Origin of the sequence: Natronogracilivirga saccharolytica (genome assembly GCF_017921895.1) — a bacterium.
Lineage (GTDB): Bacteria > Bacteroidota > Rhodothermia > Balneolales > Natronogracilivirgulaceae > Natronogracilivirga > Natronogracilivirga saccharolytica.
Genome location: NZ_JAFIDN010000013.1, coordinates 27,216 through 84,886 on the forward strand (window position 1 = coordinate 27,216; position 57,671 = coordinate 84,886).

Genomic DNA, 57,671 nt, shown 5'->3' on the forward strand with positions numbered 1-57,671 from the left:
CAGATTCCAGCTGTTTGTGACGCGTTATTCCGACTCCGAACTTGCTGATGAAGCCCGCGAATATATGGATGAGCTCCGTGACAAGCTTGCAAGGAAAAAGTTCGAAGCGGGTGAAATGTACATGAGAGTGCGGCAATTTCAGTCGGCCGCTATATACTATGACCTTACAGTAGAACAGTTTCCGGAAAGCAAGTGGGCAGAGAGGGCACTTGTCAATAAAATCCTTGCCAATGTGAAATTTGCTGAAAACAGTGTTCGTGAACGTCAGCAGGAGCGATTCCAGAGTGCTGTAGATTCGTACCAGCAGTATGTTCAGATTTTTCCGCGAGGTGAAAACCGGTCAAAGGCTGAAGAATATTATGACAGGGCGCTTGAAGGCCTGTCGGAATTCACAACGGTCACAGCTGAGCGATAAGGGGTGCCGTTTGCTTAATTGGTAATGTTCGCATGGCTACTGGATTGTTTTTCGGTACCTTTAACCCGTTTCACCGTGGCCATGAGGCGATGGTATATTCGTTTTTGTCTTCAGGTACCATTTCAGAACTGTGGATTGTTCCCACTCCCTCTCCTCCGCACAAAGATCAGGCGGAAATTGCCCCTTTCAGAGACCGGTGGAACATGGTAGAGCTGGCCGTGTCGGGTATCAAAGGAGTCAGGCTGTCAGATATAGAAAGGCACATATCCGCTCCGCACTATACATTGAAAACCATTGCTGCTCTGGCCGGAAGGTATCCGGATCACGGCTTTGTTCTCTGTATTGGCAGTGACACTCTGCAAACAATGCCTTCATGGTATAAATATAAAAAAATATCCGGGTACGTATCGCTGCTGGTGGCTGCCAGGCCCGGTATTCCGAAAGATCCGCCGGAAGCGTTAGACGAATTCACCATTCATTACTGCAAACATGACATGGTGGATGTTTCATCAACTGAAATTAGAAATGAAATCGCTGAAGGCAATATACCGGGAAGCGGCATGATTTCTCCTGAAATAGCCGCCTACATCAGAAACAACAATTTATACCGGAGCTGAATGGTTTACTTTTTGCTTTTTTTATCGCGCCTATCACTGAAAAAAGCATGCAAAAGCGCTTCGCATTCCTGTTCCATTACACCCTGAACAAGTTTGACACGATGATTCAGATGATCGTTTGAGGCAATATTGAAAAGGCTACCGCAGGCGCCGGCCTGCGCATCCTGAGCACCGAATATAACATGTCCGATCTTGGACCAGACCAGGGCTCCGGCACACATGGCACACGGTTCCAGTGTCACATACATGCAGCATTCAGACAAATACTTTTCGTTAAAGTATTCAAATGCGGCACTGAGGGCGATCATTTCGGCGTGTGCTGTCGGGTCATTCAGCAGTTCTACCTGGTTGTGGCCCCTGGCAACTATTCTGTTTTCGTGGACAATGACAGCACCTACAGGTATGTCGCCGGCATCAGCGGCTTTTTGCGCTTCATGAAAAGCCTGATTCATGAAATGCCAGTGTTTCTGGTCGTAAGGTGAAAAATTCGATGTAGTCATCAGATATCTGATTTTTGTATCACTCTGTAAAAGGAAGTGATTTTCAGTAGCATCAGGATCGGAAACATACCGGAGTTTCTAAAAATAGTCCATTTAAAAACCTGAAACCGGAACCTGCAAAGTTAAAAGTTCCGGAAGATATTTGAATTAATGAAGAGAACGTTTTTAAATATTCCCAATATTCTTATAATGTTGCTTTTCTGTTTTCAAATGATGGATTATTTATGACAAAATCTCGGTCAAAAGATATTGAAGTTCTTCGGGGTCACATTCGTGACATACCCGATTTTCCACAAAAAGGAATAGTTTTCAAGGATATTACTCCGTTGCTAAAGGATCCTGAAACCCTGATACTGACGTCAAGGTTGTTATTGGACCCTTTCAAAGATGAGAAAGTTGATCTGGTAGCGGGAATTGAATCACGCGGATTCATTTTCGGTACCCGGCTTGCAACTGATTTGAATGCAGGCTTTGTACCCGTCCGAAAGCCTAACAAACTTCCGGCACAGAAAATCAGTGTCGAATATGATCTCGAGTATGGCACGGATCAACTTGAGATGCATCGTGACGCGATTTCAGAAGGTGACAGGGTGATTATTCATGACGATCTTATGGCAACCGGGGGATCTGCAAAAGCCGCTGCAGAACTGATTAAAGAGCTGGGTGGCGTGGTTATCGGATACTCTTTTATACTGGAGCTTGGATTTTTAAACGGCAGGGCAAAACTGGAACGTGAAATTCCTGTGCATTCCCTGATTGAAATTTAACGGTTTAGACGATTTTACATGAGATTCCACAAAAAATCAGAAGAATAACTAAAATATTGTAGGATAAGTTATTTTATTCGGTATATTTTTTTGATATTTTCATGGTTAATGTTCCTGCTGAAAACAATTTAACACCAGTGGTTGGCAAAATTTTCAAGAACGAAGCTAAAGGAAACAAAACACGATCAACAATAATTTAACGCAAAGAAAAATGGTCTCAATGAAACATCTCAGATTTCTGGGGAAATTATCAGCAGCAACGTTGCTTGTTTTCACAGTTGCTTGCGGTCCCTCGCTAACACTCACCGATGTCGACTATGCCCAGCCGATGGAATCAGTAGCCACTCCTGATCAGGATGGTATGGTAGAAGATGTAAGGCTGGGTATCAGATTCGATGTAACCCCGATGAACGTCAAGGAGCATGGAGAAGGCGCTTCCCTGCCCGAAGAAGTGCGATTCATTCGTAGCAGAGACGGATTTTATTTCGTAACTGCTCCTGGTTATACCAGGGTCTATGTATTTGAACCAGATGGAAGGAATCTGGAGCTGTATGAAAGAATCCGTGTTTCGGAAGCAGGTCTGGCCAATCCGGCTTTCAACCAGCGCTCTCCTGAAATTCAGTTGATCGATGGTGATCAGGAATACCGCCTGACCAAAGACGGCCTTGCAAACTAAACCGAAATTTTAAGCTACGAACAAGTATAAAGACAATGGAAAAGTTAAACATTAAAACAGTACTGGCAGCGCTGCTCGTACTTGCCGTGGGTTTCACCAGTCAGGTACAAGCCCAATTTCAGTCAGACTTCCGGATCAAACAAAATTTTGATCAGGATCACGCTGAAGTCATGGATGCGCTGAAAACAATTGAAACTGAGGAAGAAGCTCAGTCAGTCAATGAGAAACTTGATGAGATGGAAGACCGGTATCGCGATCATGTCGATCTGCTTGATCGTGTGCTCTATCCGGAGACTCTCGAGGCGCGAATGACCAATCTGAGAGAATTGACGGAAGTAACCGAGGCACGCATCAAAAGAATTGGTGAAAAAGGTGATACCGTTGTCGTTCTTGAAGAACGTATCGAGGAACTGACCGGCGATGCTGAAAGATATCAGCAGCGTGCCGACTCTCTGAACGAGGAACTGGGAGCCATGCGGCGTTCCAGAGATGCCAATGCTGCTCAGGCCCGCAGACTTCGACAGGAGCTTGACAAGCGTGACGAGTTCATCATCAAGATGGTTGACTCAACATTTGTTGCATACGAAAATGTTGATCTTGAGTCACTCTCGCCTGATGAGCGGCGCGATCTTGCCCTTGAGATTGACGCTCAGAATGTATTCGGACATATCGAATCTGTTGTAGATAACAATATCGACTTCCTGAATACACATACGGAACTGAGTACTCAGGATTTCCTCAAGCTCTACGGTGTTCAGGTTGAATTCGAGCGTATGTGGGAAAACATGGGACGTGACCTCGCTGATATTTATGTCTCTGAAACTAATCGCCAGGAGCGTCTCGATGATATCGTCGGAAAAATGGATGAGTGGGAAATGCTCATTGACGATGCTGCATGGACGACATTGGCCGATGCTTTTGAACAGAATAACATTCAGCTGTCGCCCTTCAGCAACTCTCTCGAGTTCTACACTTCTCTCAACACCTACCTCGATGAAGCCATCGAAAGAGCAGAAGACTCCGGTGGAGAGGAAGAAGTTGAAAGATATGAGCGTTTTGCCAACTTCTGGTTTAACGATGTCAAACCCCGCTGGCAGGAGTACATGATCTCTGCCAATGTATTGACATACGACAACTTCAATACTATTGATGAGAAGCTGACCGAGTGGAAACTCCATGCTCAGCCGACATCATACACAACGCTTATCTTCCTTGGCCTTGCGATTATCATCATTCTGGTGCTTATCGGTCTTTACATCAAAGAAAAAGGCAAGAAGTAATGTGAATTTGTGACATCTTTCCGGTTCATCTTCAATCCGGAAAAAACTCACAGAATATCAGGCCGGTACCCTTCATTAGTAAGGGGCCGGCTTTTTTATTTGGGGGGGGCGAAAACGGGCCAAGACACTTTCAGGCGAACCGATTATTATAAACTGCATCCTTTACAGTGCTTTTTGCAGATTTAAGACGGCAGGCTGACTGAAATGGACGGGGTGAGCAGAGAGAGAAGGGATAAATGTCCGTTCAGGGCAATCAGGCCAGTGCACGATATTTTCGAAGGCCCCACTCCAGAGTCAGAAGCAGCAGCACAACGATAAACCAGAACGGGTGCCGGTAAAGGGCTACAGATTGCGTGGTTGTCTCCTGACGCTGCTCGAAACCGATATCATTCTCAATAGCGTCATACAGTTCATCTGCCCGTTCATGTGGAAAGTATGAACCGCCGGAGGCACCGGCAATCATTTCAAGAAGCTCATCGTCTCTTACTGTATTCAGATACTCCCGGTTTATTCCACCGACGGTAAACTGTCCGGTTCTGCTGTCAATTTCCCGGTCGCCGCGCTTTGCCAATCCGTGATATGAATAAACACCTTCGGGCAGATTACCGATTTCAAGCTGATATTGCCCATCTCCTTCATTATTCATTACGTATCGAAGATCATCCACGTCATCATTTTCAATAGTCAGGTTGATCACACCGTCCGGCTCCGGTTCACCGGCTTCATTTCGCAGAAAACCATTAATAATCACAGGCTCACCAACCTGAAATACCTGATCAGCAGGTCGCAGTTCAAGCAGTTGTTCGTCAGGAGATGCAGCTGTCCATTTTACTGTTTTGTTCAACAAGTTTTCCCAAAATCGTCTTGATGATGCATCCGTACTCAATGCCCACCGGTAAAAATTAAAGCCGTTCAGCTGTGATATGTTTCTGTCTGCAAGAGACTGGACTGCGAGCAGAGGGGCGTCTGTTTCAGAACCCCGGTAATTACTTTTTAAAAGCGGAGTAGCATCACCGCGGGTGCTTACGTTGCTTATCGGACCCCTGACGGGTGCCATGCGCAAATCGTCCGGTATGTCAAAGTCAAGTACAGCGTGATCCTGACGGGCGGCAGATGTTCGCACCTGAACGTCATTCCATGAAAAGTCAGAGCTGAAACGAAGCGGCAGTCTGCCTTCGAAAAGAGATGAAAGAGAGAACACATCCTGCCCGGGGGATCCGATCAGGAAAAGTGCGTTGCTTTCATAACGGTCAACTACATCACGGGCATGAGATGCATCAAGGTCGAAATGCGGAAAGCCGTGAAGAATAACCAGATCGAGTGTGTCCGGTTCATCAGGCAGCTCTCCTTCAATATAGCGGTCCTCTCCGGTCCATGTACGGTTTTCCAGAGAAATTTGCTTGTCTTCACGAAGAAATGACCTCATATTTCTGACATCCGGATGAATGTCGTAGGCCAGGTGCAGAATACGGATGCGGTCATCACGTACATCTACAGAAAAGTATCGGGTATTATTTTCAGTCGTCCACTCGCCGTCTACTTCCGGCACATGGATCTGGAACTGCTGCAATCCTTCTTCATCCAGAGTCAGTTCAAAGGGGATATGCTGTACGGACCGTGTTTCAGATGAACGGATGGTGGTATCGCTCAGAATAGTATCGTCCTGGCGCAGCTGAACCTCGATATCCTCATCCGGGAACCCGTCATTGAGGATGGAGGCTTCAATGCGCATGCGGCTGTTCAGCGACGCCGAGGAATTGTGTGAGACGCGTTGCACCACAATGTCTTTTTGCCGTGTAGTATCACCTATTCCGACGGTATAGACGGGAACGGGCATACGCGAGGCTGTGGCGCCCGGATCTCTGCCCGAAGTGACGATTCCGTCAGTCACCAGGATGACTGCATCCTGTTCATCGAACAGATCGAGAAAATCAACCAGGGCCTGATTGATATCCGTGCGGGTACCTTCAAGATCAAGGTCATCATGAGAATCCAGTTCAAACAAACCCGCATCAAAGCCAAATGTTTCAATTGAGACATGCTCAAAACGACCTTCCGCTTCTGGTGTGATTTGACTCAGTATTTCACGATAGTGATCTTCGCCGCCATAGTCGCCTTTTTCAATGGCAGCGCTATGACTGTTGTCGATCAGCTGAACGATCCGTACAGGTGAAGTGATCTGGTCCTTGAGCGAGATAACCGGATTAAGCAGTAAAAGTATCAGAATAAGAAAGGCGGCACTTCGGAGCGCAATCAACGTTCTGCGCATGGCAGTTGAGAGTGCATCCACCTTCCAGTAAGTCCAGACTGACAGGCTCACAGCAGCCAACAGAATGACTATGATCCAGAAAAGCGGGATCGTGTTTTGAAAACCGTCAAATTGGAAGTCCATCGGGACGAAATGATTTAACCGGTATGTTCAAGCAGGCGCCTGATTATCGATACTGTATTGTAGCCCTCTGCTTCAGCCGCATAATTGGTTACGATGCGGTGACGAAGGACCGGTATGGCCAGATGCTGTATGTCCTCTTCAGTCACGTTGTAGCGGCCGCTTGCAAGTGCCCTTGCCTTTCCGCCGATAATGAGATACTGCGAGGCACGTGGACCGGCACCCCAGCTCAGGTACTTATTGATGAAATCGGGTGCCTCATCTGTGTTATTCCGGGTTTGAGATACCAGTCGTACGGCGTACTCAAGGACGCTGTCAGGAACCGGGACTTCCCTTACCAGCTGCTGGTATTTGATGATTTGATCAGCATCGAGCACGGGGTTGACTGTGACATCCCTGGGTGCGGTTGTCTGGCTGACGATATCGAGCTCTTCCTGAAATGCAGGATAATCAAGCCAGAGATTGAACATGAACCGGTCCAGCTGGGCTTCGGGCAGGGGATAGGTGCCTTCCTGCTCAATGGGGTTCTGTGTAGCAAGAACAAAAAATGGCTTTTCGAGATCGTGACGCGTTCCGCCGGCCGTCACATGGTATTCCTGCATTGATTCAAGCAATGCAGCCTGTGTTTTGGGCGGAGTCCGGTTGATTTCATCTGCCAGAATGATATTGGCAAAAAGCGGACCCGGAATGAAACGGAACATTTTTTTTCCGCTGGACGGATCTTCTTCAATTATTTCCGTGCCGGTGATATCACCGGGCATGAGGTCCGGTGTGAACTGAATACGGTTGAAAGACAAGCTCAGGCTTTGTGACAGTGTGCGAATCAACAGCGTTTTGGCCAGTCCCGGAACACCAACGAGTATACAGTGACCGCGTGAAAACAGACTGATCAGCAGTTGATCGACGATGTCCTGCTGACCTACGACAATTTTTCCGATTTCTGTTCTGAGTTTTTTAAAATCATCAGTGAACTGCTCTGCAGCTTGCACCTTGTCAAAGCTTTTATCTTTCGTCATAATCTGTCTGGTCTGATTCTGATTCAGCATCCGCCGGGTTCAGTCCGATTGTTGCTCAGGAGGGCTTATTGCTGTTGCGGCGGAGGCTGTTGCTGCTGTTGTTGCGGCTGCTGTTGTTGCGGCTGCTGTTGTTGCGGCGGAGGCTGTTGCTGCTGCATATCCTCGGGATCACCGGCTGCATCAGGAGCAAGCTGATCAGGCATATCCATCGGATCATAATCCGGAACCGGCACGCGATACTCGACATACATATCATCGCGAAGATCCTTAATCCACTTGCTCATTTCTCTCTGACTTTTTTCCTGAAGGGCAAAGTTGCGGATAAGCTGGTAATCCTGTTCAAGATTGGCGCGGTGTTCTTCAATCCGGTTGCTGAGTTTAACAATGCGGAAAGCCCGCTGCTCATCTTCTCCATAAGTATATGAACGGGGTTCGGAGACATCGCCGACATCTTCCAGCGTCAGCACCAGTCTGTAGAGAGACGGATCCAGTTCATTTACGGGAATATTTCTTTGCGCCGTCTGAGGGTCAATCAGTCGTCCTCCGGCCGGCGCCGTGCTCCGGTCATCTGAATGCCGGCGTGCCATCTCACTAAAGCTCTTGCCGTGGTGCATCACGCTGTCCCGGATGGCGGTGAGTTTTTCAATGGCATAGTCTTCGTCAAGTTCTTCTTCAGGAACGGAAATCAGGATATGGTGCGTGGAAATTTCATTTCCTTGTCGTTCGTTAAGCCGGATGACGTGAAATCCCTGCGGCGTGTCAACTACTTCGGAAACTTCTCCGGGATCAAGCGCAGCCGCGGCGGCTGCATACTCCGGCAAAAGCTGCGTTGTTGCCACCATTGGCAGTCTGCCGCCTTCCGAAGCGGTCGGGCCGTCACTGTATTCCCGCGCAAGGTCTTCCATGGAGGCATTGTGGTTAAGGATGGAATCCCGAAGCTGTTCTGCAAGATTACGGGCGTTGATTCTGGCATCTTCCTTCGGCGGCGGATTGACCGTGATCTGAGACAGCCCGACCGATTCCGGTATCATCGGAAGTGAATCTTCCGGAATGGATTCGAAGAATTCCCTGACTTCCGGGCGCGTAATGTTGACCCGCTCCATTTTTTTCTGACGCACCCGGTTTACCTTCAGGTCCTGACGGAACTGGTCTGCATACTCGGCCTTGATTTCTACGATAGGCTGGCCGAAAGCTTGTTCAAGCTCTCGTTCGCTGCCAACCTGTTCTACAAGCTGCTGTATTCTCTGATCCAGAATGCGGTCTACTTCCGAATCACTGACAACAACCGAGTCGATTTTTGCCTTTTCAACCAGGACATAATTGTCGATCAGAGACTCAAGCACATAATACCACATCTCCTCTTCAAATTGCTCAGACTGGCTTTGCTGCATGAATTCAAACAGTCGTTGATTGACATCCGATTGCAGGATGACATGATCATTGACTACAGCAACAATCTGATCGGCTACCTGTCGCTGCTGAGCTGTCACAGCGGTGGTAAAAAGAATTAACAGCAGCAGTGTTACGGAAATTCGCATGTATTTAATAGTAAACATATATTCGTTTTCAGGCCTTATTTCTATTTAAAACTGATTCCGGCCGTATTTTCGTATCAAATTTTTCTCTATGGCAGACTGTCAGTAACAATTTCTACTTCCTGCTCTGGTTGTCTTACGTCATAGATCCTCAATTCATTGTTCGCCTGAGCCTGTAAAAACAGATTTTGTTCCATGGCTCTGAGTTTCTTCCTGCGTTGCTCCAGCATCAGCCATTCGGTAATCTGATCAATTATCCACTCCATCTGAGGATGATCACCTGCTTCACGGCTGTCCATCAGCTGCACAAAGTGATAATGGTCATCTATCCGGCGGATGGGGGATATTTCAGAAACGCCAATCACCTGGAGAAAATCATTGATCTCTTCGTACTGTCTTGCAGCCGAGGACAGGGGGAAGTATTGCCTGGAGATTCGTATGGCCTGCTGGGGGTTAACGGCGTATTGTTCAGCGATATCGCGCCAGCTTTGTCCGCGCTGCAGCGCATTTCTGGCATTCCGGGCATCTGATAAGGTGGGAGCGATGAGATGGCGGAACCGGACATGACGTTCAGCAAGAACAAATTTTTCTCTGTTGCTCTCGTAGTATTCCTGGGCCTCGGAGCGTGTTACCGGATCGGATGAAACCTCCAGATAAACAGCTTCATGGAAAGCGTCTATAAGTATGGACTCTTTTGCTTCCTGAATACGCTTTTGTACCTCATCGTGCTGATCAAGACCAAGTCTGCCGGCTTCTTTGACCTTCAGCTGCCTGTTGAGCCAGTCGTTCCGGTACCTGTTTATTGCCGCGAGACTGTCTGACTCAAAAAACTCCGGGCTTACATTATCTTTGACTTCATCAAGCAAAAGGACGCGGTCGCCAAGCTCGGCCAGAACAATACCATCCTCATGATCAACTCTTTCACATGAGGAGATCAGAAAAAGCACAATCGTGGCGACCAGAATGGTCTTTGGATGAAAATCAGTCATCCTGTTCTTCTAATTTTGCTTTCAGAACTTCAGGATAGGTTTCCACCCGGTATTTTTTCCGCATGGCTTCCAGCCATTCCTTCTCACGAATATCCTGATAATCTGTTACAAGCTTGTTGAATGCTTCATCAAAAGTCATTGGCCTGGCATCCATCAACTCTTCCAGATACATAGTGGTTCTTCTCCGGCGGTATTCAAAATACTCCGAAAACTCACCCTCATGAAGATTCTTTAGCTGATCGTAGGGTGAACTCTCGATTCTGCTGGTCACATCACGCCGCACAACCACATTTGAGATTTCATTTCTCACACTGTCTGCAGGTTCACCCGCATCCACCATTTCGCGCACCTTGTCCAGGGTACTGTCTGCACTGGCTGAGAAACGGACAAACTTGTATCTGGTATCGAAATGATAGTCATCAGTGTTGGCTTCATACAGCTCTTTGAGTCTGGCAGTATCCTGCCTTGCGTACGTCCAGACAGAATCCTCATTAACACGAAATACGGCAAGTCCGGTCAGATAGTCTTCACTAAGCTGTTTGAACTCGGGGAAACGGGAACGGGTCAGGGAAACAAGCTCCTTGTCGATAATGTGGTTCTTGAATTCGTCAGCAAACTGATGCTGATAGCTTGGATTGTTTTTTTCACTAATTTCAGGCTTCAGCCAGGTCAGATAATCATCGGCGGACCAGCTTTTATCATTAAACGAGATGATCGTTTTTTCAAGAATGCTGTCCGGGAAAGAGATACTGGCTACATCGCCCCGGAAATTCTCACGCAGATAGTCTTCAAAGCGGGCCAGATTCTCCCGGTGAACCCGTAAATTGCCTACATCGGCTGCATTGTCACGCACGGCTCTTTCATTTTCACGAAAACGAGGCAGCTGTTGCAGCCGCTCAGATAGCTCTTCTCTGATTTCCTCTTCTGTCGGTTGGTAAACGGAATCCAGTCGCGCTATATGGACGCCGTATTCGCTTTCAAACGGTCTGGTATAATCTCCCGGATTCTCAAGAGTCATCAGGGTGTCGGTAAAGTCCGGGTCATACATTCCATAGTTTACCCATCCGATATTACCACCGCTCAGGCGCGACTGCTCGTCCTGGGAATGTCTTTCAACCACATCGTGCCAGTCATCTCCGGTCTCAAGTTCCTGATAGGCGATTTCGGCTTTTGAGAGAACGGAGTCGACGGGATCGGGTACATTCCGGGTATTGTAGAAGATGTGTGAGAATCTTTTGTTGGGTCCGCTTTCGATCCGGTCCTTGACGTAAATCAGATGATAACCGAAAGAGGAGCGAACCGGCTTGCTTACTTCTCCGGGCTCAAGGCTGTATGCAGCATCTTCAAATGGCTTCACAGCCCATCCGGCACTGAAGAATCCGAGATCGCCGCCCATGCTCTGGCCGCGTTGCTGGCTTGAGTACTCATTAGAAAGTGACATAAAATCTTCTTCACCTTCCAGAAACCGGTCACGGGCCTCCATCAGTGTTTCGTATGCCTGAAGGGTGTCAGAAGGTGAAGCGTTTTCAGGCAGGCTGATGAGAATGTGCTGCGCATTGACCATCTCTTTGGAACGCTCATAAAGCTCGTCCAGGAGTCTGTCTTTAACATGGCGTTCCATCCAGAACGGATAGGCCGACTGCCGCTCATAGGATTCCAGTTCATCGATAATTTCGGAATCGTCCATATAGCCGGCGTCACGGGCTACCTGAAGTTTCAGGCGGTAATCCATGTATAATTCAAAGAAATCTTCCAGGCCCCGGGCGTCTTCCTCACCCTCAAGAAGCTGATTTGATTTGTTATATTGAGCTTCAAGCTCCGAAAATGTGACCGGTGTGCCGTCAATTTTTCCGACTATGATATCATCTGATTCCGGGGAGCGGGATGTTTGAAACAGGGAACAGCCGGAAATGAAAAGTAAACCTGCAAGAATACTTGCACCTATAGAACGCTTCATAATTAGTCTTGTACTTGTAATACTGGTTTGTTGCGTGTAGTCCACTGAAATACGAATAATGAAATACCCTGGCAATTTAAACACGGAAGATAATCTTTTTTCAAGACTATTCCGTAGCAAAACGCGGCTGCTAATCGCTTATTATGATTTAAAATGAGGATATTCTGACGGGTTCAGTAAAGGATGCCGGCGATGGTTGCGGACATGAGGTTGGCCATGGTTCCGCAGATGACGGCCTTGATTCCAAACTCGGCTATTTCAGACTTCCGGGATGGTGCCAGCCCGCCGATTCCACCGATCTGTATGGCGATGGAAGCAAAGTTGGCAAATCCGCAAAGTGCAAATGTAGCCATGGCGATGGTTTTTGGGTGCAGTGTTTCCTGCCGGATAAACTCGGAAAGGTCGGAGTAGGCAATGAATTCCGTCAGCACAATTTTTGTGCCGAGCATGGAGCCTGCAGTGACCGCATCTGCCCAGGGAACGCCGAGTATGAACATCAGGGGCGCGAAAATGACCCCCAGCAGTGACTGCATGGTAAGCTCAAAGCCGGGGAAAATACGCTCCAGTCCGATGGTATCGCCAAACCACATGAACATGGAATTAATCATGGCAAGCAGGGCTATAAACGCCAGCAGCATGGCACCGACATTCAGAGCCAGCCTGAGTCCTTCAGCCGCTCCGGAGGAGGCGGCATCAATGCCATTGGCATCTTTTTTCTCTACGGATATTTCGACATCACCCATGGTGGCCGGTTTGTCTGTTTCGGGATAAAGAATTTTTGCGAATATGATGGCAGCAGGAGCAGCCATGATGCTGGCGCCCAGCAGCTGTTCGGCAAATAGCTGCCGGCCCACGTTCAGGCTCACCTCATTGGCCACGGCATAGGCATCGCCGAGCATTTGAATGTATGCGGCCATGATTCCGCCGGCAATAGTGGCCATACCGCCCGCCATCACGGTCAGAAGCTCCGAACGCGTCATTTTGTCGATGTACGGTTTGATCAACAGAGGGGATTCTGTCTGACCGATGAATATGTTGGCAGTAACGCTGAGGGTCTCCGCTCCGGATGTGCCAAGCATTTTCTGCATGCCTTTTGCCATACCACGGACAATAGCCTGTAGGATGCCGTAGTGGTATAAAATGGTGGTGATGGAGGCAAAGAATACAATAGTGGGAAGTACCTGAAAGGCAAAAAAGTTGCCCATGCTGCCTTCCATTCCGGGACTAAGTGCAAGATCGCCGAATATGAACTGGGCTCCTTCAGTAGTAAAATCCAGAATGACAACAAAAAAGGATGAAATGAATCGGAAAAGCTCCTTTGGCCAGCCCAGAGGAGAGAAGTACTGAGCCATCTGCTCACCCTTCAGAATAAGAATTCCCAGGCCTACCTGAATGGAAAGCCCTATACCAACAAGCCTCCAGCTGATGTTGCGTCTGTCTTTGCTCATTAATACGGCCAAACCTATCAGAAAGGCCATTCCGATGAGCCCGCGCAGTAAATCGGTCAGATCCATAGTGATTTATTAGTTTTTAATATTTTCGGCAGCATTATCCCCTTTTTCGCTGCCATGATCATTTTCATGTTTTCCGGATTTTTCCCCGGTGCTGTTACCTGTTGCAGCCTGGTTGAACGCAATTGGCTTTTTGCGCCGGGGCTCATCAACAGGCGGACGAAAACAGTGTCTGGCCCTGGGTTCGTATGCTTCCGACTCTCCGACAAGGATGCGCTTGTCGCTTTTCACAACTCTCTGCGAGTAATTTGCCGGCATCCCGCTTTCGGCACAAATGGCGTGCAGCTTGGTCACGTACTCGGCGATTGCCAGCAGATCCGGCATCGGATCAAACGGTTTTCCTTCAAAGTCCATGTCGAGCCCGGCGATGATTACCCTTTTCCCGCTGTTGGCCAGCGTGTTGGCCACATCAACCAGTCTGCTGTCAAAAAACTGGGCTTCGTCTATGCAGACCACTTCTGCATTACCGGTCATGAGTACAATCTGATCGGCCGTGGCTGTCACAATACCGGGAAGGGATGTTGCATTATGTGATACGATTTTCAAATCATCGTACCGTTTGTCAATCTCGGGTTTTACAATAATGACGCGCTGCCCTGCAAACTGAGCTCTTCTTGCCCTGCGAATGAGTTCCTCGGTCTTTCCGCTGAACATACCTCCGCAAACAACCTCTATCCATCCGATATTACCCGATAGTACTGTGGGTTCGCTGACCATAAACTGAAGTGACGATTCTTGAAATTAATTTGATTCTAAAGTGTTTGTCTGGCTCAATATATCCGGCCAATGAATAAAAGAAAAACAGAAACTTCAAAAGTTGCTCCTTGAGCATGCTTTTTTTTACTTGCAGTTCATCCATGTCCACAAGACTCTTATATTTACGTTTTGAATGTGCTTTGGCTGACAATACCGGAGCGTGCAATTATCAGTTGAAAACCTGCTTTATGAAACAACAATGGAAAGGTCTGGATATCGAGGCCGAAGGAGAGGGGATTTCCCGTCCACTGAGCCGGAATGTTAATCTGCTCGGATCTATGCTTGGACATTCAGTGAGGTCGATAGCCGGTGAGGAGATGTTTCAGCTGGTGGAGTCACTCCGTTCACGGTGCAAGTCGGCTTATGAAGCCGGGAGCGACAAGGAATCGGTGCGGGATGAGATCCAGAGGGAGCTGAAATCGCTGACACCCAATCAGATGGATTGGCTGCTGCGCGCTTTTACCTCGTTTTTTCATCTTGTGAACCGTGCCGAGCAGCTGGAAATCACCCGTATCAACCGGGAGCGTGAGCTGAAGGCTGATGCAGAGCAGCCCAGGGATGAGTCGGTCATGCAGGCCGTTCATTATCTGACCAGAAAGAACATATCCTATGAAGAGTTTCTGAGAATCATAGATAAACTGGATATGGAGCCGACGCTCACGGCCCATCCTACAGAAGCCCGCCGCCGAAGTATTCTGCATATCCAGCAGAATATTTCCAATCTTTTGATGCGGCTTAATATAGAGTCGCTGATTCCTTCTGAAAAGGAGCAGCTGCTGTCGGAGCTTTTTTCACAGATCAGTGTTCTGATATCAACTGATGATGTGCGCTCGACCGGACTTACCGTGTATGACGAGGTTCGCAACGGCCTGTATTTTCTTACCAACTCGATCTGGAATACGGTTCCGCGCATTTTCACAGACCTCGAGGATGCCTCGGAAATTTATTACGGCAAGCGGCCTGAACTGCCGGCTTTTCTGAAGTACCGCAGCTGGATCGGAGGTGACAGGGACGGAAACCCCAAGGTTACATCCGAAATGACCAGCGAGACGATTCGCCATCATTACGAAGCAGCATTCGAAAATTATGAAAAAGCGCTGAGTGACCTGTGGTATGAGCTGAGTATATCTTCCCGCCACACCATTGTTCCGGATTTGCTGCGTGAATCTATCGAAGAGGACAACAGAAAAATTGATACCGGCCTTGATATTGAAGGCTACTGGCATGAGCCTTACCGGCTGAAAATTCACTTCATGCAGGAAAAACTGGAGCAGCAGAAGGTTTCACTGAAGGATTCAAATGAAATGGGGGAGGGGCCTTACCCTGTCAATGACTTTTTGAACGATGTGCAGCAGCTGATTACATCTTTGGAGCAGGGCGGGTTCAGGCAGCTTGCCGAACGGGGCAGCCTCAGAAAACTTCAGTATCAGATCAAGACCTTCGGTTATCATCTTGCATCTCTGGACATCCGTCAGCACAGCGAGGTTTACCAGAAATGTGTGGGGGAGATGTTCAGGCTTGCCGGTGTGCACCCCGCCTACCGGTCTCTTGATGAACAGGAAAAGGTTGCTCTTTTGCAGTCCGAACTGGAAAGTCCCCGTCCGCTGATTCCCAGGCACGCCGAGCTCAGTGATGCTTCTTCTGAGTTGATGAATACCTTCGGGGTGGTTGCAAAGGCGCTGGACCGGAATCCGGATGTGATCGGCAGCATAATTGTGAGCATGACACATGAGGTAAGTGATCTCCTGGAAGTGCTTTTGATTGCAAGGGAAACCGCGCTCTGGGTTTATCAGGACGGCCAGGTTGCCAGCAAACTCGATGTTGTACCCTTGTTTGAAACCGTTGATGATCTTACCGCCAGCCGCAAGGTCATGACCGAGTTGTTCCAGAACAGCATCTATCAGAAGCATCTGGCGAACCGGGGGCAGTTTCAGGAGATCATGCTGGGATACTCCGACAGCAACAAGGACGGCGGATACTGGATGGCCAACTGGGCGCTGCACAAAGCCCAGGAAGACCTGGCTTTGGTATGTGATCAACATGGTGTCACCTGCCGGCTTTTTCACGGGCGCGGCGGGACGGTGGGACGCGGAGGCGGACGCTCCAACCAGGCCATACTCGGGCTGCCGCAGGTCTGTCACAACGGTAAAATAAGATTCACTGAGCAGGGCGAGGTTATATCATTCCGGTACGCACTGCCAACCATTGCAAGGCGCCACCTGGAACAGATGGTAAATGCCATGATTCGTTCCACTGCCGGCGCCAGCCATGAAAAAACACACCATTTCAACAGTGACAGCAAGGCCGTGGCTATGATGGAGGAGATCTCGCACAGGTCGATGAAAGCATACAAGACATTTACCCGGCGGGATGAAGTATGGAAATGGTATGCGGAAATAACACCAATCGAGTTCATCAGCGCGCTGCCCATTGCATCCAGGCCGGTATCGCGAAAATCAGGCAAAGAAGTCGATTTTGACAGCCTGAGGGCTATACCCTGGGTTTTTGCATGGACTCAGACCAGATACAATTTGCCCGGATGGTTCGGAACAGGCGAGGCGCTGAATTCCTATTTGAAAGATCATCCGGAAGATCTTGAAATGATGCGCAGGCTGTATCAGGAGTCGCGGTTTTTCCGGTCAGTTATCGACAATGCCATACGGGAGCTGGCACGGGCGCATCTGGAAATGGCGGAACGCTATTCGCGTCAGGCTGAAAACGGATATCATCAGGATATTGTCAGCGAGTTTGAAATGGCAAGAGATCACCTGCTTTCCATTTCACAGGAGGATGAACTTCTGGCATCCAATCCGGTAATCCGCAAATCCATATCTCTCAGAAATCCCTATACGGATGTACTGAATATGCTTCAGATCGAGTTGATGCACCGAAACCGGGACGAAGCATTAAAAACATCCAAGTTGCGGCATGCCCTGTTTTCAAGCATTAACGGAATTGCTGCTGCGATGCAGAGTACCGGATAGGAATAAATCTGAGGCAGGTTATGCGGAATCCGGCGCGATACAGGTTATCTTTCGCAGAATGCGGACCCGCAACCGGCTGTACCGCGTGTATTATTAATCTTTAGGATATTTTTTTATTCATGTCACTTGATCTTTCTACTCCGGCACTCCTGTTTCCGGCCATTTCATTATTGCTGCTCGCCTATACCAACAGGTTTTTGACACTGGCTACGCTCATCAGAAATCTTCATGGTAAATATAAAGAGGAACAGGATCCGCTGCTGTTTGACCAGATACGTAATCTGAAACTGCGCACGCGTCTGATTCGGGATATGCAGGTGCTCGGTGTGATCAGTCTGTTCTTATCTGCACTGTGTATGCTGCTGCTGTTTCAGGGATATATGCCGGCTGCAAAGTGGACATTCGGTTTCAGCCTTGTTTTCCTGCTGGCCTCTCTCGGATTATCGGTTTGGGAAATACAGATTTCAATACGGGCCTTGAATATTCAGCTGAGCGATATGAGCGGGGCTGAAAAAACGAAGCCCCCGGTATAATCAGTACCAGGGGCTGAAAACTTAGAGGTCAATGTAGTTTATTGTGTCCTGTCCATGCAGTGCTTTCGCCAGCTGCACTTACTTATATTACGTTCGTGCTGAAATAATGTTGCATCAATGAAAAATTCAATAGACAGCCCTGCGCCCATTCACGGAATCAACTGCCGGCCCCGTCCGCAATAAGCATACCCTCAAGCCGCTGTGCCTGTTCTGCCGATCGTGAGTCTTCGTATTCATTGACAATGCGCTCTACGAGTCTGATGGCCTGGCTGTTGTCGCCGGCTTCCATGTATGCCTGTGCAGCCTGAAGCAGGTTTTGAGGTGTGGTAGATTCGTTTTCATCCCATTCAGCTGCTTTGACAAAGAAACGGGCCGCCTCCTCATAATTGTTCAGATTGGCATGGATCACAGCCTGAAATGCTATGGGCCCGACACCAAGTATGCCGGAGGGGGGATCGAAATCACGGATATACTGAAGCGCCTGCTCATAATTACCCAGTTCGGATTCTGCTACGGCGGCGTAGTACCGGGCCAGATTTCCGGCATTGGTACGTCCGTAATCATTGATTATGTCCACAAGTCCGACGGTCAGCATGTCAGCATCTCCTTCAAGAGCTATTTCATATTCACCTTGCTGAAAAGCCTGTTCAGCCCTGACCAGCAGTTCCTGAGCTTCATGCTCCTGGCGCTCAGAATATAAATAATAAAGTACACCACCACCTATCAGCAAAACTACAGCAAGTGTAATTCCGATGACGGCTGCCATGTTTCGTTTCAGGAAACTGGTAAACAGGTAGTAACTGGTAAGAAGCGGGTCGGTTTCAAGTTGTTCTTTGGATAGTCGCTTGGCCATAGTTGTAAATAAAACGGATACGATGTAAAGATTTAAGAATGTGCTAAATATATCACTGTTTTATCAGATGACAAAATCAGGAGTTTTGCAAGGTAACCGGCTGCAATGTCCCTTTTTTCAGCTCATAAATATTCGGAGCTATTTCCGCGATCCGGTGATCGTGAGTGATCAGAACAATGCCGGTACGTTCTTTCTGCTTCATTTCCAATAATACGGAGAGAAGCTTTTCGGTATTGCGCTCATCCAGATTTCCGGTTGGTTCATCAGCCATCAAAATCTCCGGTTCGTTCATAAGCGCTCTTGCTACAGCAACACGCTGCTGCTCGCCGCCGGAAAGCTCGGACGGGCGGTGATCCATTCTGTTTGAAAGTCCTGTCTGATCGAGAAGGTAACCGGCGCGGTCACGAATCTGGTTCATCGGTTTTCCTGCAATCAATCCGGGCATAAAGACATTTTCAAGAGCGGTAAACTCCGGGAGCAAATGATGAAACTGAAACACAAAGCCAATATTGAGATTCCGGAATTTTGCAAGCTCCTCATCATTCATCTGTGCAAGATCTGCATTCCGGAAGTATATGGAGCCGCGATCGGGTCTGTCCAGGCCTCCCAGGATGTGAAGCAGGGTGCTTTTTCCTGAACCGCTTGCCCCTACGATGGCGGTGAGATCATTTTCATGAATTTCAAGATCGGCGCCGGTCAGGACTTCCACAGGTTCGGTTTTACCCGTGTAGGTCTTGTGGATGTTTTGGGCTTGTAGTAATAAGTTTCCGGTATTCACGATGATGCTTTGGTTTCAAAACCAGGAAAAGTAACGGGTTCTATGCTGCTGCATTGGCCGGTTTCAGTGTCAATTTCCGTGACCAGTCCGCAAATGCGGTTGTCACCGTTGGCCATTTTGTATTTGTGCGGAGTCTGAATAAGAAAACGTTTTATTGCCGTTTCCTTATCCATACCAATAACGGAGTGGTAGGGGCCTGTCATACCCACATCGGTAATATAGCCCATTCCTTTCGGGAGGATCCGGGCATCGGCCGTCGGGATATGGGTGTGTGTGCCGGCCATAACGGATGCACGGCCGTCCACATACCAGCCGAAGGCCATCTTTTCCGCAGTTGCTTCGGCATGAAAGTCGATGAAAATAATGTTGGTCTGTTCCTTTACCTTTTCGAGCACCCAGTCTGCAGTGCGAAACGGGTCGTCAATGGTTTGCATATATGTGCGGCCCTGAAGATTGACGACACCGATTTTTTGAGATGTGCCCGGAATATCATAGATACCGTATCCGAATCCGTGTGCTCCTTTCGGGTAATTCAAAGGCCGGAGCAAATTGGGATCGGTTTTCATGTACGGATAGATTTTCCATTTTGCGAAGCTGTGATTGCCACCGGTAATCACATGGACACCTAGTTTGTACAGGCTGCGGATGATCTCCTCATTGATCCCCATACCTTCATGCGAATTTTCTGCATTGGCAATTACAAAATCTGCGTTGTGTTTGCTAATAATGGAGGGCAGAAGTGTTTCCAGAAGTGAGAGGCCGGGAGAGCCTACTATATCACCGATGAACAGAACCTTGAGTTGTTGCGACATGAAAAAAATCTCGGATAAATACAGATAAAAAAAACGCTAATGAAGCAGGCACAATACAAGCTACCGTCATTGACAGTGCGGGCATCCACTCGCATCGGGTCTGCCTTCCACTATTCACATTGCGTGACATGAGGCCTGGCATTGCCGAACGAAGTTAAACACCCTTTTTTTTAAGTGTTGTGCTTGTTTATGTTAATCCTGCCTCAAAAGCGTTTTTAACACTCACGTGTATAACGACTACTTAAATATCGTTATTCTCCCGCTCAATGTCATCCAATAATTCACGAAGTGAGTGATTTATTTCTGAGAAGATGGCCTGCTTTTCAGAATCGGTATCCGGAGTTTGATTTCCGTTTTCCAGAAAGAGCTCCTCTGCAATACTCAGGCTGGCAAGCACCATGATGGTTGAGTCGGATTGACTGGCCAGCGCCTTCCGGAAATCCTGAAAACGCTTGTCAACGTATTTTGCAATCTGATGCATCATTTCTTCATCCCCTTCATTGATCTTCAGGGGGTATTGCTTGCCGAGTATGGATACCTTAATCGATTTCATTTGTTTCCATCTGTTTAAATTTCCGGATTAAAATGACAGATGAACCGAAGGTCACGAAGTGAAATACCATGACAGTATTTGCCTGTATACCGTAACTTGTGTTCTGTCATGGTTATTTCAGTTCAAGGTATTTTTTATTGCCTGGATCGTTCAAGGTGTTTGTCTATTCGCCGGATCAGTTCCGTTATTTGCTGGCGAAGAACTACCTTTTCATTTTTGCCAAGCTCCGAAAAAAGGTCCTGTTCGACATCTGCAGTTGTTTTATTTGAATCAACATCAGAATGGGCAGTTGAAGTACCTTGCTCGGGTTCGCCGCCGGTTGAATGGCTGCTGCTGATCTCAGAGGACTCATTCTGCTCTTTGGCGGCTTTCAGCTGATCAAGCTCCTCGCGAAGTCGCACCGTTTCCCTGCCGGACTCGGCGAGTTGTGATCTGACTTCTTTTAACTCATTGCTGAGTTTGCGATTTTCACTCTTAAGTGACGTTCTTTCTGTTTTCAGCTCGGACAAGCGGCTTTTCAGCTCACCAAGCAGATCACGAAACTCCTTGTAATATGACTCTTCGCGGTAACTCACATCAGGGCTCCGTTAGATATACACAATAAATGGTTCTGACCGAATCAGGAACGAAGCTCTGCTGAAAAATCCGATTTCAGTTTCTTTAAAATTTGTTGGATAACAGGGTCGACATCCTTAGCGGTCAGTGTTTTATCATTATCCTGAAACGTCAAACGAAATGCAACGCTTTTTTGATGTTTTTTCAGAGATCCACCCTCAAAGACATCGAAAACTTCCACACTTCTGAGCTGATGCCCTGCTGTCTCATACATCTTCTGCTCCAGGTCTCCGGCCGGAACCGATTTGTCCACAACAAGCGCAAGATCATATTCAAATGAAGGGAACCGGGAAACCGGCTGATAGATCCTGCGGCTGCCTTGTTCCGCAAGTTGTTCGAGCAAGGTAATATCCAGCTCAGCGGTGAATGCAGGCTTTTCTACATCGGTAAGCTTTTTCCAATCTTCACCGGCTGACTCAAGCGTACCTATGCGGGTTTGATTGTCGTCAGAACTGGCCAGAAGAGACAGTCCCTGACCGGAAACTTTCCATTGGACTCTGTCTTCCAGACCCAGCTGCCGGAGGACCGATATGACCAGCGCTTTGAGATCAAACAGATCAACATCACGGGCAGATTCTTTCCAGTGATCGGCATGATTCTTTCCGGCAATCCCTATGTGAAGATGAGTGGATTCGTGAATGCCGGGGATCCAGCTTCCGCCTTTTTTATCCTTTTTAAAAATATTTCCGATCTCAAAAAAGCGGACACCGGGAACACTTCTGTTGAAGTTAAATGAAGCCGACCTGAGAAAACCGTATTTCAAATCCGTTCTGAGCAGGGCCTGATCTTTTGTGATCGGATTCAGTGTTGGAATCACAGTGTGCTCACCGCCTGCAGCATCAAGCAGCCGTTCCGGCAGCAGACTGTTGGTATAGATTTCTTTCAGACCGGAGGCGACTGCGGCATTGCGGACTTTTTCCCGGAATGTTTCGTGAAAGGGGACGGGCTGAGGATTGGCAATGGTAATCCGTTCCGGATCGGGGATGTTATTGTAATCATATATCCTTGCCACCTCTTCGATCAAATCGATCTCGGTTGTGATATCCGGCCGGAAGGTGGGTACTGTGCAGATCCATTTGGTTTCGCCGTTTTCTTGCGATGGTTCTGTCAATATTTCCAGTTTATTCAGGATACTGACTGTTTTTTCCCCGGGTATCTCAACACCGAGAATCTGTGTCAGACGCGGCTTGCGTAATGTCACTTTGAGAGGGCTGGTCTTAACCGGATGCACATCACTGATGCCTTCGATTGTTCCTCCGCAATGCTCCCGGATGAGGCCGGCACATCTCAATGCGGCCAGGCGGGTGATTGAAGGGTCAACACCTCTTTCAAACCGATATGATGAGTCCGTCTGAAGGGCAAGAGAACGTGCTGTTTTACGGATTCCAACCGGTTCGAACCAGGCAGATTCGATAAGAATATCGGTAGTTTGTTCTGAAATTTCGGAGTTCAGGCCACCCATAACTCCGGCAAGTGCAACGGGCTTTTCAGCATCACATATGAAAAGCGATCCTGCAGGAACCGTGCGCTCTACATCATCGAGAGTAGTGAACGTGATATCAGAATCGTAAGACCGGACATCAATCTGCCCGCCGGCCAAATTTTTGTAGTCAAAAGCGTGAAGCGGCTGCCCCAGTTCATGCAAAATGTAATTGGTGATATCCACAACATTGTTCCGGGGGCGGAGCCCTATGGATACGAGATAGTTTTTCAGCCAGTTTGGCGACTGACCAATACGGATGCCGCGCATCAGGATGCCGACATACCGGTGGCATTTGTCGGTGTCGGTTATGCGGATGGTACCGTCATTCAGATTGGCTTCCGGTTCAGGCAGATTATCCAGCGGTTTTTTCAAATCTGCACCGGTGGCAGCGGCAAGGTCACGTGCAACACCCAGATGACAGGTAGCATCCGGGCGGTTGGGGGTCAGGCCGATCTCAAATACGGTATCGCGGCTGCTGCCGACCAGATCAGCAAAAGGAGTTCCGGGCGTAGTCCGGTCATCAAGGACCATAATGCCGGTATGGTCATCACTCAGCCCCAGTTCGTCTTCGGCACAAATCATTCCGAAGGATTTCTGGCCGCGTATTTTGGCTTTTTTGATTTTAAATGGCGTTCCGTCGGGAAGAGGTTTCGGCAGCACAGCCCCGACAGTAGCCACCGGAACTTTCTGACCGGCAGCAACATTCGGAGCACCACACACGATCTGACTGGGCTCTTTATTACCTGTATCTACATGACAGACAACCAGTTTGTCTGCATCTGGATGAGGCTGGACCTCCAGGACTTCGCCCACTACAATTCCCTGAAAATCCGATCCTGTTGATTCGGTTTCCTCGACCTCCAGGCCGGTTAATGTCAGCCGTTCGGCGGTCTCTTCAGGATCAGGTATTTCTGAAAGGTATTGTGAAAGCCAGTTATACGAAATTTTCATCAGTTATATAGTCTCAGTTTATTTCGTCAGATATTCAGATATAATGTCATCACATATGTGATAACACGCTGTGCTGCAGTGCTGCGGACCGGTCACGGATATTGCATCGGGATGCTCTGATAATGCAGACAAGCGATCCGGTTCAAGCCATCAGTTGACAGATCCCGGGTAAATTACGGAAACTGTTCCAGAAACCTGAGGTCGTTGTCATACAGCAGGCGGATGTCATCGATCTCGTACCGGGACATCGTAATGCGTTCGACTCCCATCCCAAAGGCAAATCCGGTCCATTTTTCCGGATCCACATCAACGGCCTTGAGTACGTTGGGATGCACCATGCCTGCCCCGAGAATTTCCATCCACTGCCCCGGCCGGTTGTCTGTTTCCCACCAGATATCCATCTCAAGACTGGGTTCTGTAAACGGGAAAAAAGATGGCCGGATGCGGTACTTCAGTTGCTTTCCGAAAAGGTGGGAGGCAAAAGTGATCAGTGTGTGTTTCAAATCAGCCAGGCTGACATTTTTATCGACATACAGTCCTTCAACCTGGTGAAACAGGCAGTAGGATTTGGCTGTGATGGACTCATTGCGATAGACACGTCCGGGCATGATGGCACGGACCGGCGGTGCCTGCTCTTTCATCAGGCGGATCTGCACGGGGGAGGTATGAGTACGAAGGACAAGGTCGCGGCCGGGGTCCTGCTCATCCTTCCGGATGAAAAAGGTGTCCTGCATATCCCTGGCAGGATGTTCGGGGGGAAAGTTCAGAGCAGTAAAGTTGTGGAAATCGTCCTCCAGTTCCGGACCGTCTGCGATCGTAAAACCGAGCCGGTAGAAAATGGATTTGATTTCATTCATCGTCTGGGACAGGGGATGTTCGGAACCGACCGGCAGTGGCAGGGGAGGCAGGCTTGGGTCATCGGATGCGGTGAGTGTCCGTGATGTATCAGAGGCAAGGGCAGATTTTGCTTCTTCAAACCGGGATTTTGCCTTCTGTTTGAGTGCATTGAGTTCCTTGCCCAGCCGGGCGCGGTCTTCCGGAGCTGCTTTTCCGATACCGGCCAGCAGATCGGTAATAATGCCTTTTCGTGAAAGATATTTCAGCCGGAATGCTTCCAGTGCTTCTTCAGAGTCAAGTCGGGCATCTTCAAGATCCTTGCGGATTTTTTCGATATCGGTATTTGATGGCATTTTTACTTGGGATAAATGGATGTAGCAGGTATCCTGCCTGAACATAAAAAAACCGGCAGCACCTGAGTGATACTGCCGGTTTCAGAATTAAAACAGGGTCAGGATTTCTTCTGCGCTGTTTCAACAACAGCAGAGAAGGCCTTTGGATCATGCACAGCGAGGTCGGCAAGTACCTTCCGGTTGATCTCCATTTCACGGGATTTCATTGCACCCATGAGTTTGGAGTAGGTGGTGCCGTTTTGTCTGGCTGCAGCGTTGATACGTGTGATCCAGAGTTTTCGGAATTCTCTTTTGCGGACTCTCCTGTCGCGGTACTGGTACTGAAGGGCTTTATCCACCGCGTTCTTGGCGATGGTGTAGACCTTGCTTCTTGCACCCCAGTAGCCTTTCGCACGGTCTAATATCCGTTTGCGACGGCGACGGGAAGCCACATTATTGGTCGATCGTGGCATTTGTTCAGTTTTAGGTTGTTAAAAAAATCAGGAATTCGGAAGCATGATACGTACGCGGTTCACATCGGTTTTGTCAACCAGTGTTGTCTGCCGCAGATTCCGCTTCCTTTTTGGTGTCTTTTTCGTAAGAATATGACTTGCGAACGCTTTCTGGCGCTTTATTTTACCGCTTCCGGTAAACTTGAAACGCTTTTTGGCGCCGCTTATGGATTTCATTTTAGGCATATCAAACCCTAAAAAGTTGGTTAAAATTAGCAAGCATGAAAGATAGTGAAAAACACCCAAAGCATCAATGATATACTTGATGTGTTCCATCATCCTCCGCCCATGGCTGCTGTCTATGAACCGGCACCTTTGGCTGGTGAAAAGACCATGGACATGCGCTTGCCCTCAAGTTTGGCAGGTGTTTCCACTTTTCCAAGCTCTTCGAGATCCTCGGCGAGCCTGTCAAGAAGCTGTTTTCCCTGGTCACTGTAAATTATGTCACGCCCTTTGAACTGAACGGTCGCTTTCACCTTGTTGCCCTCTTTCAGAAATGATTCGGCGTGACGTTTTTTGAATTCGTAGTCGTGATCATCGGTCTGGGGACGAAAGCGAAGCTCCTTGAGCACAACAACATGCTGCTTTTTCTTGGCTTCCTTCTCTTTTTTCTTCTTTTCAAACAGGTGCTTTCCGTGATCCATGATTTTGCATACGGGCGGATCTGCATTGGGAGCAACCTCGACCAGGTCAAGGTTGTGACTGTATGCAATTTCCAGTGCTTCCTCTACAGGAATAATGGCATGCTCATTATCAGGCTTGATTACACGGACCACATCTGCCCTGATTGCCTCGTTTACACGTTCCTTGGGTTCGGACTTGCGAACGGGGTTGCTTTTGAATCGTTTTCCGATGGTTGTTTCTCCTTTATTTGTTACGGTTCAGGATGACGGTACCCTTCCCGGGCACATCCTGGAAACGGATACCCGAAATGATGCCGGATTAACTTAACTATCATCCGGCAGCACCTTGTCATCCACCTCTTTTTTTATAATCGAAAGAAATTCTGAAAAATTAAAGCTTCCTATATCACCTTTTTTGTGCTTTCTGACGGAAACACTTTGATTTTTCTGTTCCTTTTCTCCAACAATCAACATATAGGGGATCTTTCTGGTTTCCGCATTCCGGATTTTTGCTCCGATTTGTTCACCCCGAAGATCGCTAGCCACCCTGATACCGGCATCGGCAAGCTGCCGGCGATAGGATTCGGCAAGATCATTGAACTGGTCGGATACCGGAATAATAATGGCCTGTTGCGGACTAAGCCAGACGGGAAAGTTCCCGGCAAAATGTTCTATCAGAATACTGGTAAAACGCTCCATGGAGCCAAAAGGTGCGCGGTGAATAATAACCGGACGGTGTTTTTGATTATCCGCCCCCACATAAGTGAGGTTAAACCGCTCGGGCATGACGTAATCGACCTGCACTGTACCCAGTTGCCATTTTCTCCCCAGGGCGTCATGAATGATAAAGTCAATTTTGGGTCCGTAAAAACTGGCCTCGCCATCAGCCACTTTGTAATCAAGGCCGATTTCATCGGCTGCTTCACGGATCTCCCGCTGCGCGCGGTCCCAAAGTTTTCGCTCTCCGCCATATTTTTCATCGTTTTCATCACGGAATGATAACCGGATATCAACGGGCATGTCAAACGTGGAGAATACGAACTGCGTCAGTTCGATGCAGTGTATGATTTCACCTTTCAGCTGATCGTTGGTGCAATAGATATGGGCATCATCCTGGGTGAAGCCCCGTACACGTGACAAACCGTTGAGCTCACCGGATTGCTCATAACGGTAAACGGTTCCGAACTCGGCAAGCCGCACCGGCAGATCACGGTAACTTCTCATTTCGTGATCATAAATGCGGTGATGGTGCGGACAGTTCATGGGTTTGAGCAGATAGCCCTCGTCATCCACCTGCATCGGGGCAAACTGGGAGTCTTTGTAGTAAGGGTAATGGCCCGATGTGCGGTACAGCTCAAGATTTCCTATATGCGGGGTGATCACTTCCTCGTATCCGCGCCGTATCTGTTCTTCCCGGAGAAAAGCCTCCAGTGTGCGGCGGAGTGTGGTCCCTTTGGGAAGCCACAGGGGCAGGCCGCTGCCCACCATTCTGTCGATCATGTAAATACCAAGCTGGGGGCCGAGTTTCTTGTGGTCCCGTTTTTTTGCCTCCTCAAGCTGATTCAAAAATGCATCGAGCATCGACTTTTTTGGAAAGCTGATGCCGTAAATCCGTGTCAGCTGCTTGCTTTCGTTATCGCCGCGCCAGTAGGCTCCGGCAGTACTCAAAAGCTTGATGGCTTTGATGGGGCCGGTGTCCGGAATGTGCGGCCCCCGGCAGAGATCGGTAAATTCGCCCTGTTTGTAGAAGCTAATCGTACCGTCATCCAGCCCCTTGAGCAGATCCAGCTTGTAGGGATCATTTTTTTCCTTGTAATGGCGAATGGCTTCATCTTTCGGTATTTCAAAACGCTCAAAGCTGTTTTTTTGCTTTGCCAGCTCTTGCATTTTGGCCTCTATCTTCGGCAGATCCTCGCTGCTGACGTGACGGTCGCCGAAATCGATATCGTAATAAAATCCCTGCTCTATGGGCGGACCAATACCCAGTTTCACGCCGGGGTACAAGGCTTCCACGGCTTCTGCCAGCACATGGGCGGATGAATGCCAGAAAGCAAATTTTCCGTCTTCGTCATCCCAGGTATTGATTTTGATGTGCCCGCCTGTTGTCAGTGGCCGGTGCAGGTCAAGAACCTGATTGTCGAGGGTGATACTAAGAGCCTCCCGCGCAAGCCGCCCGGATATCGATTTGGCAATTTCCAGTCCGGTCACACCGGATCCGTACGACTTTCTGCTTCCGTCGGGAAAAATAAAGGTTAACTTTTGATCAGTTATGCTGGTTGATTCAGCCATGTATGCGTGTTTTGTTCATTTTAAAAACGGAAGATAAGAAACGCTTCAATATCAGAAAATCAGGGTTCATAGAAAAAGGCTGGCTGCCGTTACGGCTACACATTGAAGCGAAACAGCAGTACATCACCATCTTTTACCGTATAACCACGTCCTTCAGAACGCATTTTTCCGGCTTCTCGTGCCGCAGATTCCGATCCGTATGAAATAAAATCATGATAGGCAATGGTTTCAGCCCGAATAAATCCCCGCTCGAAATCACTGTGTATCACACCGGCGGCCTGAGGCGCTTTGGTTCCTTCCGGCACAGTCCAGGCGCGGACCTCCTTGGGGCCGGCGGTAAAAAATGTGATCAGTCCCAGCTTGCGGTATGCTGCTGAAATCAGCCTGTTCAGTCCGGATTCCCGCAAATTCAGTGATGCCAGAAATTCGGCCTTCTCCTGGTCATTGAGCTCCGCAATTTCGGCCTCAATTTTTGCGCATACCGCCAGGGCATCGGTGCCCTCGGAGGCGGCATGTTCTTTAACTTTCATGACGTGTTCGTTGCCGGCACCGTCCGGAAGATCTGCCTCGTCAACATTGCACAGATACAGCACTTTTTTAGCGGTAAGCATGAACAGCTCCTGAAGAGCAGGGTGGGAGGGGTCCCAGTCTTTCCATGACCTGACCGGGTTTCCTTTTTCAATGTGCTGCCGAAGATTGCCGAGAATATGAACATGATTCTGGATGGTTTTGTCTCCCGACTTCGCCATTTTTTTCATCCGCTCCTCGCGGCGCTCCAGTGTTTCAAGATCTTTGAACAGCAGTTCGCTTTCTATGATGCCGATGTCCCGGACGGGATCAATTCCGCCTTCAACATGCGTTACGTCATCATCTTCAAAGCATCTGACCACATGGATGATCAGATCTACCTCCCTGATGTGCGACAGAAAAGCATTTCCTTTTCCCTTGCCTTCGGATGCCCCTTTTACGAGGCCGGCTATGTCGACAAACTCAATGCTGGTCGGGGTGACGTTTTTCGGCTGAACCAGTCCGGCAATCCGGTCAAGCCGCTCGTCAGGAACAGGAACGATGCCTACGTTGGGGTCAATCGTACAGAATGGGAAGTTTGCCGATTCTGCACCGGCGTTGCTGAGGGCGTTGAACAGGCTGGATTTACCCACGTTGGGCAGTCCCACAATTCCGCATTTTAAACTCATAATGTGATATGCTCGTACTCTTCAGTTGTTTTCAGAAAACAGTGGTGAATAATGATGGTGTAATGGTTGGTTTTGGAGCTGAATAATTTGATCCGGTTCCGGGCATGATTCAGTCAAGGCAGGGTTGTGTGATAAAGGTTTCCTCAGGCAGCATTACAGCCGTAAGCAGCCCGTAACCCTGCCGGCTGAACACACATCCGGTATCAATTCCGATTTTGCGCTCTTCATGCAGGGGTTCAGTGAATGGTGTATGACCGAAAACGAGTGTTTTTTCCCATTTCACGGGACTGTCAACATGATCGCGCCTCCACATACCGAATTCTTCTATATCCGGAGAGTCACATTGTTCCTTGATGGATCGTTTGGGATCAAGGCCGCCATGAATAAAGAAGTATTGAGGAGTGTCCAGCCAGAGAGGTGTTTTGGCAAAAAACTCAATATGTTCTGACGGCAGCTCTACGGCATAGTGAACATTGTAGGAGCTCAGGGTCTGGTCACCGCCGTTCAGCAGCCATAAATTGTGGTCTCCGGTCTCCAGCGCATCCATAAACATCTGTTCATGGTTGCCACGGAGAAAAATGCAGTCATGATCTTCTGAAAACCCGATAACAAGGTCAATAACACTCCTGGAATCCGGCCCCCGGTCTATATAATCACCGATAAAAATGAACGTCCGGTCATTGTATCCGGACACTTTTTCCAGCAGTGCTTCCAGTGAGTTCACACATCCGTGAATATCGCCGATGGCAATGTAATGGTTCTTTTTTATGTGCTCATTTTTCATCCGGTATATCTGGTTTTATGAATACGGACAGAAGAAATTCACATATATAATGACTGTGAATACTTCGGATAAGTTCACAAAGAATAAATTCACAGGTTATTTGATTTTTTCCCGGAGGTGCCGGAACGTTTTATTCGCTGTTTTTTTGACGATGCACGGATAGTCCGATGAGCTTTTCCGGTGGAAGTATCATCAGCCATGTTATCAGAATCATCAGCCGTGGCACCGGCATCACCGCCCTTGGAGTATTTTGGCCCTGATCGAGATTTTTGTGCCGGCAGATCCACAAGTCCGCGCCCTTTTTTATTCAGCAGATTATCTTCCCTGAGCGATGCCACAACGGCATCCAGAATGCCATTTACAAATCTTCCGGACTCCCTGGTTGAAAATCTTTTGGCGATATCTATGGCTTCATTGATGGTGACCTTGGTCGGGATATCATCGAACTGCATCAGCTCGGCAATGGCCATTTCAAGGATTATCCGGTCCACAAGAGCAAGCCTGTTTATTTCCCAGTTCGAAATGTGCCTGCTGATGATTTCATCGGCCTGCTCCCTGGAGTCCATGGTCCGCAAGAACAGGCTCTCGGCAAAAGCAAGACCTTTGGCATCATCACGCAATTCTGGTTTGATGATGGTTTGAAGGGTGTGCTCGAGTGAGTGGTCACCTACGAGAGAAGCGTAAATCGCCTGAAGAACGGTTTCTCTGATTTTACGTCTGTTGGACATATTTGGAGGGGGAGCTGCATGCTTGGTTAAAAAACAATGAATACGCGCAAATAGATTCGCGTGCATTCGAAGCTTACAAAGATAAGGAATTTGTCACTAAGATATTTCAAACAAAAAAAGGCGCCAGAATCATAGTTCTGACGCCTTGTGAGAGATTAAGGCTGATGGTGAGACCGCGCCCCGGACCGCAGATTCACTTCGGGACTATTTCACCAGCGTCATTGTCCTCCTCTGGACAAAAGAGCCGGCCGAGAGTTCGTAAATGTATGTGCCGGATGCAAGTTGTGTGGCATCAAATACGACCTGATGGGTGCCGGCAGGCTGCTCCTCATCTACAAGCACTTTGACCGGCCGGCCAAGAACATCATAGACCACAAGCCTGGCATGGGTTTGCTCCGGGAGCTGATACTGAATGCGGGTGTCCGGGTTGAACGGATTGGGGTAGTTCTGGGAGAGTTTAAAGTCTTCGGTGACTTCTCTCTCACGTTCTGCTTCTACGGCAATCGGATTATATCCCTGCCATGTCAGGAAGGGATAACCCTGATTTTCATCCGGATTAATACCCCATGTAGCTTCCGCTTGATCGATCGTGACAAAATCCCAACCGGCATCCACGAACGTTTGTCCCGATTGCATTTCGGTTGTGGTCAAGCCATCACCCCCGTCACTTGCTTCTGTGCCGGAAGCTTCGATATCCCAGAAACTATTTGTAACAGTTGCACCTGCTATACTTGCCCCCACCAGGCCTCCGAGATCATCGTCTTCACCATCAATACCTGTGGCAGTAACACTTGCAGCAGAATACGAATATGATACAATGGCATCATTTGAGGAAAGGCCCACAAGGCCGCCAACGCGCCGTCCGCCGGCAACCATACCCAAAGAATAGCTGTTACTGATTTCAGCATTGTTTGTCAAATAGCCCACCAGACCTCCGGTATTTCGTCTGTCGGCGTCAGCTTCCGTCACCTCTATATCAACGTCAGCAAAACATTGCCTTATCTCACTGTTATCTCTTGCAGAACCAGCCAGCCCTCCAACATTGACTGTTGAGGTTGCATAAACAGTACCTTCTGCATGGCAGTTGGACACGCTGGAGTTGTCGATGCGGCCGGCCAGAAGACCGAGATGCCGAAGACCGGTAATATCTGCATCAGTCACATTCAGATTCCTGATTTCAGCACCATCGATATAGGCAAAAAGTCCAAGATAATCACTTTCAGGCTCATCGATGTTCAGACCCCTTATACTGTATCCATTGCCGTCAAGGGTTCCGGTAAACGGATTGTCATCAAAATCGCCGATTGGCACCCAGCTCTGGTCTACATTGTAGGTCTCGTAACCCTCACTGTTTTGATCAAGGTCAGTTGTAAGGACATAATCAAAGTCCGGATCATCCCTGATTTCATACAAGTCTTTCCAGTCAGTGATCTCGAATGGTCCTAACGTTTCAAGAATTCTGACATGTGTGGTATCGGTATATTCATCCTGGTAGTGGGCAACAATGTACCCTTCGCCGAGTGATTGTGCCAGAAACCCGCCACGTCCATACTGGGCGTCCAGGTCGATGACTTCCCACTCGATGTCAGCCATGGAAAACTCCACATCCTCGCCCCACTCATTAAAAGCCCTGACATCTATCGAGAAGTTGTCACCCTTTTTGACGAGCTTTTCTTTTGGTGTGACTTCGATCCCGCCAAATTCATCCTCGTAATCATAGGGACCTGCAAAAGCGATGAGGGCATTGCCTACAGGCCGCTGCCAGCTGCCGCCATTGGGTCTGTTGGCCAGCGAGTCCTGAATGATAATCGTACTGGAGCCGCCCCCGTCAAGGTTTACGGCATTCCAGGCACCAAGGCCATGAATATAGTGTGCTGTCTCTTCCATGGTGGCACCGCGGCTGGCATCCTGGTGTCCTTCGACAACCATGAGATAGATACGTGTGGAGTCTTTGCTCATACCGACAGCAGTACGGGGATGGCGGTTCATGTTGTGCTGGGTCTGAAAGTTTTCCAGACCATCCCACTGTGTCGGGAACTCGCCATCAGTGATAAGGCGCGGACCGCCACCCATCAGATGGGAAATATCGTCACGGCTGACATCGGTTCCCAGCTCCAGACTTATGATATCGCCCTCTTCCACATGGTCCTGCACAATATCCCGCTTGGAACCGTGTGCGGACAGGACATAGTAGCCGTAGTCCGGGATTTCCATCGATCCGGCACCCGATTCAATCTCAATCACCTCGAACTCCATAGGTTCGCCGATAACCGGTTCATCAACGGGGTCAAGCAGCAGTTCGACTCCGTGCTCATTGGTCCGGGTGTGTTCACCAATATAACGATTGAACACAATTGCCTGATCTTCTCCTCTTTGCCTGTTGACGCCATCCAGTTCCACAATCTCATCGCCGGGGAGAAAGGCACTGCCTTCAAAGCTGACCATATCGGCAAATGGCATGCCGTCGGTTTTGAATCCGAACTGGCTTCTGGAGTAGGACTTTCCGATGACATATTCATCGTCCTTGATCATCAGATTGCTCAGAAAGGAATAGGGATTTGACGGATCGCTTATCCCAAAATAATCTCCGTTTATGGCTCCTATAGCCTCTTTATCATCACTGTCGTAGCGCCGGGACATACTCTGGGTAGTTTCAAAGCTGCTTCCGAGTTCATCATTGGCGACCGCCGATCCGATACTCAGATTCGGCCGTGAGATGTTGATTTCCAGCGCGATGATGCGCAGTGGCTTGTCCGGGTCGTCAATTTCATGATGGAATACTCCGGGTGCAACTTCAACCCGTGTGGTATCGGCAGAGTAGCTGTTTCCCGGTACAGCCAGAGCCAGAGTAAGTATAAAAATGGAAAAAGCAAGAATTGAGGCAGAAGAGCGTACTTTTCGTAGTAGCATAAGCATCATAATCATATTACATGTTGTCCCTGTTTATAGGTGATCATCATATTTTGCTGTGAGATTACCGTACTGTAACAAACAATGCTCATTGTACAGTATTTCCGGCAATTTTTTCACCGGTTAATATAAAATATAAGAATTTACGCGATCAGGAAACGGAATCTTCAAAGAGAGGTGAGCTGAGGTACCGGTCACCGATATCGCAGGTGATGCATACGATGACACCGCTGTCAATTTCCCTTGCCAGCCTGACCGCTGCAGAGAGGCAGCCGCCGCTGCTCATGCCGGCAAAAATGCCTTCATCACGCGCCATCCGTCGTGTCATTTCTACTGACTCGTTTTCGCTGACGTCAATAGTGCGATCCACACGTTCCGACTCAAATATTTCCGGCAGGAATTCGGGGGACCATCTTCTGATCCCGGGAATCTGCGATCCTTCGGTAGGCTGGACTCCGACAATTCCGACGCCGGGGTTCTGTTCTTTCAAGTATCTTGAGACTCCCATGATGGTGCCGGTGGTTCCCATGGAGGAGACAAAATGTGTGATCCGGCCACCGGTGTCCCTCCAGATTTCCGGTCCGGTCGTACGGTAGTGCATCCGGTAGTTATCCGGATTTGCAAATTGGTTCAAAAGATAATATTCGCCTGACTGACCCATCTCTTCCGCCACGGTGCGGGAATATTCGATGGTTTTTTCAGCCGGGGTCAGGATCAGTTCCGCACCGTAGGCCCGCATGGTCCGGATGCGCTCCTGCGTTGAATTTTCCGGCATGATCAGCGTCATGTGCAGGTTTTTCAGCCTGGCAATCATGGCCAGTGCTATTCCCGTGTTGCCGCTTGTTGCTTCCACAAGCTTGTCACCGGGGCTGATATCACCCCGCTCCAGTGCGGCAGAGATCATGCCATAGGCAGCCCTGTCCTTGACGCTGCCTCCGGGGTTGCGGCCTTCAAGTTTGCAGTAGATTTCAACATCCGGTGATTCCGGTATATGCTGGAGCTTTACAATGGGCGTGTTGCCGATAAGATCTTCAAGTGTCAATGGTTGCGCCATAAAAAATGTGACTTGGCTTGGGTGAACGTTAATTGAGTCGAAAACCGGCCGGAAGTTCCGTGGTGAACGGTCTCAGGGCGATGAATAATCACCGCCTGTAACATCATTGTTCGCAGATTTGCGGCTGCTGGCCTTGCGGCTTTCCTGGCGGGCAACATAGGTGATTCTGGACCATGGAGGGACGCTTTCAGTTAGCCACACACTGCCTCCGATAACACTGTGTTCACCGATCACGGTGTCACCGCCAAGAATGGTGGCACCTGCATAGATAACCGAATGATCTTTGATGGTCGGATGCCGTTTTATGGCCGCATCCTCTTTGCGCACACTGAGGGCGCCGAGCGTGACTCCCTGGTAGATCTTGACATGATCACCAATCACCGTCGTTTCGCCGATAACAATGCCGGTTCCGTGATCTATGCAGAAATGGCGACCGATGACGGCACCCGGATGAATATCTATACCGGTGTGACTGTGCGCATTTTCGGTGATCATTCTTGCAAGCAGAAGATATCCTTTGCCATGCAGAAAGTGTGCAATTCTGTAGGATGTGATCGCATAGAATCCGGGATAGGTCCGGACGACCTCGGTCCGGCTTTTGGCCGCCGGATCCCCTTCATACATGGCCTGTATGTCTAACTCGAGGGTATCTTTGATGCCCGGAAGAGCATTCCAGAACTCAGCAACAACAGCCGTCTCATCTGCCTTTTTGCAGTCGGAACATTTTTTCAGGATACCGCAGAACTCATCCTGCAGTTCCTTGTTGAGCTGCTCCAGCTCCTCCATGCGCTGAAAACTGAAATTGCTGAATTCAGGGAATAAAAACCCCAGAAGCCTGTTAAAAAAAGCGACTACGTGAACCGGTGACGGACAGCTTTCCGCTTCACGGTGTTCATTGTAAAGTTGCTGTAAATATGATTTATCCATAATATGACGGAATATATTCATATTCCCGGAGAGATGAGAACGGCTTTCCCATCCGTTTGAAAATTTTCCTGTTCCACACGCTTTTTTATCCCATGTATCAAATCTGCTACTCCCGGTGCTGCTCCGGGTCCGTTTCTGATGTAATCAATGCAACCTGGAAATTCCGGGCTGACCGTATTGTAAAAATTGTAACGATATGCCTGCTTGGGACATTCCTTACAGGCTGCATGGAAACGTACGAAGTGGAGCCTGACTGGCAGGCTGCCGGAGAGGAGGCGGTTATCGCTGACTCTGCGATGATCTCAGCCGCTCATCCCGAGGCGGTTTCTGCCGGACTTGATATACTCAGGAACGGAGGGAACGCCATGGATGCCGCAGTAGCGGTGCAGATGGTCTTGAATGTTGTCGAGCCTCCCGAAAGTGGAATCGGTGGGGGCGGATTTCTGCTGTACCGTGATGGTTCCAGCGGAGAGTTGGTTTTGTACGACGGCAGGGAAACTGCCCCGATGACAGCTTCAGAAGACCGGTTCAGATTCGGTCCGCTGACCATGCCGCTCTGGATGGCCGTACCCACCGGGCTGTCTGTGGGTGTGCCGGGAGTTCTCGCAATGCTGGACAAGGCCCATAAAGAACACGGAAACATGACGTGGGACAGCTTGTTCGATCCGGCCATTGATCTTGCAGAAGAAGGTTTGCCCATGCCGCAGCGGCTTCAGCGCCAGATAGCAAATGACCCTTCATTATGGTTATTCCGGGATACAAGAAAACATTTTGCGCGTCCGGCCGGTGATGATCAGCCCGTCCTGCAAAACAGCAGGCTTGCTGAAACGCTGCGCAAAATATCGGAGAATGGAATCGACGATTTCTACACCGGTGAGCTTGCCGGAAACATGGTCGATGCAGCTGCGAACAGGTGGCCCGGCCCGGGCGATCTGTCCAAATCCGATTTAGGCAGCTACGAGGCATATGCCCGGGAAGCACTGTGCGGAAGTTACCGGGACTGGGTTCTTTGCGGGCCGCCGCCGCCATCGTCCGGTGGCGTCGCCATTCTTCAGATGCTTGGCATCCTGGAACATTTTCCCATGGATTCTTATGAACCGGGAGATCCGGAGGCACTGCATTTAATTGCCGAAGCCAGCCGCATCGCCTTCGCAGACCGCTCCAGATACATCGGTGACCCTGATTTTACGGATGTTCCTGTGAATCAACTTACCGATCCCGGCTATTTATCAGAATGGGCCGGAAAAATTGATAGAGAATCGGTGCTGGATGACCCTTTTCCCGGCGTCTCTTTTGAGCAGGAAACTACGGGGACGTCCCATTTTACGATTATTGATGGCTTCGGCAATGCGGTATCGATGACGTCATCCATTGAAGCTCCGTTTGGCAGCCGGATCATGCCCGACGGATTCCTCCTTAATAATCAACTCACCGATTTTACTTTTTCGCCGGACCGGAACGGATTTCGCTCACCTAATGCTGCAGAACCCGGCAAGCGTCCGCGCAGCTCAATGTCGCCATTCATGGTTTTTGACAAGGACGGGGAGCTCAACCTGATTATCGGTTCGCGTGGGGGCGCCCGCATCATCGGCTATGTCCTGAAGACTCTTGTCGGTGTACTGGACTGGCAGTTGTCACTTCAGCAGGCCATAGCCATGCCGAATATGCTGCACCGGGGGGAGTTTCTGGAACTGGAGGAGGGATCGGCCTGGGCCGGAGCAGCTGATCACCTGCAAACCCTGGGACATAATATCCGGATAAAACCGCTTGAAAGCGGAGTACATGGCGTCGAGCGTGTATTGCTGCAGTGCACTGACGATAATTCGGCAATCCGGCCGTTTTTTCCCCGGGAAAGGAATACTTCCGGAACGGATTCAAAACAATGCAAATCCGGATGGAGAGGAGGGGCTGATCCGCGTATGGATGGAGAAGCTGCAGGCTTTTAGACTTTCAGGTCAAAAGCTTTTCACAGCTGCTGATCCGGCATGCGCATTAAAACAAGGTAAAGATCCGAGTCAGGATCATAATACCTTTCGAGCACAACGGCATTTTGAAGTGTAATGTTCATATCTGAATACAACAGCTCGATTCCCGAGTCTTGATCACCACGGCCCATGCCCAGTGCCCGGCGCTGCAACAGTCCGGAGAGTTTTTTCCGCGCTTCTGACTCTGCTTTTTCCCAGGAGCTTATAGTATGTTCATAGGCTCTGGATGTGCCCACGGCAAAGAGGTAGCCCGGTTCTTCGGGTTTGTTATCTGCCCATTCGGGGCGATGGGTCACCGGTGTCATGAATCTGTGCTCTTCGAGTTTCTCGCTGCATGCCGCTGGTCCGGAAAGAACCATCGAAATACCGCCTGCTATCTGACGGTCGAGAATAATTATGCTCGATTTCAGATTCTCCAAGCCGGTTGTGTCATAATAGGCCATATGGTCAGCTCCCTGCCAGGCTGATCCGGCGAGTCCTTCCTCATCGGGTTCTCTGTTGCCATAAATAATCTCCTGCTGACGCTGGTAGGCTGCCAGACTTTTTTCGTATGCCAACTTCACGGATTGTTCCGGTGCCAGCTCCGAGTGCATCGTCATTCCCACAGCAGTCATTCCGCAGTTGACGGGCTGATTCCAGAACCATGCCGGCTTAATTTTGAAATAGTTTATCCCCTCGTCTTCGGAGACACCATCATATGCATGAGCGGTGCCAAAAAAGGAAGCGGTGAAGAATAAAACATACCCCGTAAACAGGAAAAAAATGAAAACCCTCAGGATCATATCATCACTGTCATATAAATTATTATTCTGAAATTTAGGAAAATAAAATGTAAGACCGTTGGCTTTTTCATCTTATGCAGATTAAATATTTTTAATCACATAAAGTCCGCAGTATTTTATCCATTGCCGTTTTTCCGGTGTTTCCGGTCTGGTAATCATAAAATATCTTGTACAGGCATGACTTCCCGGTCCCGATACTTCTGACTCTGTACACCTTTGTGTGAAACCATTAGTTTTTTTGTGCGTACCAGGACGAGTTTGAATGAAATGCGTTTTTATGAAATGTTCAATGAAACCAAGACACAGCCAAACGAAATCTCTGTCATGACACGATTAATTCAATCGGTTTTTTTTACATGTATTACCTCACTGGTCTTTTTAACGATAATTTCCGGATGTTCGCCTGACAGACCTTTAGAGGAATCACAGCAGGATCCCGCCATGGAAACCGAGCCGCCGCCGCTTATAGACCGAAATCTGTTTTTTGGTGATCCGGAATACGCCGGAGCTCAGCTGTCCCCGGACGGCGAATACATTACCTTCAGGAAACAGTACAATGATGTCATGAACATCTGGATTAAGGAACGCGATGCCGATTTTGATGATGCGCGGCCTCTGACCGCCGATACCGCCCGGCCGGTGACCAGCTATTTCTGGAGCCACGACAGCCGCTATATACTGTACGTTCAGGATCAGGGTGGTGATGAAAATTATAATATCTGGCGGGTTGATATTCACGAAGACCCGGATGAGGAAACCGGTGTCCCGGAAGCAACCAATCTGACTCCGGTTGACGGCATTCGCGCACAGATTTACTCCGTGCCACGATCGCATCCCGACCGAATGATCGTAGGCATTAATGACCGGGATCCTTCACTGCACGATGTATATCATATTGATATCGAATCGGGAGAGCGGGAACTTCTGATTGAGAACAAAGAGGATATTGCAAGCTGGGTAACCGACAGGGAAGCAGAAGTGCGTGCAGGTATTCGTCAAACGCATGACGGAGGGACAGAGTTGCTTATGATAACCGATGACGGTTTTGAAAAAGTCTACGAAGCCGGTCCCGAGGAGGCATTCTCGCCTGTACGCTATCATGAAGACGGCCGCCATATTTACATGAACACAAATACGGGTGACCGGGATCTCTCGGAATTTGTTCTTTTTGATACAAAAACAGGGGAGACTGAGTTTATTGAGCGTGATCCGGAAGACGAAGCAGATTTTGGCGGTGCCACATTTTCGGATATCAGCAATGAACTGCTGGCTACTTATTATGTCGGGGACAAGCGTCGCACCTATTTTCATGATGATGATTATGAGCAGTTGTTCGGGCAGTTCCGCGAAAAAGTGGGAGATGGCGAGATCAGCTTTACTTCCCGGACGCACGACGAAAATCAGTGGCTTTTCCATGTCGGAAGTGATGTGGATCCGGGCTCGGTCTACTATTTTGACAGCCGGTCCGGGCAAAAAGAATTGCTTTATCAGTCACGCCCCGATCTGCCGTCAGAGTATCTTGCCGAAATGAAGCCCATCCGTTTTACTGCAAGGGACGGACTGGAGATTCCGGGTTATCTCACGGTTCCGAAGGGCAAAGAGGCCGGGGAGCTGCCTGTGGTGGTCAATCCTCATGGCGGACCCTGGGCACGTGACTACTGGGGATACAATTCTTACGCCCAGTTTCTGGCCAACAGGGGGTATGCCGTGTTGCAGATCAACTTCCGTGGTTCCACCGGTTTTGGCAAGGAATTTCTTAATGCCGGAAATAAGGAGTGGGGCACCGGATATATGCAGCACGATATTACCGACGGTGTAAAATATCTGATTGATGAAGGCATTGCCGATCCCGACCGTGTGGCCATCTTCGGCGGATCGTACGGCGGTTATGCCACACTTGCCGGACTCGCATTTACTCCCGAACTGTATGCGGCCGGAATTTCATTTGTAGGGCCATCGAACATCATTACACTTCTCAATTCCATCCCTCCCTACTGGGGACCGATGCGGAAAATGTTCCACACCAGAGTAGGCGATCCGGATGATCCGGAAGATTACAACCGGCTTGTGGAGCAGTCGCCGCTCTTTTCAGCTGAAAACATAAAGGCGCCCCTGATGGTGGTGCAGGGTGCCAACGATCCGCGTGTGGACAAGGCCGAGTCGGATCAGATTGTTGTTGCCATGCGTGACCTTGAGCGGGATGTTGAATACCTGGTTGCTGAAGATGAGGGGCATGGTTTTGTGCGGCAGGAAAACCGGCTGGCATTTACTCATGCCATGGAACGGTTTTTTGCAGAACACCTTGGCGGACGCTATCAGGAAGATCTGGAAGAAGAGTACCGCAAACGTCTCGATGAAATGACTATGGACGTTGCCGAAGTGGAACTTCCGGAAGAATCGCCCGAACTGGAAGCTGCAAAATCTGCCGATCTTCCTGAATTTGATGCAAGCGATTTTGACGGCACAGAGCTGAACTACCGTGTTGTCATGGATGTGCAGGGCAATGAGATGGAACTGGATCTGCTGCGGACAGCCGAACTGATCCGGACAGATGACGGGGAAAAAATTCTCAGACTCCGCGATGATATGACATCACAAATGGGAGAGCTGAGCGATGAACTTCTGACAGATCCGGAGACTTTCCGCCCGCTCAGCAGAGTTATGGAGCAACCCATGAGTAATGTAGAGGTGAAGTACCACTCCGATAAGGTGACCGGGAAAATCGAAGCCGGAGGGCAGCAACAGGAGCTGGAAGAAGCGATTGACGCGCCTGTTTATGCCGATGGAGTGCATGTCGATTTCTTTGTCAGGCACATGGTTGTATCAGATATGGAGTCTTCTCTGATCCGGTATTTTGATGTCAATGCCCAGGATGTCCGCCATGTCCGGGCCGTCGCATCAGAAGAAGATGAACATGTTCGTGTTGAATTTGAAGCCCTGGATGATCATCAGGGCGGTCGAAACTATGTGGTCACCAACGACGGGGTTATTCTGACGGTGGAAGACCGTATGCCGGCACAAATGGGAGGGGGAACGATCAAAATGACACTTGAAGAGTAACATCTCCCGGGTTCTGAGTTGCCGTTTCAGCTTGTTCTGCCAAGCTGATCCTGCAAAAGAATAAAAAAAAAGACGGGTGCCCGGATCGTAAAGAAAAGATCTGGCAGCCGTCTTTTATATTTGAGGCGTTTGACCGGATGATCAGTGCGCGCGGGTTATGCACCTGATCCCGGAAGCGGAAGCACAGTAAGTGTCCACATTGCAAAAATTGTGAGCAGCATGGTTGTAGCAAATACAGCAGGCCAGACTTTGGTACTCTCAAGCGATGGGGTGGAAGCTGCACCTCCGCGGTATTTGATGTAAAGCTCAATACCGAAGAGTACGGTTGTTGCTGCTGCCGACATCATGCAAAACGGGCAGATCGCTCCGATGACACCAATCTGCAGATAAACAAATCCGAGTGATGCCAGAAATCCGAACCCGGTTACCGGAAGCAGCAACCGCTCGATGGTTTCATTTTTTGTCTGCAGCCAAAGCGCACCCATGGCTATCATCACGATGTAATAGACAGCTCCTACGGTAGCCAATGGAATGGGACCAATGTATGCCCACTGACTGGTTATTACTTTCATACTTCCCGGCAGGTTTGCATCTGCGGGTATCAGCGGAATGGCCCAGAAGTGGACAGCGGTTAAAATGGCACTGGCTACCCAGCCGAGCATGGCTACTACAATGAATCCGATAATCAGTCTGTTCATAATATTGTTGTTTATTGATTTCAGTTAATTTCAGGAAGGCCGCTGATTGCTGTCTTCCAACCTACATGTCAGTATAAATATACATATATATTTATTTCAATACAAATATATGAACGTGCGGATTGATTGTCAAGTACCTCAGATCAACTGCGGGTGTGTAACAGCAGCCGTTTCAGCAGTTGGCCAATTGTCTTTGAAAATTAAGTCATTAAGCTTATTATTCTGTGAACCGGCAATTATCAAAAAAAACTCGGAGGACCGAGATGAATTTTTTTAGTTATATCCTGAATACGATGGTGGCGGCTCTTGTAATGCTGATTGCCGTAAATAGCGTACAGGCACATCCGGGACACGGGGAATCGGATGGCCATTCATTGCTCCATTACATAACAGAACCGGTTCATGCTATTCCTTTGCTTGGATCACTGGCTTTTCTGGTGGTTGCAGCCTTCTGGATTTACCGGAAGTGGTTCAGGGCAGATAAAAACCAGGATGCCGGGAAACTGGTAAATTAAGAGAAAACCTGAGCTTTTTCCGCTCATTCTGTTTTCGCCCATCTACTATCATCAATAAACTTCATCTTAAGGGTAATGGGATGCCGTGCCGGCGATCATTTCTTGTGGCCTGTATGTAAAGCGAATGCAGTTCTTGAGCGAAGGTACTGTTTTAATTTGCAGGCAGGGTATGAATCCGGTCTTGCTGAACTCATTTTTGAATAAAAAAAAGGCTGCCTCCCGATGGGGAGACAGCCTTCAAGTGCTGCTTGCATCACAAATAACAAGAGAGTATTAATACTTCACCTATTCAAAGCAGACTTGATTTAGTCAGGATTACTTGATAAAGCTCATCTGACGTGTGAGTTCCACTCCGCCTACTTCGAGACGATAGATGTAAGTTCCGGATGCAAGTCCGGTAGCATCGAAAGTTACCTGATGCTGCCCGGCATCCATATGCTCGTTTACAAGAGTGGTGACTTCACGGCCAAGCATGTCATAAACCTTAAGAGTGGCCATGCCGGACTCAGGAATTTCAAACCTGATTTGCGTATCGGGGTTGAAGGGGTTGGGGTAGTTCTGCTCGAGAACATATCCTTCCGGAGTTTCGGCACGGAACTCTTCGCCGGCGGTCGGTTCAGGCAACTCGTCACGAGTGAACTTCTGCAGTCCTTGTCCGCCAAAGGAACCGGCTACCATGGTCTGACCGTCGGAAGAAATCGCAAGTCCGCGAAGCGGATGGAACTCCTCGTCACCATCACCGAAGTCCCAGGATACTTCGTCAGAAACGGCATAACCGGCGGTCGGATCAAAGCTGTAAATGGAGTTGGTGTTCCATACTTCAGGATCGTTCAGCGGATCCCATCCGGAGCCTGATGCCGATGCGTGCAGCATGCCGGTTGCAGGGCATACGCTGACAGCACCCGGGTCCATGTCTGCAAATGTCGTGGTGTCTGCCAGTTCGTATCCGCCAAAGGGGTCACCTTCGTACACCTGAATGGTGGGGCCGTCAGTTGGCTGGTAAATTTTGCTTCCGTCAGCATTAACGGCTATATCACGGGCAAAATCTTCCCTGTTGGCAGTAGCCTGTCCCACTTCGTTGAAGTTTTCGTCAACGATATGGATGGGCGCACCACCGAATACAGCTGAGTAATAGATGTATCCGTTTTCGTCGGCCGCCAGTTGATGAGCATGGGAGTTATCGTCATCGCGCATGTCAGTAATTTCAGCCACATCAAGGCCTTCACCGGTCTGGTGATCAATACGGACAATAAAGGATGTAGCTACGTCAAGTGTGAAATCATCATCTGCCTCGTAGATATTTCCGTGCATGGTAATCAGAACGTCGCCGTTGGGGTCACTTGCAACACCGGTTATCATACCAAACCGAAGGGTAGAGTCGGCATGCTCTACGCCGTAGACAGGTGAAAAGTCACAAGGTGTTTCAAGATCGGCTTCAAAGCACTCCAGAGCGCGGGCAGGATTGCCGTCCTCATCAGTGGTCTGATAGTACCCGCCGGTCCAGAGTTTGTCTTCACCATCAAATGTCAACCCATGGGTATTTGCGACAGATGTGTCTGAAGGTACATGTCGTTCAAATTGCCACTCGGTGGCTTCTTGTCCCATAGCCAGCAATGGCAGTATGATGGTAATGGCAAGAAATGGTATACTTCTTTTAAGCATAAAATATATCTCCGTTTTATTTTTGGTTCTTCGGGATTGAAGATTACTGCATCCTACATGCATGTTATGTCATGTCTGGGATGCAATATTTTGTCCCTGAATGATTCAGATGTACCGGAATATTTGCATTTACGAGTGGTTAGTCAAACCCGATACGGCTATTTAACATATTATAACAAAACGTTGACACTCTTTAACATACATGTTTTTTTCAAGGCTTTTGCGGAGTGGGGTGGAATTTCGTCCGGATGTGAGATCCGGTTTAGTTATTAATAACTTAAGACATATATCTTAGTCATGTAAATGTAGACGGAAAGCGTTATACTACCGGAAATGGTGGTAAGGTTATGTAAAAAAATGACAGCATGTTTTCTGCCTGCTGCTATTGTTTTATTCAAAAGAATCACTTTTTGAGCCACCTGCATTGATTGCATAGATGTATATTTCGGAACTGTTTTAAAAAATTGAACAATATAAAAGTGGAGTTAGCAATGAAAACGGAAATGTGCCTGCGAAGACCAGGCAGCAATACACTGATGAAACTAATACTCGTTCCGGTATTGGCCGTGCTTTTTGGTACCGGTGGTTGTTCTGTTTATGAAGAGGCTGTCAGGGGTGCGATTGATGATGCCGTAAGCGAGGCTGTCGACCGGGAACTGGGAAGCCGCATGGCCGGCTATACCGACGTCATGATGTATCAGCTTGCCTATACTCAAACCTTTTTCCTCGGTGGATATGGTTTTGATCCGGATGCCTTTGAAGAAGGCCAGGGTGCAACCTGGCGGGTTGAGTCCATCGACCAGGAAGAAACTTCTTCCTTTACCGCTGAGCGTGCACTCTTGAAACGCAACGATGACGGCACCATGTGGTGGTATCTCAAATTCCACGCTGAAGAGATGGAGCCGGTGGAATATGAAATCCTGCTGGGACCCGACCTGCAGGCACGTGAAATGTACATCAGGGATCCGGAAAGGGAGGATATCCGCTATCATCAGTTTGCCTATGACGAGCAGGAGATAGCCGAAGCCGAAGAGGGAGACGCCTCAATTGCAGAAGTTGGCTATCATACCAACTACTACTTCACCGAAGAGTGGAGCGAGTTCAGGGAGGGTACCGAAACTATAACCATCGGTACCACATCGTATGATACTGATCTGCTTTATTTCAATCCGGCAGATCATGAAGAGTATGAGGATGAACTTGAGGAGGATGAAAATTATGAGTTCCGCTGGTGGGTCACGAAAGATGTACCCGGTGAACTCGTAAAATTTGAATACAAGGCCCTCGGGCAGGGAGGCACACTCCGGGGCGAACTTGTGGAAATTCGTGACGATTATACTATCCGCTTTGCAGACCTGTAGATTGCTGGCTTGCGGTATATCCGGAAAGTCATGAAGATCTTGCCAAAGGCGGGCATCGTGGTTTATGGTGCCTGCCTTTTTTATTTTTGGTAACCCGATATTTCCGTGTTCCTGTTATATTGGGCGACCGGACGGCAAAGTGGCCCCGGTGTATGTTGCATCAGTTTCGCACCTGAAATCAATTGCATACCCGTTTCATCCAAACGGCCACCGAAAATATTCAGATAATCAGGCAGTATGGCAGAAGAACAAAACCATCCGTTTCCGCATGAGCCGGGACCGCAGGGTCCCGAAGTAAAACAACCGCATATTCTGGAACTTAAGGTACCACCCGTCGTAATTTTTGGTTTTTTTGCCGCAGCCATGTGGGGTATTGCCGTCTATTTTCCCGTTTTTGATGTGGATATTCCATTTCGCATACCCATCACCATATTTCTGACGGTGACTGCCGGTTTGACAGGGGGCTACAGTCTCCACCTGTTTTTAAAAGAAAAGACAACTCTTCACGCACACAAACCTCAGGATACCGGTCAAATGGTGGTTTCCGGTCCGTATCGCCATACCAGAAATCCCATGTATCTCTCACTCTCCCTGGTTCTCATCGCATGGGCCATATTTCTGTCCGACCTTATCGCTTTGATGATGATGCCGGCGTTTTACGGATATATGACGCGATTTCAAATCATCCCCGAAGAGCGGCAGCTCATATCCAAATTTGGCGATGACTACAAAGATTACGCCGACAAAACACCCCGCTGGCTGTAGCCTGGAACCATGCCTTATCTCGTCTTCGTAACTGTTTTATGGGCTTTTTCTTTCAGTCTGATCGATGAGTATCTCGCCGGACAGGTAGACAGTGATTTTGCCGTACTCTCCAGGGTGGTTTTTGCAGGTCTGATTTTCATTCCCCTGACGCGATGGACCGGAGTAAGAAAGGAGCTGATTGCCGGTACTGTTGTCGTTGGTTCTCTTCAGTTCGGGGTGACCTATTTGTGCCTTTATCGCTCTTTCGAATTTCTGACCGCCCCGGAAGTACTCCTTTTTACCATCATGACCCCGGTGTTCGTAACCCTGTTTGATGACGCCCTGAACCGGAGGTTTTCACCTGCGGCGCTGCTGGCAGCATGCCTGGCCGTGGCCGGCGCCGGAGTGATACGCTATGACGGTGTAACAAGCGGCTATATCACCGGTTTTTTGTTGCTGCAATTATCCAATGCCTCCTTTGCCGCCGGACAGGTAGGCTACAAGAATCTCATCGCCAGATATCCCTCAGAAATTCCTCCGGTACGGTTTTTCGGGTATTTTTTTCTCGGCGCTTTGATTGTAATGCTGCCGGCGTATCTGATTTTCGGAGACTACACTATGATGCCTGAAACGTGGCAGCACTGGGGTGTTTTGCTGTGGCTGGGTTTCGGGGCTTCGGCTGTCGGACTTTTTTTGTGGAACACAGGGGCGACCAGGGTGGATGCAGGGACACTTGCTGTCATGAACAATGCGCTTATTCCGGCAGGGCTGCTTGTCAATCTGCTGATCTGGAACCGTGATGCAGATCTGGTCCGTCTGGCTCTCGGGGGTATCATTCTGCTGATTGCGTTATGGATCAGTCGTCGGTTTCGGTGGAATAGTATTCACCGGGGCAATCGTTAACCAATGTGATCTGCTCAGAATAAACCCACTTCTGCATCAGACACGCGCACTGTTTTCAAATTTTTCAAGCGTGCTGCGTATGGCGGTTTCAAGTTGAGGGGCCTGCATGACTCCGGATTGCTGCCACAAAACCTTTCCTTCCTTAAACAGAATAAGCGTAGGGATGCCTCTGACCTGATAGCGTATTGCTACATCCGGATTCTTTTCCGTGTCAATTTTCAAAATGTGAATATCTTCACCCATTCGCTGCTTCAGTTCTTTCAGGATGGGCGGCATCATTCGGCACGGTGCACACCAGTCAGCATAGAAGTCCACCAGAACCGGAGTATCCCCTTTAATGATTTCTGAAAAGCTTTTTTGTCTGATATTGTTTGCCATCTGTCCAAAATTTTGAGTTTAACCGGAACTATCACTCTCTGGATTTAACGGTGCCTTGCCCGGACTGAAAGGGTTCTGCATGCTTCTTCTGCTCGTTTGCACTTACAGCATCACGTGCGCATGTGTTTCCCGCACATTGGCCGACCATGCAGCCGGTGTTGAAAGCCGCCTGAAACAGAAAAAAAAGCGACAAAAGACCCAGTGCCGGTTCGCTGCTCGTGAGGCCGCCATAGGCCAGGAAGAGGCCAAGTCCCAGAGCGACGAACCGCATGGGATGCCAGTTTTGTGTCAGACGCTGAATTAAGTTCTTTATCATAGTATTCCGATTGTTACTTAAATATATATTTATATAACAATATATGAATAGCGCATCAGAATGTCAATCTCAAAAAAAAGCATCAGGATGTCACCGATCCTGATGCTTTGAACTGTGAAATATATAGTGAATCAAATCCGGTTGATATGCTGAATCAGTTTGCCGGTTCAACGCGCCACAGAGCGCCGTCACTGTGGTCGGTCACAATATACATATTGTCATCGGGACCAATCCTGATATCCCTGATACGGCCGAGTTCTTCCAGCAGCAACTCCTCGTCATGGATGACTTCATAAAATCCATCAGGGTTGTCTGTCACAAGCCTGCGAATACGTTCCGCTGCAAGCCCCCCGGCAAACAAGTTGCCTTCCCAGACACTGGAAAAATGATCGTTTGTCACCAGTGCAAGTCCGGATGGCGCAAGGGTGGGAAGAAGCTCATAAACAGGTTCAACGATTCCATCCATCCTTCTTGCCTCGGAATGGGGGAAATCTTCCTGCGTTCTGTAGTCCAGACCCCTCGTTACTGTCGGCCATCCGTAGTTTTCACCCGCTTCCACAAGATTCAGTTCATCACCTCCGCGCGGACCGTGCTCTGTAACCCAGATCTGGCCGGTTTCAGGATGGACGACCAGCCCCTGTATATTGCGGTGTCCGTATGAATAAATTTCGTCAAGCGCGTCATCATCCCCGACGAAAGGATTGTCGGAAGGAACCGATCCGTCGTCGTTGAGCCTGAGCAACGTGCCGGCATGATCCATGAGGTCCTGTGCTCTGGGGGGCTCTGTGCCACGATCACCAATGCTCATTAAAAGTTTACCGTCGTTGGTCCATGCCAGCTTGGAACCATAGTGGCGCCCGGGACTTGAGTAGCGATCCTGGACAAATATATCTTCAGCATCTGTAAGTGAACGGCCGTCCAGTCGCGCGCGGTGCAGAGCGGTTGCCGTTTCATCGTCGCCATTGGGTTTGGAGTACGTAAGATAAATCCAGCCGTTTGATTCATAGTCAGGATGCACTGAAACTTCAAGCAAACCACCCTGGCCTCTGGCATGGATTTCCGGCAGACCTTCTATTTCATGAAAATTGCCGTTTTCAACAAGATGAAGCCTGCCGGGTCGCTCGGTAACGAGCATATTGCCATCCGGAAGAAACGCTATTGACCAGGGATGTTCCAGATCGCCGGCAACCTTGCTGACCCGCAATTCGGCATACTGACTGTTGCTGATCCAGCTGTCTTCGTGATGGTCATGCTTGCCATCCGCTGTAGCAAACCATGAACTGCCTGCGAAAAGCAGTGCAATTGCCAGCAGGGGAATAAAAAAAGCGGTATATCGAACGAGTCGTTTCATAGCTGATAAGTTAAAGTGAATGGATACAGTCTTTTAACACGACCGTGGCACAATATGTTCCGCTTGTTTTACAATTAAAAAATGCCGCATATCATTGATATGATGCATAAATTAAATACATTTGACAGAAATACTTTGGAGCCGTCCAAGCTCAGCGAATACTATCAAAGGGCAGATTGGTGATTTCCTTATTCCACTTCATTTCATTCCACTTCCGGAAATAAAATTTTAAACAACCCTGAATAGGGCCAAACATTACACAAAAAAAATCCTTTCATGAGAAACAAGATATCAGCTCTGCTACTGGCACCGCTTTTTTTACTTGCCGGCGTCTCTTCCTGTGCTGCCACCGACGCGGCCACTGCTCAAAACGATACTAATGACTCCGAAGATTTCAAGCCGCTCAGCGTAGAGGTGCTGTGGGAAATGAAACGAATCGGTACGCCGGTTGTCTCGCCGGACGGAGAATGGGTTGTTGCTCCGGTAACCCGGTATACCATGGACGATGACGAAAGTCACACCGATCTCTGGCTGTTTGCCGCTGACGGGTCTGCAGAACGGCCGCTGACCCGCCACGGTTCTGCCGATGGCCAGCCGGTTTTCAGTCCGGATGGTGACATGCTCGCATTTGTCACGCGCCGGGATGATGACCAGGCCGGTCAGCTGTATCTGCTGCCAATCAGTGAGCCGGGTGAAGCCCGTCGTCTGATGGAGCTGCCGACTGGTATCCAGGCCCCGAAATGGGCCGGCGACCACATCTATTTCATTTCTAACGTCTGGCCCGAAAAAAGCTGGGATGAGATGAAAGAGGAAATCGAACAGCAGGAACAGTCCCATGTCTCGGCTCACATCTGGAACGAACTGCCCTACAGCCACTGGGACCACTGGCTCGACGAAGAGCGCCAGGCCCATGTGTTCCGCGTACCGGTTGATAAGGGCATTCTTGACAGAAAGACGCTTTCGGAACGTGAAGAGGCGGAAAACGGCAACCGGCACAGCAACAGCAACGTCCTGGTGGATGCCGATAACGTTGAGCCGGTTACGCTGTCTTCCGGCCATGAGCTGCCGCGTTCAACCCAGGGACCCGGAAGTTACGATGTGACTCCGGATGAGTCCAAAGTCGCTTTCGTGAGCGATACGAACCGCGACGATACTGATCCCAAAATGGACATCTATCTGATCGTCCCGGGAAGCGATCAGGCGACCAATATAACCGTGGAAAACGATGCGCCGGACTCCGGCCCGTTGTTCAGCCCGGATGGCGCTGTTCTTGCCTACAACCGTCAGCAGATTCCCGGTTTTTATGCCGACACCCGGCGGCTTGTGCTTTATGACATGGAAGAGGAGACTCATCGCGAACTTACATCCGACTGGGACCGCTCTGCCGACGGACTTGTATGGGCTCCCAACGGAAATGAGCTCTACGGAGCTATTGATGATGCCGGAACCCGGAGGGTTTATGCAATCGATGCCGAATCCGGTGAGCCGCGGCAGGTAACATCACAAACGGATTACATGTCACTGAGTGTCTCGCAAACAGGCCTGCTGGCGGGATTGAATCAGAGTTTCCTGTACCCGCCTCGTCTTGTTACCATTGATCCGGCTGATGGAAATACGCGCAGACTCGATTCCCTGAATGACGATATTCTTGAAGATGTGGACCTGGGCACGTACGAATCGGTTACCTACGAAGGTTATGATGGTGAGGAAATCCAGATGTGGGTTCACTATCCTCCCGGATTTGATGAGGAAAAGGAGTACCCGCTTTTTCTGCTGATTCATGGTGGTCCGCACAGCGGCATAACCGACGGGTTCCACTTCCGCTGGAATGCCCAGACATTTGCATCCTGGGGATATGTGACTGCCTGGCATAATTTCCACGGATCATCCGGTTTCGGTCAGGACTTCACCGACGCCATCAACCCCGACTGGATCACCAAACCCTATGCCGATACCCGAAAAGCGGCGGACTGGTTTGCCGCACAGCCATGGATTGATGAAGATCGCATGGTTGCCGGCGGCGGCAGTTACGGCGGCTACCTTTCAAGTATTCTCCTCGGAAAAGAGCATCCGTTTCAAACGCTGCTGATTCATGCGCCGGTCTACAACATGTACTCACAGATGGCGGCCGATTTTGCCGTGCATACCGAACGATTCGGAGACTATTGGGAGCACGATATTTACGATGAGATTTCTCCTCATTATTACGCTGAAAACTTTGACACTCCGGCTCTGATTATCCATGGACAGCTGGATTACAGGGTCCCGGTCGGACAGGCATTTGAGTTGTTCCGGACGCTGCAGCACCGGGACATCGAATCGCGTCTGATCTATTTCCCCGATGAGAACCACTGGATTCTCAAGCCAAACAACTCGGTAAAATGGTATCATGAGGTACGGGAATGGATGTCCAACTTTGCCGCACCTGGGCCGAAATAATCTTTTTGTTGTATCTTTCTGAAAAATCTTTAATATGTCAGTAAGTGTAATCTTTAGAACTGTTTAGGTGGTGTGCTGTGTCCGCGTCAGGAGTTGTTTTCTGCGGCTTCTGCGGTCTGTGATGGCATCACCTGATGAGACTCGCATGCAACAGGCAATCTCATTTCACAAAGGAGCTGGAAATGAAAATAAAGGATATTCTCAACAAGAAAGGCAGTGATGTCATCAGTGTTCCCGATGATTCCATGGTCTATGATGCCATCGCCCTGATGGCAGACAAAAATATCGGGGCGCTTGTCGTTATGTGTCAGGGCAGCATGTGCGGTATTGTATCGGAACGTGACTACCGCAACAAGATCATACTCAAGGGCCGGCATTCAAAAGATACACCGGTCCGCGACATTATGACCCGGCAAGTGATGTGTGTAACCGAAGACTATGAGCTTCATGAATGCATGAGAATCATGTCGGAGAAAAAAATCCGGCACCTTCCCGTCATCGATGACAAACGCAATGTCACAGGTATGATATCCATCGGCGACATAGTAAAAGCCATTATTGACGAACAGAAATCCGAAATCAATGATCTGAGGAATTATATCACCTCGGGATATCCGGGCTGAAATCCTTGAAGCGGAAGCGGTATGCGACCGGCAGCTCCGTTCTGCCTGAAACCGAATAATTTCCTGTTTAGAAATTGTAAATGAAACCGATCTGCTATAACTTCAGGGACAGATTTAAATCCGTTATATGAAGATTATTGATGTCGCTGAATTTTATGCAGACGAAGGTGGCGGTGTAAAAACCTACATCAACCAGAAGCTGCAAGCCGGCAAAAAGGCCGGCCATGAAATAGTTGTTGTCGCCCCCGGACCGCGGGCAGGAGAAGAGGAGCGTTTTGGCGGACGCATCATCTGGGTGCCGGGACCTTCTCTGCCGGTGGACCGAAGGTATTATGTGCTCTGGCGGGAAAAAATGGTTCACGAGATCCTGGACAGGGAAAAGCCTGATGTAGTGGAAGGATCATCACCATGGTCGGGCGGATGGTTTGCCGCACGCTGGAAAGGGGATGCCGTAAAATCGTTTATTTTCCATCAGGACCCCGTAGCCGTCTATCCCCATACCTTTCTGGGCAAGCTGATGAATTATTCGCGGGTAGACAAGCTGTTTCTGTTCTACTGGAAGTATCTCAAACGTCTTAGCAAGCGTTACGATGCGACCATCGTCAGCGGTGACTGGCTGGCCGACCGGCTCAGTGTGTTCGGTATCAAGAATCCGATCGCAGTACCATTCGGCATTGACAAAAAATTTTCATCGCCCAAAAGGCGGAATCCGAAGATCCGTAAGAAGCTTCTGGCCGATCTTGGCCTTCCCGATGATGCCGCGTTGCTTATCGGGATCAGCCGCCATCATCCGGAAAAACGCCTTGGCACGGTATTTCAAGGATTCCGGCAGGCATCCCTTCAAAGAAAAATGGGTCTTGTACTGTTTGGAGACGGACCTTTTCGATGGATGGTAAAAAGACAGGCGCGCGGGGTCGGACATATCAAGCTGATGGGGTTCACAGCCAACCGCGAAGAACTGGCCGAGGCCTTGTCAAGTGCTGACTACTTTATACATGGTTCTGCGGCAGAAACCTATGGACTGGTTGTGGCAGAGGCGATTTGCAGCGGTCTTCCCGTTATCGTTCCCTCACGGGGCGGTGCTGCCGATCTTGCGGCGCGGGATTATTCCGAGACATATGAGCCCGGCAATCCCGCAGAGCTTTCTAATGCTATTATACGTATGCTGGACCGTGACCGCCCCAAAATGGTTGAAGCATGTGCTGTTGCTGCGCAGAATTCCATCGGGACAATGGATGATCACTTCAGCAAACTCTTTGATGTGTACGAAAACCTGGTGAACATCAGGTAGATTAAAAAAGCAAATCAAAAACTGGAGGCCAGAACCGGTAGATCAGAACAGGTAGGTCCAACCAGATAAACCCAATCAGGTAAATCAAAGCCTGCAGACCAAAATTGCAGATCAGAACCGGCCGAATCGCAGACCCATGATACCTGTCAGGCCGGACAAGTCTGAATCGCTGGTGCCGTCCAGGCTGACGTTGGACGCATACCTGTAATACAATCCTCCGCTGATCCGGAACCAGCTGGTCACGTTCAGAAACACATTGGCGCCCGGCTGTACCACAAAATAGTCATCCCGGGTCTTCTCGAGGTCAACATCCCCGTCATCATAACGAACGGTCCCCGAGCCAACAAGCAGCTGTGTCCCGAAATGGAGCAGCCGGTAGGAGCTGTTTACATACTCCAGCTCGAAGCCGCCGTAATTGGTTCTGATATCCGGCTTCCGGATGTCGTCATGCGGCCAGTTTACAGCGCTTGCATCGGGCCTGGTGCGGTAGCCTGCCAGACCGATATGCAGTGCATGGTCACTGGTCAGGTTGAGAATCCATGCCCCACGGGTTCCGGACATGTATACGGTTTCGCCGTTTACCTGGGTCAGAGCATAAGTCAGCTGTCCGAAGCCGCCGTGTCTGATGTCTGAGCGGAACAGGGTCTGGGTTTGCTGTCGTGCGGAAGCGGCACTGACGGTGATGAGAAACAGCGTCATGAACAGTAGGGGAATCCGGAAATGTTTCATATGAGGTAATTATTAAGCGTATGATGATGTTGTTGTACCGGTGCGGATAAGCCCGAATTTTAAAAAGACCCGAACTTGAATCAGAAGGACCCGAACTTGAATGTAATGGCTGCGTTTAATCCGGAAAAGTCACTGTCACCGAAGCCACCCTTGTCGATTCCGCTGGTGATCCGGTAAGACAGTCCGGCGGCAATCCGGAAGAAATGTGTCATGTTGACTTCGGCATGCACGCCTGGCTCGAGTACAAAGAACGGCTCAGGATCTGAATCGGAAAATTCGTGATCGGTAGTTCTGGTTGTCAGACCTCCGGCGCCGATCAGTGTTGATGTGGTGAAATGCAGCAGACGGTAGGTCTGATTGGTGTATTCCACTTCAAATCCGCCATAACCGGCGGCAGCAAGCTCAGTTTCCCCATTTTCGGGCTGAAACGGCATTTGGTGTTCGGTCACCAGACCGTAACCGCCGCCTCCGAGCGAGATGCTGTGCTGATTGGAAAAATTGATAATCCAGCCGCCGCGTCCGCCAACCCAAACCGCCAGATCATTATCAATACTGCCGAAACGAACAACAGGCCCGCCAAATCCGCCGTGTTTTACATCCCCGTCAAACAGGGTCTGCATGTCCTGCGACTTGGCTGATGGGGCGGTCATAAGTGACAGCAGCAATATTATGGTAGTGGCGGCAGAAAAAAAGATATGTTTTCTCCGACCGGAAAAGCAGGTCGGATTTCCGCAATTTGCAGTAGTGAAAAAGTGTCTTTGTGTGTCGTTAAATTTCTTCATCTTTTTAAATGTTTGGAATTGTAGGTCAAATGCAATGTCTTTACCATGCTGATAAGCACCTGTGTCCGGATCATGCCCCGGCATGTGAAATTTTGTTATGTGATATACGCAGGGCCGGGCGCGGGGTTTCAGGACCGGGTCAGCTTTTTTCAATATTTGCAAAAATGATTGTCACTTTATGAGCCTCGGGAAGAAACCACAATCGGATGCATGAAACAGTGCATATGAGGAATGCAATTTTTATGTTCATAATTCAAAATCCAAAGAACATACTCCCGCAATGGTGACCAGTCAATAACGAAATACAACAAAATGGCTTTTTATCTTCGCAAGGGATTTAACATGGGGCCGGTTCGTCTGAACCTTTCCAAAGGTGGGGTCGGCGTCTCCGGAGGGGTCACCGGCGCGCGGGTGGGTATGAGTCCCCGAGGTGCCTATGTGCATGGCGGACGCGGCGGCCTGTATTACCGCAAATATGCCCGTAAAAACCGCCGCATATCTTCAGGAAGAACATCAGGCAGTTATTCCGGTCAGCAATATCATTATCAGCCGGAGGGCTCTCCTGCTCTGTCACAGCCGCCCGCTGCCGGCAGCTCCGTGGAGATTTTTGTGGATACAGGTGTTACGTATCCTTCTCCGGTTCGTTTGAGGAAACCGGATCCGTTTCCTGCTCCGGATCTGCCATCAACCGGATGGATGCTGAAGTATGTTATGGTTCCCGGTTTGCTGTTACTGGCCGGCGGATATTTCGGGTGGACCGGAACCGGTCTGGTAGCTGCCGGATTTCTTCTCACCCTGGGTGGTGCCGGCGGATATGTGGTAGTGGACCGGATGAACCAGAAGGCTGTCGGTCTGCTGACCAGCCTCAGAAAGATACTTGATGAAGTTGCATCAGCTCACGAAAAATCCCGTCCGGATGCAAACCGGACCGAAGAACAGATTGCAGCACTGCTCGGCAAAATGGCTGATTTACACGGGCGTCATCGTAAGTGGATCGATTTTCACGGGGGCTATCATCTGCATGAAGCGTATGCGGAAACGCCTGATCACATACCCGAAGAGTTGCTTGACCGGTTTGAAAGGCAATCGGTTTTGAGTAAAAGTGAAATGCAGGAGCTGCATGTTGCTTTATTTCAGCGTCGTTTCGAGTCACTTGCAGGCGATCACAAACTCACATCCGATGATGAACGTCACCTGCGGGAGCTGGCTGAGCGGCTGAATCTCAGTGAGGATCAGATCGCCGAGGAGATGGATACCCTGAAGGTTCTTGCGGAGATCCGGCAGGAAACGGAATCGTTTCCCGATGAAATCGATCCGCCGGTCAGGCTGACCAGGGGGGAGAAGTGCTACGCCGCCGTTGAAGGACGCCAGCTCAAGGAAAAAATCCAGCAAGCCCGAACCATCGACCGCATCCGGCACAAGTACATCGGTTACGAAACGGATATGGAGGGAACCATATGCCTCACAGATAAAAGAATACTCATCGTCGGCGACGGGTCCCGGGATTATCGTTTGCATCGTATTCTGGATGTGGTATTATCCCTCGAAGATGCTGTGGTTCGCGTCATACTTGACGGAAGGAAAAATCCGGTAATCCTGACCATGGCCCGTCCCGCACTGTTTGCCGCCCGCATGCAGCATCTGCTGGATGAGCAGGGATGAGTCAGTCCGCAGCCGTGTAGTCTCATGCTCTTTCAGAGTGGCATGTTCCATCGTATTGTCATGATTATTCATATTGGCATGCTCCATCCTGGTCTCAGGATTCTTCATGGTAACTCTTTCCGTCGCAATGCCATGTTGATTTGAATAGTAATTTTCATTCGCTGATCATCTTTACAGGAAATTATACCGTGTAATTAGTAGATTTATTCGCTCTCTTTCACATCCATC

Annotated in this window: 50 protein-coding genes and 1 pseudogene; 17 read left to right on the plus strand and 34 right to left on the minus strand. The window is 49.2% G+C overall.

The window, feature by feature from the left end:
- Together NATSA_RS13650 and nadD are read left to right on the plus strand one after the other, a co-directional pair.
- On the plus strand, positions 1-415 hold a 415-nt coding region (locus tag NATSA_RS13650; RefSeq protein ID WP_210513167.1), incomplete at its 5' end, for an outer membrane protein assembly factor BamD.
- Positions 416-447: 32 nt separating this feature from the next.
- Entirely contained in the window at positions 448-1,032 is a 585-nt protein-coding gene (nadD, locus tag NATSA_RS13655) for a nicotinate (nicotinamide) nucleotide adenylyltransferase (RefSeq protein WP_210513168.1), read from the plus strand.
- A gap of 5 nt (positions 1,033-1,037) precedes the next feature.
- On the opposite strand, the gene tadA is transcribed toward nadD, so the two are convergent.
- Entirely contained in the window at positions 1,038-1,532 is a 495-nt protein-coding gene (gene tadA / locus NATSA_RS13660; RefSeq protein WP_246481837.1) for a tRNA adenosine(34) deaminase TadA, read from the minus strand.
- 224 nt (positions 1,533-1,756) lie between these two features.
- Here tadA and NATSA_RS13665 point away from each other — a divergent pair, with 224 nt between their 5' ends.
- The 3 genes from NATSA_RS13665 (at position 1,757) to NATSA_RS13675 (ending at position 4,255) form a co-directional block, all read left to right on the plus strand.
- Complete coding sequence (locus tag NATSA_RS13665) at positions 1,757-2,299, plus strand: adenine phosphoribosyltransferase (RefSeq protein ID WP_210513169.1); 543 nt, start codon at positions 1,757-1,759, stop codon at positions 2,297-2,299.
- A gap of 220 nt (positions 2,300-2,519) precedes the next feature.
- The gene (locus tag NATSA_RS13670; protein WP_210513170.1) at positions 2,520-2,975 is read left to right on the plus strand and encodes a hypothetical protein; all 456 of its coding nucleotides are present in this window, start codon (positions 2,520-2,522) and stop codon (positions 2,973-2,975) included.
- A gap of 35 nt (positions 2,976-3,010) precedes the next feature.
- Positions 3,011-4,255 carry a hypothetical protein gene (locus NATSA_RS13675; RefSeq protein ID WP_210513171.1) on the plus strand — a complete coding sequence of 415 codons (1,245 nt, stop codon included), beginning with the start codon at positions 3,011-3,013 and terminating at the stop codon, positions 4,253-4,255.
- 253 nt (positions 4,256-4,508) lie between these two features.
- On the opposite strand, the gene NATSA_RS13680 is transcribed toward NATSA_RS13675, so the two are convergent.
- The 7 genes from NATSA_RS13680 to NATSA_RS13710 all read right to left on the minus strand — a co-directional run bounded on the left by NATSA_RS13680 (position 4,509) and on the right by NATSA_RS13710 (position 14,369).
- Positions 4,509-6,647 carry a hypothetical protein gene (locus NATSA_RS13680; RefSeq protein WP_210513172.1) on the minus strand — a complete coding sequence of 713 codons (2,139 nt, stop codon included), beginning with the start codon at positions 6,645-6,647 and terminating at the stop codon, positions 4,509-4,511.
- Between the two features lie 14 nt (positions 6,648-6,661).
- Positions 6,662-7,660, minus strand: coding sequence for an AAA family ATPase (locus NATSA_RS13685; RefSeq protein WP_210513173.1), 999 nt, complete (start codon positions 7,658-7,660; stop codon positions 6,662-6,664).
- A gap of 65 nt (positions 7,661-7,725) precedes the next feature.
- Positions 7,726-9,216: a peptidylprolyl isomerase gene (locus tag NATSA_RS13690; RefSeq protein ID WP_210513174.1), complete on the minus strand. Its 1,491-nt coding sequence runs from the start codon at positions 9,214-9,216 to the stop codon at positions 7,726-7,728.
- Positions 9,217-9,284: 68 nt separating this feature from the next.
- Positions 9,285-10,184, minus strand: a complete 900-nt coding sequence (locus NATSA_RS13695) for a peptidyl-prolyl cis-trans isomerase (RefSeq protein WP_210513175.1) — start codon at positions 10,182-10,184, stop codon at positions 9,285-9,287.
- A complete protein-coding gene (locus tag NATSA_RS13700; protein ID WP_210513176.1) occupies positions 10,177-12,141 on the minus strand; it encodes a peptidylprolyl isomerase in 1,965 nt (654 codons plus the stop codon). The genes NATSA_RS13695 and NATSA_RS13700 overlap by 8 nt, the downstream gene beginning before the upstream one ends.
- A gap of 173 nt (positions 12,142-12,314) precedes the next feature.
- The gene (locus tag NATSA_RS13705; RefSeq protein WP_246481838.1) at positions 12,315-13,655 is read right to left on the minus strand and encodes a NupC/NupG family nucleoside CNT transporter; all 1,341 of its coding nucleotides are present in this window, start codon (positions 13,653-13,655) and stop codon (positions 12,315-12,317) included.
- Positions 13,656-13,664: 9 nt separating this feature from the next.
- Positions 13,665-14,369 (minus strand): thymidine kinase, encoded by a 705-nt coding sequence (locus NATSA_RS13710; protein ID WP_210513177.1) that lies wholly within the window; start codon positions 14,367-14,369, stop codon positions 13,665-13,667.
- Positions 14,370-14,596: 227 nt separating this feature from the next.
- On the opposite strand from NATSA_RS13710, the gene ppc reads away from it, so the two are divergent.
- Entirely contained in the window at positions 14,597-17,392 is a 2,796-nt protein-coding gene (gene ppc / locus NATSA_RS13715) for a phosphoenolpyruvate carboxylase (protein WP_210513178.1), read from the plus strand.
- Positions 17,393-17,511: 119 nt separating this feature from the next.
- Positions 17,512-17,925, plus strand: a complete 414-nt coding sequence (locus NATSA_RS13720; RefSeq protein ID WP_210513179.1) for a DUF2721 domain-containing protein — start codon at positions 17,512-17,514, stop codon at positions 17,923-17,925.
- A 157-nt stretch (positions 17,926-18,082) separates the two neighbouring features.
- Here the strand turns inward: NATSA_RS13720 and NATSA_RS13725 are convergent, their stop codons facing one another.
- From NATSA_RS13725 to NATSA_RS13805, 18 genes and pseudogenes are all read right to left on the minus strand, one after another.
- Entirely contained in the window at positions 18,083-18,778 is a 696-nt protein-coding gene (locus tag NATSA_RS13725) for a tetratricopeptide repeat protein (protein WP_210513180.1), read from the minus strand.
- Between the two features lie 76 nt (positions 18,779-18,854).
- A complete protein-coding gene (locus tag NATSA_RS13730) occupies positions 18,855-19,556 on the minus strand; it encodes an ABC transporter ATP-binding protein (protein ID WP_210513181.1) in 702 nt (233 codons plus the stop codon).
- Entirely contained in the window at positions 19,553-20,368 is an 816-nt protein-coding gene (locus NATSA_RS13735) for a TIGR00282 family metallophosphoesterase (RefSeq protein ID WP_210513182.1), read from the minus strand. The genes NATSA_RS13730 and NATSA_RS13735 overlap by 4 nt, the downstream gene beginning before the upstream one ends.
- 241 nt (positions 20,369-20,609) lie before the next feature.
- A complete protein-coding gene (locus tag NATSA_RS13740) occupies positions 20,610-20,921 on the minus strand; it encodes a cell division protein ZapA (protein WP_210513183.1) in 312 nt (103 codons plus the stop codon).
- A gap of 134 nt (positions 20,922-21,055) precedes the next feature.
- On the minus strand, positions 21,056-21,496 hold the full coding sequence (locus tag NATSA_RS13745) for a hypothetical protein (protein ID WP_210513184.1): 441 nt from the start codon (positions 21,494-21,496) through the stop codon (positions 21,056-21,058).
- Between the two features lie 44 nt (positions 21,497-21,540).
- A complete protein-coding gene (pheT, locus tag NATSA_RS13750; RefSeq protein ID WP_210513185.1) occupies positions 21,541-23,970 on the minus strand; it encodes a phenylalanine--tRNA ligase subunit beta in 2,430 nt (809 codons plus the stop codon).
- Between the two features lie 173 nt (positions 23,971-24,143).
- Positions 24,144-25,160: a phenylalanine--tRNA ligase subunit alpha gene (gene pheS, locus NATSA_RS13755; protein ID WP_210513186.1), complete on the minus strand. Its 1,017-nt coding sequence runs from the start codon at positions 25,158-25,160 to the stop codon at positions 24,144-24,146.
- 98 nt (positions 25,161-25,258) lie between these two features.
- The gene (rplT, locus tag NATSA_RS13760; RefSeq protein WP_210513187.1) at positions 25,259-25,612 is read right to left on the minus strand and encodes a 50S ribosomal protein L20; all 354 of its coding nucleotides are present in this window, start codon (positions 25,610-25,612) and stop codon (positions 25,259-25,261) included.
- A 27-nt stretch (positions 25,613-25,639) separates the two neighbouring features.
- Positions 25,640-25,837, minus strand: a complete 198-nt coding sequence (rpmI, locus tag NATSA_RS13765) for a 50S ribosomal protein L35 (RefSeq protein WP_210513188.1) — start codon at positions 25,835-25,837, stop codon at positions 25,640-25,642.
- A gap of 64 nt (positions 25,838-25,901) precedes the next feature.
- Positions 25,902-25,982 (minus strand): annotated as a pseudogene (locus tag NATSA_RS15860) (hypothetical protein); the annotation flags it as partial.
- Complete coding sequence (infC, locus tag NATSA_RS13770) at positions 25,951-26,505, minus strand: translation initiation factor IF-3 (protein ID WP_210513225.1); 555 nt, start codon at positions 26,503-26,505, stop codon at positions 25,951-25,953. The pseudogene NATSA_RS15860 and the gene infC, both read right to left, overlap by 32 nt.
- A gap of 93 nt (positions 26,506-26,598) precedes the next feature.
- On the minus strand, positions 26,599-28,563 hold the full coding sequence (gene thrS / locus NATSA_RS13775; protein ID WP_246481839.1) for a threonine--tRNA ligase: 1,965 nt from the start codon (positions 28,561-28,563) through the stop codon (positions 26,599-26,601).
- A gap of 95 nt (positions 28,564-28,658) precedes the next feature.
- Entirely contained in the window at positions 28,659-29,759 is a 1,101-nt protein-coding gene (ychF, locus tag NATSA_RS13780; protein ID WP_210513189.1) for a redox-regulated ATPase YchF, read from the minus strand.
- Between the two features lie 109 nt (positions 29,760-29,868).
- Positions 29,869-30,543: a metallophosphoesterase family protein gene (locus NATSA_RS13785; protein WP_210513190.1), complete on the minus strand. Its 675-nt coding sequence runs from the start codon at positions 30,541-30,543 to the stop codon at positions 29,869-29,871.
- Between the two features lie 89 nt (positions 30,544-30,632).
- A complete protein-coding gene (nusB, locus tag NATSA_RS13790; RefSeq protein WP_210513191.1) occupies positions 30,633-31,271 on the minus strand; it encodes a transcription antitermination factor NusB in 639 nt (212 codons plus the stop codon).
- A gap of 204 nt (positions 31,272-31,475) precedes the next feature.
- Positions 31,476-34,181: a phosphodiester glycosidase family protein gene (locus tag NATSA_RS13795; RefSeq protein ID WP_210513192.1), complete on the minus strand. Its 2,706-nt coding sequence runs from the start codon at positions 34,179-34,181 to the stop codon at positions 31,476-31,478.
- Positions 34,182-34,332: 151 nt separating this feature from the next.
- The gene (gene cysM, locus NATSA_RS13800) at positions 34,333-35,223 is read right to left on the minus strand and encodes a cysteine synthase CysM (protein WP_210513227.1); all 891 of its coding nucleotides are present in this window, start codon (positions 35,221-35,223) and stop codon (positions 34,333-34,335) included.
- A gap of 84 nt (positions 35,224-35,307) precedes the next feature.
- Positions 35,308-36,162, minus strand: coding sequence for a serine O-acetyltransferase (locus tag NATSA_RS13805; RefSeq protein ID WP_210513193.1), 855 nt, complete (start codon positions 36,160-36,162; stop codon positions 35,308-35,310).
- 227 nt (positions 36,163-36,389) lie between these two features.
- Here NATSA_RS13805 and ggt point away from each other — a divergent pair, with 227 nt between their 5' ends.
- Positions 36,390-38,108 carry a gamma-glutamyltransferase gene (gene ggt / locus NATSA_RS13810; RefSeq protein WP_210513194.1) on the plus strand — a complete coding sequence of 573 codons (1,719 nt, stop codon included), beginning with the start codon at positions 36,390-36,392 and terminating at the stop codon, positions 38,106-38,108.
- Between the two features lie 20 nt (positions 38,109-38,128).
- Here ggt and NATSA_RS13815 read toward each other — a convergent pair whose 3' ends face one another.
- A complete protein-coding gene (locus NATSA_RS13815; protein ID WP_210513195.1) occupies positions 38,129-38,929 on the minus strand; it encodes a hypothetical protein in 801 nt (266 codons plus the stop codon).
- A gap of 441 nt (positions 38,930-39,370) precedes the next feature.
- Between NATSA_RS13815 and NATSA_RS13820 the strand changes: the two genes are divergently transcribed.
- Complete coding sequence (locus NATSA_RS13820) at positions 39,371-41,989, plus strand: S9 family peptidase (RefSeq protein ID WP_210513196.1); 2,619 nt, start codon at positions 39,371-39,373, stop codon at positions 41,987-41,989.
- 155 nt (positions 41,990-42,144) lie between these two features.
- Here NATSA_RS13820 and NATSA_RS13825 read toward each other — a convergent pair whose 3' ends face one another.
- On the minus strand, positions 42,145-42,687 hold the full coding sequence (locus NATSA_RS13825) for a vitamin K epoxide reductase family protein (protein WP_210513197.1): 543 nt from the start codon (positions 42,685-42,687) through the stop codon (positions 42,145-42,147).
- A 263-nt stretch (positions 42,688-42,950) separates the two neighbouring features.
- On the opposite strand from NATSA_RS13825, the gene NATSA_RS13830 reads away from it, so the two are divergent.
- On the plus strand, positions 42,951-43,202 hold the full coding sequence (locus NATSA_RS13830) for a hypothetical protein (protein WP_210513198.1): 252 nt from the start codon (positions 42,951-42,953) through the stop codon (positions 43,200-43,202).
- A gap of 315 nt (positions 43,203-43,517) precedes the next feature.
- Here the strand turns inward: NATSA_RS13830 and NATSA_RS13835 are convergent, their stop codons facing one another.
- The gene (locus tag NATSA_RS13835; protein WP_210513199.1) at positions 43,518-44,864 is read right to left on the minus strand and encodes a T9SS type A sorting domain-containing protein; all 1,347 of its coding nucleotides are present in this window, start codon (positions 44,862-44,864) and stop codon (positions 43,518-43,520) included.
- A 491-nt stretch (positions 44,865-45,355) separates the two neighbouring features.
- Between NATSA_RS13835 and NATSA_RS13840 the strand changes: the two genes are divergently transcribed.
- From NATSA_RS13840 to NATSA_RS13850, 3 genes are all read left to right on the plus strand, one after another.
- On the plus strand, positions 45,356-46,225 hold the full coding sequence (locus tag NATSA_RS13840; protein ID WP_210513200.1) for a hypothetical protein: 870 nt from the start codon (positions 45,356-45,358) through the stop codon (positions 46,223-46,225).
- Between the two features lie 237 nt (positions 46,226-46,462).
- On the plus strand, positions 46,463-46,990 hold the full coding sequence (locus NATSA_RS13845) for a methyltransferase family protein (protein ID WP_210513201.1): 528 nt from the start codon (positions 46,463-46,465) through the stop codon (positions 46,988-46,990).
- Positions 46,991-46,999: 9 nt separating this feature from the next.
- A complete protein-coding gene (locus NATSA_RS13850; RefSeq protein ID WP_210513202.1) occupies positions 47,000-47,872 on the plus strand; it encodes a carboxylate/amino acid/amine transporter in 873 nt (290 codons plus the stop codon).
- 36 nt (positions 47,873-47,908) lie between these two features.
- Here the strand turns inward: NATSA_RS13850 and trxA are convergent, their stop codons facing one another.
- From trxA to NATSA_RS13865, 3 genes are all read right to left on the minus strand, one after another.
- Positions 47,909-48,250, minus strand: a complete 342-nt coding sequence (gene trxA, locus NATSA_RS13855; RefSeq protein WP_210513203.1) for a thioredoxin — start codon at positions 48,248-48,250, stop codon at positions 47,909-47,911.
- A gap of 31 nt (positions 48,251-48,281) precedes the next feature.
- The gene (locus NATSA_RS13860) at positions 48,282-48,566 is read right to left on the minus strand and encodes a hypothetical protein (protein ID WP_210513204.1); all 285 of its coding nucleotides are present in this window, start codon (positions 48,564-48,566) and stop codon (positions 48,282-48,284) included.
- A gap of 154 nt (positions 48,567-48,720) precedes the next feature.
- Positions 48,721-49,917, minus strand: coding sequence for a PQQ-dependent sugar dehydrogenase (locus NATSA_RS13865; RefSeq protein WP_210513205.1), 1,197 nt, complete (start codon positions 49,915-49,917; stop codon positions 48,721-48,723).
- Positions 49,918-50,193: 276 nt separating this feature from the next.
- Between NATSA_RS13865 and NATSA_RS13870 the strand changes: the two genes are divergently transcribed.
- From NATSA_RS13870 to NATSA_RS13880, 3 genes are all read left to right on the plus strand, one after another.
- A complete protein-coding gene (locus tag NATSA_RS13870; protein WP_210513206.1) occupies positions 50,194-52,356 on the plus strand; it encodes an alpha/beta hydrolase family protein in 2,163 nt (720 codons plus the stop codon).
- A 182-nt stretch (positions 52,357-52,538) separates the two neighbouring features.
- Positions 52,539-52,979: a CBS domain-containing protein gene (locus tag NATSA_RS13875; protein WP_210513207.1), complete on the plus strand. Its 441-nt coding sequence runs from the start codon at positions 52,539-52,541 to the stop codon at positions 52,977-52,979.
- 127 nt (positions 52,980-53,106) lie between these two features.
- The gene (locus NATSA_RS13880; protein WP_210513208.1) at positions 53,107-54,270 is read left to right on the plus strand and encodes a glycosyltransferase; all 1,164 of its coding nucleotides are present in this window, start codon (positions 53,107-53,109) and stop codon (positions 54,268-54,270) included.
- A gap of 111 nt (positions 54,271-54,381) precedes the next feature.
- Here NATSA_RS13880 and NATSA_RS13885 read toward each other — a convergent pair whose 3' ends face one another.
- Positions 54,382-54,999 carry a hypothetical protein gene (locus NATSA_RS13885; RefSeq protein WP_210513209.1) on the minus strand — a complete coding sequence of 206 codons (618 nt, stop codon included), beginning with the start codon at positions 54,997-54,999 and terminating at the stop codon, positions 54,382-54,384.
- 80 nt (positions 55,000-55,079) lie between these two features.
- Positions 55,080-55,781 carry a hypothetical protein gene (locus NATSA_RS13890; protein ID WP_210513210.1) on the minus strand — a complete coding sequence of 234 codons (702 nt, stop codon included), beginning with the start codon at positions 55,779-55,781 and terminating at the stop codon, positions 55,080-55,082.
- A gap of 312 nt (positions 55,782-56,093) precedes the next feature.
- On the opposite strand from NATSA_RS13890, the gene NATSA_RS13895 reads away from it, so the two are divergent.
- Positions 56,094-57,443 (plus strand): DUF4236 domain-containing protein, encoded by a 1,350-nt coding sequence (locus tag NATSA_RS13895; RefSeq protein WP_210513211.1) that lies wholly within the window; start codon positions 56,094-56,096, stop codon positions 57,441-57,443.
- The last annotated feature ends 228 nt before the right edge of the window (positions 57,444-57,671 follow it).

What these genes read in the sequence shown, in the direction of transcription:
- nadD (WP_210513168.1), top strand. Translation starts at nt 448, where the DNA reads ATGGCTACTGGATTGTTTTTCGGTACCTTTAACCCGTTTCACCGTGGC.
- tadA (WP_246481837.1), bottom strand. Translation starts at nt 1,532, where the DNA reads ATGACTACATCGAATTTTTCACCTTACGACCAGAAACACTGGCATTTC.
- NATSA_RS13665 (WP_210513169.1), top strand. Translation starts at nt 1,757, where the DNA reads ATGACAAAATCTCGGTCAAAAGATATTGAAGTTCTTCGGGGTCACATT.
- NATSA_RS13670 (WP_210513170.1), top strand. Translation starts at nt 2,520, where the DNA reads ATGAAACATCTCAGATTTCTGGGGAAATTATCAGCAGCAACGTTGCTT.
- NATSA_RS13675 (WP_210513171.1), top strand. Translation starts at nt 3,011, where the DNA reads ATGGAAAAGTTAAACATTAAAACAGTACTGGCAGCGCTGCTCGTACTT.
- NATSA_RS13680 (WP_210513172.1), bottom strand. Translation starts at nt 6,647, where the DNA reads ATGGACTTCCAATTTGACGGTTTTCAAAACACGATCCCGCTTTTCTGG.
- NATSA_RS13685 (WP_210513173.1), bottom strand. Translation starts at nt 7,660, where the DNA reads ATGACGAAAGATAAAAGCTTTGACAAGGTGCAAGCTGCAGAGCAGTTC.
- NATSA_RS13690 (WP_210513174.1), bottom strand. Translation starts at nt 9,216, where the DNA reads ATGTTTACTATTAAATACATGCGAATTTCCGTAACACTGCTGCTGTTA.
- NATSA_RS13695 (WP_210513175.1), bottom strand. Translation starts at nt 10,184, where the DNA reads ATGACTGATTTTCATCCAAAGACCATTCTGGTCGCCACGATTGTGCTT.
- NATSA_RS13700 (WP_210513176.1), bottom strand. Translation starts at nt 12,141, where the DNA reads ATGAAGCGTTCTATAGGTGCAAGTATTCTTGCAGGTTTACTTTTCATT.
- NATSA_RS13705 (WP_246481838.1), bottom strand. Translation starts at nt 13,655, where the DNA reads ATGGATCTGACCGATTTACTGCGCGGGCTCATCGGAATGGCCTTTCTG.
- NATSA_RS13710 (WP_210513177.1), bottom strand. Translation starts at nt 14,369, where the DNA reads ATGGTCAGCGAACCCACAGTACTATCGGGTAATATCGGATGGATAGAG.
- ppc (WP_210513178.1), top strand. Translation starts at nt 14,597, where the DNA reads ATGAAACAACAATGGAAAGGTCTGGATATCGAGGCCGAAGGAGAGGGG.
- NATSA_RS13720 (WP_210513179.1), top strand. Translation starts at nt 17,512, where the DNA reads ATGTCACTTGATCTTTCTACTCCGGCACTCCTGTTTCCGGCCATTTCA.
- NATSA_RS13725 (WP_210513180.1), bottom strand. Translation starts at nt 18,778, where the DNA reads ATGGCCAAGCGACTATCCAAAGAACAACTTGAAACCGACCCGCTTCTT.
- NATSA_RS13735 (WP_210513182.1), bottom strand. Translation starts at nt 20,368, where the DNA reads ATGTCGCAACAACTCAAGGTTCTGTTCATCGGTGATATAGTAGGCTCT.
- NATSA_RS13740 (WP_210513183.1), bottom strand. Translation starts at nt 20,921, where the DNA reads ATGAAATCGATTAAGGTATCCATACTCGGCAAGCAATACCCCCTGAAG.
- pheT (WP_210513185.1), bottom strand. Translation starts at nt 23,970, where the DNA reads ATGAAAATTTCGTATAACTGGCTTTCACAATACCTTTCAGAAATACCT.
- pheS (WP_210513186.1), bottom strand. Translation starts at nt 25,160, where the DNA reads ATGCCATCAAATACCGATATCGAAAAAATCCGCAAGGATCTTGAAGAT.
- rplT (WP_210513187.1), bottom strand. Translation starts at nt 25,612, where the DNA reads ATGCCACGATCGACCAATAATGTGGCTTCCCGTCGCCGTCGCAAACGG.
- rpmI (WP_210513188.1), bottom strand. Translation starts at nt 25,837, where the DNA reads ATGCCTAAAATGAAATCCATAAGCGGCGCCAAAAAGCGTTTCAAGTTT.
- thrS (WP_246481839.1), bottom strand. Translation starts at nt 28,563, where the DNA reads ATGGCTGAATCAACCAGCATAACTGATCAAAAGTTAACCTTTATTTTT.
- ychF (WP_210513189.1), bottom strand. Translation starts at nt 29,759, where the DNA reads ATGAGTTTAAAATGCGGAATTGTGGGACTGCCCAACGTGGGTAAATCC.
- NATSA_RS13785 (WP_210513190.1), bottom strand. Translation starts at nt 30,543, where the DNA reads ATGAAAAATGAGCACATAAAAAAGAACCATTACATTGCCATCGGCGAT.
- nusB (WP_210513191.1), bottom strand. Translation starts at nt 31,271, where the DNA reads ATGTCCAACAGACGTAAAATCAGAGAAACCGTTCTTCAGGCGATTTAC.
- NATSA_RS13795 (WP_210513192.1), bottom strand. Translation starts at nt 34,181, where the DNA reads ATGCTACTACGAAAAGTACGCTCTTCTGCCTCAATTCTTGCTTTTTCC.
- NATSA_RS13805 (WP_210513193.1), bottom strand. Translation starts at nt 36,162, where the DNA reads ATGGATAAATCATATTTACAGCAACTTTACAATGAACACCGTGAAGCG.
- ggt (WP_210513194.1), top strand. Translation starts at nt 36,390, where the DNA reads ATGGAAACGTACGAAGTGGAGCCTGACTGGCAGGCTGCCGGAGAGGAG.
- NATSA_RS13815 (WP_210513195.1), bottom strand. Translation starts at nt 38,929, where the DNA reads ATGATCCTGAGGGTTTTCATTTTTTTCCTGTTTACGGGGTATGTTTTA.
- NATSA_RS13820 (WP_210513196.1), top strand. Translation starts at nt 39,371, where the DNA reads ATGGAAACCGAGCCGCCGCCGCTTATAGACCGAAATCTGTTTTTTGGT.
- NATSA_RS13825 (WP_210513197.1), bottom strand. Translation starts at nt 42,687, where the DNA reads ATGAACAGACTGATTATCGGATTCATTGTAGTAGCCATGCTCGGCTGG.
- NATSA_RS13830 (WP_210513198.1), top strand. Translation starts at nt 42,951, where the DNA reads ATGAATTTTTTTAGTTATATCCTGAATACGATGGTGGCGGCTCTTGTA.
- NATSA_RS13835 (WP_210513199.1), bottom strand. Translation starts at nt 44,864, where the DNA reads ATGCTTAAAAGAAGTATACCATTTCTTGCCATTACCATCATACTGCCA.
- NATSA_RS13840 (WP_210513200.1), top strand. Translation starts at nt 45,356, where the DNA reads ATGAAAACGGAAATGTGCCTGCGAAGACCAGGCAGCAATACACTGATG.
- NATSA_RS13845 (WP_210513201.1), top strand. Translation starts at nt 46,463, where the DNA reads ATGGCAGAAGAACAAAACCATCCGTTTCCGCATGAGCCGGGACCGCAG.
- NATSA_RS13850 (WP_210513202.1), top strand. Translation starts at nt 47,000, where the DNA reads ATGCCTTATCTCGTCTTCGTAACTGTTTTATGGGCTTTTTCTTTCAGT.
- trxA (WP_210513203.1), bottom strand. Translation starts at nt 48,250, where the DNA reads ATGGCAAACAATATCAGACAAAAAAGCTTTTCAGAAATCATTAAAGGG.
- NATSA_RS13860 (WP_210513204.1), bottom strand. Translation starts at nt 48,566, where the DNA reads ATGATAAAGAACTTAATTCAGCGTCTGACACAAAACTGGCATCCCATG.
- NATSA_RS13865 (WP_210513205.1), bottom strand. Translation starts at nt 49,917, where the DNA reads ATGAAACGACTCGTTCGATATACCGCTTTTTTTATTCCCCTGCTGGCA.
- NATSA_RS13870 (WP_210513206.1), top strand. Translation starts at nt 50,194, where the DNA reads ATGAGAAACAAGATATCAGCTCTGCTACTGGCACCGCTTTTTTTACTT.
- NATSA_RS13875 (WP_210513207.1), top strand. Translation starts at nt 52,539, where the DNA reads ATGAAAATAAAGGATATTCTCAACAAGAAAGGCAGTGATGTCATCAGT.
- NATSA_RS13880 (WP_210513208.1), top strand. Translation starts at nt 53,107, where the DNA reads ATGAAGATTATTGATGTCGCTGAATTTTATGCAGACGAAGGTGGCGGT.
- NATSA_RS13885 (WP_210513209.1), bottom strand. Translation starts at nt 54,999, where the DNA reads ATGAAACATTTCCGGATTCCCCTACTGTTCATGACGCTGTTTCTCATC.
- NATSA_RS13890 (WP_210513210.1), bottom strand. Translation starts at nt 55,781, where the DNA reads ATGAAGAAATTTAACGACACACAAAGACACTTTTTCACTACTGCAAAT.
- NATSA_RS13895 (WP_210513211.1), top strand. Translation starts at nt 56,094, where the DNA reads ATGGCTTTTTATCTTCGCAAGGGATTTAACATGGGGCCGGTTCGTCTG.